Annotated in this window: 43 protein-coding genes and 1 pseudogene (1 of these 44 running past the window's edge); 22 read left to right on the forward strand and 22 right to left on the reverse strand. The window is 55.1% G+C overall.

Translation table 11 applies throughout. The annotated features are described in order from the left end of the window. From E1H13_RS10925 to E1H13_RS10940, 4 genes are all read right to left on the reverse strand, one after another. Nucleotides 1-4,262: tetratricopeptide repeat protein (locus tag E1H13_RS10925; protein ID WP_169613451.1), on the reverse strand; the 4,262-nt coding region annotated here is incomplete at its 3' end. 123 nt (nt 4,263-4,385) lie between these two features. Then, complete coding sequence (locus tag E1H13_RS10930) at nt 4,386-4,964, reverse strand: Uma2 family endonuclease (protein WP_169613452.1); 579 nt, start codon at nt 4,962-4,964, stop codon at nt 4,386-4,388. 109 nt (nt 4,965-5,073) lie between these two features. Then, complete coding sequence (locus E1H13_RS10935; RefSeq protein WP_169613453.1) at nt 5,074-5,706, reverse strand: Uma2 family endonuclease; 633 nt, start codon at nt 5,704-5,706, stop codon at nt 5,074-5,076. A 106-nt stretch (nt 5,707-5,812) separates the two neighbouring features. After that, nucleotides 5,813-7,447, reverse strand: coding sequence for an alpha-D-glucose phosphate-specific phosphoglucomutase (locus tag E1H13_RS10940; RefSeq protein WP_169613454.1), 1,635 nt, complete (start codon nt 7,445-7,447; stop codon nt 5,813-5,815). A gap of 216 nt (nt 7,448-7,663) precedes the next feature. Here E1H13_RS10940 and E1H13_RS10945 point away from each other — a divergent pair, with 216 nt between their 5' ends. Continuing rightward, nucleotides 7,664-8,239 (forward strand): Uma2 family endonuclease, encoded by a 576-nt coding sequence (locus E1H13_RS10945; protein WP_169613455.1) that lies wholly within the window; start codon nt 7,664-7,666, stop codon nt 8,237-8,239. A 12-nt stretch (nt 8,240-8,251) separates the two neighbouring features. Here the strand turns inward: E1H13_RS10945 and mnmH are convergent, their stop codons facing one another. The 3 genes from mnmH to E1H13_RS10960 form a co-directional block, all read right to left on the reverse strand. Further along, nucleotides 8,252-9,277, reverse strand: a complete 1,026-nt coding sequence (gene mnmH, locus E1H13_RS10950; RefSeq protein WP_169613456.1) for a tRNA 2-selenouridine(34) synthase MnmH — start codon at nt 9,275-9,277, stop codon at nt 8,252-8,254. Continuing rightward, complete coding sequence (locus tag E1H13_RS10955) at nt 9,277-10,599, reverse strand: ABC transporter ATP-binding protein (RefSeq protein WP_169613457.1); 1,323 nt, start codon at nt 10,597-10,599, stop codon at nt 9,277-9,279. The genes mnmH and E1H13_RS10955 overlap by 1 nt, the downstream gene beginning before the upstream one ends. 71 nt (nt 10,600-10,670) lie before the next feature. After that, nucleotides 10,671-13,223, reverse strand: coding sequence for a glycogen/starch/alpha-glucan phosphorylase (locus tag E1H13_RS10960; protein WP_169613458.1), 2,553 nt, complete (start codon nt 13,221-13,223; stop codon nt 10,671-10,673). Nucleotides 13,224-13,571: 348 nt separating this feature from the next. On the opposite strand from E1H13_RS10960, the gene infC reads away from it, so the two are divergent. The 4 genes from infC (at nt 13,572) to E1H13_RS10980 (ending at nt 17,160) form a co-directional block, all read left to right on the forward strand. Beyond that, nucleotides 13,572-14,066, forward strand: a complete 495-nt coding sequence (infC, locus tag E1H13_RS10965; RefSeq protein ID WP_169613500.1) for a translation initiation factor IF-3 — start codon at nt 13,572-13,574, stop codon at nt 14,064-14,066. Nucleotides 14,067-14,413: 347 nt separating this feature from the next. Beyond that, a complete protein-coding gene (locus E1H13_RS10970) occupies nt 14,414-14,761 on the forward strand; it encodes a histidine triad nucleotide-binding protein (protein WP_169613459.1) in 348 nt (115 codons plus the stop codon). Nucleotides 14,762-14,908: 147 nt separating this feature from the next. Further along, the gene (psbA, locus tag E1H13_RS10975) at nt 14,909-15,994 is read left to right on the forward strand and encodes a photosystem II q(b) protein (RefSeq protein ID WP_169613460.1); all 1,086 of its coding nucleotides are present in this window, start codon (nt 14,909-14,911) and stop codon (nt 15,992-15,994) included. A 245-nt stretch (nt 15,995-16,239) separates the two neighbouring features. Next, nucleotides 16,240-17,160 (forward strand): sugar ABC transporter permease, encoded by a 921-nt coding sequence (locus tag E1H13_RS10980; protein ID WP_169613461.1) that lies wholly within the window; start codon nt 16,240-16,242, stop codon nt 17,158-17,160. A gap of 119 nt (nt 17,161-17,279) precedes the next feature. Here E1H13_RS10980 and E1H13_RS10985 read toward each other — a convergent pair whose 3' ends face one another. The 3 genes from E1H13_RS10985 to trmD form a co-directional block, all read right to left on the reverse strand. Next, nucleotides 17,280-17,702: a phospholipid-binding protein gene (locus E1H13_RS10985; RefSeq protein WP_169613462.1), complete on the reverse strand. Its 423-nt coding sequence runs from the start codon at nt 17,700-17,702 to the stop codon at nt 17,280-17,282. 338 nt (nt 17,703-18,040) lie between these two features. Continuing rightward, complete coding sequence (ispF, locus tag E1H13_RS10990; RefSeq protein ID WP_169613463.1) at nt 18,041-18,520, reverse strand: 2-C-methyl-D-erythritol 2,4-cyclodiphosphate synthase; 480 nt, start codon at nt 18,518-18,520, stop codon at nt 18,041-18,043. Nucleotides 18,521-18,720: 200 nt separating this feature from the next. Further along, complete coding sequence (gene trmD / locus E1H13_RS10995) at nt 18,721-19,452, reverse strand: tRNA (guanosine(37)-N1)-methyltransferase TrmD (RefSeq protein ID WP_169613464.1); 732 nt, start codon at nt 19,450-19,452, stop codon at nt 18,721-18,723. Between the two features lie 111 nt (nt 19,453-19,563). Here trmD and E1H13_RS11000 point away from each other — a divergent pair, with 111 nt between their 5' ends. Beyond that, nucleotides 19,564-20,379, forward strand: coding sequence for a cyanophycinase (locus tag E1H13_RS11000; protein ID WP_169613465.1), 816 nt, complete (start codon nt 19,564-19,566; stop codon nt 20,377-20,379). A 239-nt stretch (nt 20,380-20,618) separates the two neighbouring features. Here the strand turns inward: E1H13_RS11000 and E1H13_RS11005 are convergent, their stop codons facing one another. Next, entirely contained in the window at nt 20,619-22,721 is a 2,103-nt protein-coding gene (locus E1H13_RS11005) for a serine/threonine-protein kinase (RefSeq protein WP_169613466.1), read from the reverse strand. Between the two features lie 285 nt (nt 22,722-23,006). Further along, nucleotides 23,007-23,600: a leucyl/phenylalanyl-tRNA--protein transferase gene (gene aat / locus E1H13_RS11010; RefSeq protein ID WP_347404146.1), complete on the reverse strand. Its 594-nt coding sequence runs from the start codon at nt 23,598-23,600 to the stop codon at nt 23,007-23,009. A 142-nt stretch (nt 23,601-23,742) separates the two neighbouring features. Between aat and E1H13_RS11015 the strand changes: the two are divergent. Next, nucleotides 23,743-24,069: pseudogene (locus tag E1H13_RS11015) on the forward strand (hypothetical protein); the annotation flags it as partial. A 499-nt stretch (nt 24,070-24,568) separates the two neighbouring features. On the opposite strand, the gene gltB reads toward E1H13_RS11015, so the two are convergent. Then, nucleotides 24,569-29,266 carry a glutamate synthase large subunit gene (gltB, locus tag E1H13_RS11020; protein WP_169613468.1) on the reverse strand — a complete coding sequence of 1,566 codons (4,698 nt, stop codon included), beginning with the start codon at nt 29,264-29,266 and terminating at the stop codon, nt 24,569-24,571. 521 nt (nt 29,267-29,787) lie between these two features. Between gltB and E1H13_RS11025 the strand changes: the two genes are divergently transcribed. The 9 genes from E1H13_RS11025 (at nt 29,788) to E1H13_RS11065 (ending at nt 39,096) form a co-directional block, all read left to right on the forward strand. Beyond that, complete coding sequence (locus tag E1H13_RS11025) at nt 29,788-31,626, forward strand: phosphodiester glycosidase family protein (protein ID WP_169613469.1); 1,839 nt, start codon at nt 29,788-29,790, stop codon at nt 31,624-31,626. A gap of 277 nt (nt 31,627-31,903) precedes the next feature. Continuing rightward, on the forward strand, nt 31,904-32,323 hold the full coding sequence (locus E1H13_RS11030) for a phosphomannose isomerase type II C-terminal cupin domain (protein WP_169613470.1): 420 nt from the start codon (nt 31,904-31,906) through the stop codon (nt 32,321-32,323). A 276-nt stretch (nt 32,324-32,599) separates the two neighbouring features. Continuing rightward, complete coding sequence (locus E1H13_RS11035) at nt 32,600-33,010, forward strand: iron-sulfur cluster assembly accessory protein (RefSeq protein WP_169613471.1); 411 nt, start codon at nt 32,600-32,602, stop codon at nt 33,008-33,010. Between the two features lie 80 nt (nt 33,011-33,090). Continuing rightward, on the forward strand, nt 33,091-33,465 hold the full coding sequence (gene rpsL, locus E1H13_RS11040; protein WP_017300622.1) for a 30S ribosomal protein S12: 375 nt from the start codon (nt 33,091-33,093) through the stop codon (nt 33,463-33,465). Between the two features lie 202 nt (nt 33,466-33,667). Then, on the forward strand, nt 33,668-34,138 hold the full coding sequence (gene rpsG, locus E1H13_RS11045) for a 30S ribosomal protein S7 (protein ID WP_169613472.1): 471 nt from the start codon (nt 33,668-33,670) through the stop codon (nt 34,136-34,138). Nucleotides 34,139-34,433: 295 nt separating this feature from the next. Then, complete coding sequence (gene fusA / locus E1H13_RS11050) at nt 34,434-36,509, forward strand: elongation factor G (RefSeq protein ID WP_169613473.1); 2,076 nt, start codon at nt 34,434-34,436, stop codon at nt 36,507-36,509. Between the two features lie 23 nt (nt 36,510-36,532). Beyond that, complete coding sequence (gene tuf / locus E1H13_RS11055; protein WP_169613474.1) at nt 36,533-37,762, forward strand: elongation factor Tu; 1,230 nt, start codon at nt 36,533-36,535, stop codon at nt 37,760-37,762. A 167-nt stretch (nt 37,763-37,929) separates the two neighbouring features. After that, a complete protein-coding gene (rpsJ, locus tag E1H13_RS11060; RefSeq protein WP_017300626.1) occupies nt 37,930-38,247 on the forward strand; it encodes a 30S ribosomal protein S10 in 318 nt (105 codons plus the stop codon). Between the two features lie 207 nt (nt 38,248-38,454). Next, nucleotides 38,455-39,096 (forward strand): LON peptidase substrate-binding domain-containing protein, encoded by a 642-nt coding sequence (locus tag E1H13_RS11065; protein WP_169613475.1) that lies wholly within the window; start codon nt 38,455-38,457, stop codon nt 39,094-39,096. Here the strand turns inward: E1H13_RS11065 and pheA are convergent. The 6 genes from pheA to E1H13_RS11095 form a co-directional block, all read right to left on the reverse strand. After that, nucleotides 39,077-40,000: a prephenate dehydratase gene (pheA, locus tag E1H13_RS11070; RefSeq protein ID WP_169613476.1), complete on the reverse strand. Its 924-nt coding sequence runs from the start codon at nt 39,998-40,000 to the stop codon at nt 39,077-39,079. The two genes, E1H13_RS11065 and pheA, sit on opposite strands and share 20 nt — an antisense overlap. Nucleotides 40,001-40,058: 58 nt before the next feature. Further along, nucleotides 40,059-40,679, reverse strand: a complete 621-nt coding sequence (locus E1H13_RS11075; protein WP_169613502.1) for a ribonuclease HII — start codon at nt 40,677-40,679, stop codon at nt 40,059-40,061. A gap of 31 nt (nt 40,680-40,710) precedes the next feature. Next, nucleotides 40,711-42,732: an Rne/Rng family ribonuclease gene (locus E1H13_RS11080; protein ID WP_169613477.1), complete on the reverse strand. Its 2,022-nt coding sequence runs from the start codon at nt 42,730-42,732 to the stop codon at nt 40,711-40,713. A 660-nt stretch (nt 42,733-43,392) separates the two neighbouring features. Then, nucleotides 43,393-45,207 (reverse strand): ribonuclease J, encoded by a 1,815-nt coding sequence (locus E1H13_RS11085; RefSeq protein WP_169613478.1) that lies wholly within the window; start codon nt 45,205-45,207, stop codon nt 43,393-43,395. Between the two features lie 433 nt (nt 45,208-45,640). Next, nucleotides 45,641-46,543: a 4-hydroxy-tetrahydrodipicolinate synthase gene (gene dapA / locus E1H13_RS11090; RefSeq protein WP_169613479.1), complete on the reverse strand. Its 903-nt coding sequence runs from the start codon at nt 46,541-46,543 to the stop codon at nt 45,641-45,643. Nucleotides 46,544-46,662: 119 nt separating this feature from the next. Then, the gene (locus E1H13_RS11095; protein WP_169613480.1) at nt 46,663-47,697 is read right to left on the reverse strand and encodes an aspartate-semialdehyde dehydrogenase; all 1,035 of its coding nucleotides are present in this window, start codon (nt 47,695-47,697) and stop codon (nt 46,663-46,665) included. A gap of 218 nt (nt 47,698-47,915) precedes the next feature. On the opposite strand from E1H13_RS11095, the gene tig reads away from it, so the two are divergent. The 4 genes from tig (at nt 47,916) to E1H13_RS11115 (ending at nt 52,436) form a co-directional block, all read left to right on the forward strand. Continuing rightward, entirely contained in the window at nt 47,916-49,346 is a 1,431-nt protein-coding gene (tig, locus tag E1H13_RS11100) for a trigger factor (protein WP_169613481.1), read from the forward strand. Nucleotides 49,347-49,539: 193 nt separating this feature from the next. Then, nucleotides 49,540-50,229, forward strand: coding sequence for an ATP-dependent Clp endopeptidase proteolytic subunit ClpP (gene clpP, locus E1H13_RS11105; RefSeq protein ID WP_169613482.1), 690 nt, complete (start codon nt 49,540-49,542; stop codon nt 50,227-50,229). Between the two features lie 9 nt (nt 50,230-50,238). Next, complete coding sequence (gene clpX / locus E1H13_RS11110; RefSeq protein ID WP_169613483.1) at nt 50,239-51,576, forward strand: ATP-dependent protease ATP-binding subunit ClpX; 1,338 nt, start codon at nt 50,239-50,241, stop codon at nt 51,574-51,576. A gap of 2 nt (nt 51,577-51,578) precedes the next feature. Beyond that, nucleotides 51,579-52,436 carry an alpha/beta hydrolase gene (locus tag E1H13_RS11115; RefSeq protein ID WP_169613484.1) on the forward strand — a complete coding sequence of 286 codons (858 nt, stop codon included), beginning with the start codon at nt 51,579-51,581 and terminating at the stop codon, nt 52,434-52,436. Between the two features lie 101 nt (nt 52,437-52,537). Here the strand turns inward: E1H13_RS11115 and E1H13_RS11120 are convergent, their stop codons facing one another. From E1H13_RS11120 to E1H13_RS11130, 3 genes are read right to left on the reverse strand one after another with little or no spacing between them, the layout of a single operon-like run. Beyond that, the gene (locus tag E1H13_RS11120) at nt 52,538-53,737 is read right to left on the reverse strand and encodes a glutathione S-transferase family protein (RefSeq protein WP_169613485.1); all 1,200 of its coding nucleotides are present in this window, start codon (nt 53,735-53,737) and stop codon (nt 52,538-52,540) included. A gap of 7 nt (nt 53,738-53,744) precedes the next feature. Further along, complete coding sequence (locus E1H13_RS11125) at nt 53,745-54,281, reverse strand: ComEA family DNA-binding protein (protein ID WP_347404147.1); 537 nt, start codon at nt 54,279-54,281, stop codon at nt 53,745-53,747. Nucleotides 54,282-54,312: 31 nt separating this feature from the next. Continuing rightward, complete coding sequence (locus E1H13_RS11130; RefSeq protein WP_169613504.1) at nt 54,313-54,708, reverse strand: NINE protein; 396 nt, start codon at nt 54,706-54,708, stop codon at nt 54,313-54,315. Nucleotides 54,709-54,960: 252 nt separating this feature from the next. Here E1H13_RS11130 and E1H13_RS11135 point away from each other — a divergent pair, with 252 nt between their 5' ends. Both E1H13_RS11135 and acnA read left to right on the forward strand, forming a co-directional pair. Continuing rightward, complete coding sequence (locus E1H13_RS11135) at nt 54,961-55,890, forward strand: DnaJ domain-containing protein (RefSeq protein WP_169613486.1); 930 nt, start codon at nt 54,961-54,963, stop codon at nt 55,888-55,890. A gap of 365 nt (nt 55,891-56,255) precedes the next feature. Then, a protein-coding gene (gene acnA, locus E1H13_RS11140) for an aconitate hydratase AcnA (RefSeq protein ID WP_169613487.1) crosses the window boundary here: on the forward strand, nt 56,256-57,671 show its 5' portion. It continues 1,266 nt past the right edge of the window; 1,416 of the gene's 2,682 nt are visible here — the first part of the coding sequence; it begins with the start codon at nt 56,256-56,258; the stop codon falls past the right edge of the window.

The following is a 57,671-nucleotide window of genomic DNA, read 5'->3' on the forward strand; positions in this document are numbered from 1 at the left end:
GAGTCGGTTACTTCTGGGTTGTTGGTTAGCTCGGCAAACAGCGACTGGACTTCACCGGTCTGCTGCTGAGCCAGCAGACCCAGAACGTGGTCTACCAGCTTGCCGCCGTCACCCTGGGCATAGCCCCCCTGCTGCCGGTAGGCCAGGTAGGCATCGCGAGCCTGCTGCCACGCCTCCCGAGCCGCTGCGGGGTTGCCGGTAGCGGTTTCAATTTGGTGCAGGACGGAGAAGGACTGCCAGATGTCTCCTGCAGCACCGAAGGGTTGCCTACACTCGATCGCCCGTCGGATTTCCCTTCGCGCTTCGTCGTAACGCTGGAGCTTGAGCAAGGTCTTGCCAATATTGTTGCGGGCTACACCTTCCTCTTTTAGATCACCTGACTCAACAGCAATATCCGCTGCCTGCCGATAAAAGATCACCGCCTCTTCCGGTCGGTTCAAACAATCGTCGTAAAGATTCCCCAACTGGGTCAAACTACTCGCCTGCCCGGCCCGAACGCCTTGCTGGGTCCGAATCGCCAGGGACTGGCGGTAGGCGGCTTCTGCGGCGTCGCAGTTGCCTGCCGCTTGATGCACCATGCCGAGCTTGTGCCAGACAATGGCAACGGAGGCGGGTTCGTTTTGCTGTTCAAACAGGGTGCGGGCTGCTTGGTAACCGGCGATCGCCTCCCCATACCGTCCCTGATACATTCGCACCGTGGAAAGTTGGACTTTGATCGCCGCCACATCTCTGGAAGACTCGCGCTTTTCAGCCAAGACAAGCAGTTCCTCATACCTCACCGCTGCCTCATCCAACCGCCCTAGGTCCAGAAGGCAGTTGGCTTGCTCAGCCAGGGTCACAGAGACCATACGTTCTTCCCCTTCCTCTAAGGCCTCAAACTGTTGATGAGCCTCTACAAACTGCTTCAGAGCCGAGGCTGCCTGACCACCATCGCTCAACACTCGGCCCAGCAGGAAATGGGCCTCGGCCAAATCATAATCCGCCCCGTTATAAGCGGTTGGCCCCAACTTTTGAGCCTGGGCTAGCAGCGCCTGAGCCTGGGTATAGGCCGCTTGCAGTTGCCGCTGGTCTAGCAATCGCTCAATCTGCAATCGCTCGTTTTTAAACCGAGCCTCGCCCCACTCGGGCATTGCCACCGCTGCCTGTTCCCGCAGGGCCACCACCCGCGCCAGGGCCTGGGGGCGGTTCAGGGGAGTCAGCAATTGTTCAATCTTCCCAGCCGTAGCGACCACTTGTTCAGCCATGTCGCTATTGGCAGCCAGCCGCTGCCCCAGCCAGTCCAGCAGGGCCATTAGGTTGGGCAGCTCCAGCAGCATCAGTCCACGGGCCAGTCGGTTATCTTGGAACATTTGCCCATAGAGGAAGTCGACCAGTTGCCTCATCGCCTCGGCCCAGGTAGCGATGAATTGGGCCAGGTGCTCAGGAGGCTGCCTCAGTTGCAGGTAGGCAGGCAGCGCCGGATCCAGCCGCAGGTAGGTGTACTCCTGCTCCTCCGCCATCCCAACCCCGATCAGCATGGCACCAACCGCTTGAGCATTTTCTGAATCAAGCCCCAGTACTTCACTCAAAACAAAAAGATTGGCTCCCCCATGCACCACCGCCAGCCGCTTCACCCGTTCCCGCACCTCCTCCGGCAAGCGCCGCAGCGACAGCTCTAAGCTGGCATACAGCGAGTTCTCGCGATCGCCTGGGTTCTCCGCATCCAGCTTCGCCATCAACCCCGCCACATTCTGCGTCGTTGCCCGTACCCCTCGCGCCACTTCCCTGGCCAGCAGCACCAGGGCGCGGGTGTGGCGGTTCACGGTTTCCACCAGCTCAATCACTGCTGGTGGAACATCAGTGGAATTATCTTTTGGAGTCGTACCGTCGTCATCGGCAGGAAGGGTTCCTCCCTGCTCGGTGATTACCTGCTCCACTAATTGAATGGCTTCATCCTTGCTCAGCCGTCCCAGTTCTACGGTGCATTTGGCCTTGGCAAATGGGGTGGGCAGGGGTTCGCGGCTGGTAAACAGCAGGCGGCAGCGGGGGTCGGCGGCAACAAATTTCTGGCAGAGGGCCAGCAGCTCCGTCACATCCGCCACCCCCGCCGGGTTGTTGCCCTCGCTATCGGGCAGCACACTTTCCATATTGTCCAGCACAATTACCGTCGGGCAGTCCCGCAGGGCGCGCTCCACCGGTTGCAGGGCAGCGGCCCAGTCGTCGCCATACTGGGCCACCAGATACCCCGGCACCAACTGCCGACCGATCGCATCCAGCACCCCCCTCACATCCTGCACGTTCTGCGGCTCCACGCTGACGAATGCCGCCCGCTGAAACCGGCCCGACTGCACCAGCCAGCGGGCCAGTTCCACCGTCAGCGCCGTTTTACCCAGGCCGCCGCTGCCGCGCACCACGGCGTAGGGTTCCTGCTGTAGCAGGCGCTCTAGGTGCAGCAGTTGGCGGCTGCGACCGACAAAGTGGTGCTCCGGTTCTGGGGGGAGCTGGCCCAGTTGGGTCTGGCGTCGCTCTCGGGCCAGGCGGGCTGCCGCTTCCCCCACGGTAACGGTAAAGAGCTGGGGGTCAGCTTCATCCTGGTAGAGCACGGGCACAAACCAGTCTTGTAGCTCCAGGATGCCTGCCCCCATAATTTTGAAGCGGTAGGGGTCGCCGTAGAGGGTCGCTTGCCCCGCCATCATGGCATCCCCCACCCGTTTGCCTTCCGCCAGGGTGCGGTAAAAGGGCTCCACAAAGCGGCGGGCCGTTTCCACTAGTACCGAATGGCTCATAGCCACCACAGAACCGACGCCTTCTTCTAGTAGCTTCGCTGCTACGGAAGCCATTGGGTCGTCAGACGTTTGAGCACTCTGGCAGGCTTCCAGAAAAAACAGCGGCACGCCATAGCCTCGCATTTCAGCGGCAAGTTCCTGGGCATTTACCAATTCGAGTAGCCGCTTGCCGAGCTTGTGGCGATCGCGGTGGGCCTCAAAGCAGAGATACCCCAGCCCGACGCGGCGATCGTAGACCCCGTGCCCGTCAAAGTGGACGACATCATAGGGCTCGCCTTTATCCTTAGCCTGTTTCAGGGCTGCTTTCATCGCAGGAAAGGTGGGGGATGGCAGCAGATCCACCTGCACCAGGTCTTCCCCCAATTCCTCCACAGCCTGCACCAGAGCCTTGGCACTGATGCGGTGGTCGATATAACCAACTGGATTTCCCTGATCATCCGCGAATTCGGGACGAGGGCTGATTAGCAGCACTCGAATCGGAAGCTTTGCTTTTGTAACAGGTTGAGGCTCTCGATTCGGCAAACGACGCCGGACTTGCGCTCCGCTTGCCCCTTGAGCCAGATAGCCCTTGCCATCATGCAAAATCTCCCAGGGCAGCGAGAGCAAATCGCTGGCCGCTTCTCGGCACAGAGCGGCTTCTGCTTCGGGAGTGCCTTCCACGGGTTCGCCGTCTACCTGCACAGAAAAGCGGCGATTGCTGTTAGTGCGCCGCCATTCTGCTAACGGTTCGCAGGCGGTTTCGCCGCTGAGGGCAGCATCGTAGAGGGCTTTGCCCCAGAGAGGGAGGTTTTGCTCCGTGCGGGTAGCCCGGTCCTTAAAGACGCCCGTGGGCCACTGGTAGTACTTCTCGATGTACCAGCGGATTTCTTCGAGTTCCACTGGGCCTAGCGGTGCCTCGAAGCGGTAGCGGCGGCTAGTAATGGCGCGGCGGCTATCGGCAGGAATGTAGGTAAGTTCGGCGGTGGCGGTGGCGCGGCGAATGCTGTCGCGTTCGGTAATGTGGGGGTCAGTGAGGGTCAGGAGGAGTTCTTCGACAGGTTCGACCGGGACGGTTGTACCCGGTTTCAGATCATCGGGGAGTTCTTTACCCAGGGCCGCGTAGATGGCCGGAACGGCTTCTCGGAGCCCGTTTGGACCTTCGTTGACAAAAATATGGATGGGGTCATTGGGAAAGAAAGGTTTGAGAATGCCCCTTGGCACTCCCGGCAACACGATGGGGATAACTTTATAGCCATCTGTGCGCTGTTGGGCGACCTCTGACGCCAGCAGGATTTCTTTCTGCACCCAGCCTGAGCTAAGGGCATCCAGGCTGATCACCACCAGAAAGTGGCGGGCGGTGCGAATGGCGGTTTTGATGGTTTCGGTCAGTTCATCGCCGCCGGTCAGCTCTCGGGAATCCACCCAGGGGAGTTGACCGTGAGCTTCAAGAATTTCCCGCAGACGCCTGACGGTATCGTCGTCTTTAGACGAGTGGGAAATAAAAACCGGCTGGCTCATCGCTGGCTTACCCTGGCGAGGTGGTGGTTGAATCCTGGCTGACTCTGGCCTTGGCCCCGAAATATACCCCTAAGATAGCCGACCTTTTTCCGCCACTGCTGCTAAAAGAGATGAGCCGCAACCCTAGGGCAGTAAATCCTCAACGGCCACCCGCCCATTGACAGCGGCTAACGGTGCAACCGCCTGTCCAGGCAGATAGGTTACCACCTCCCCGTAGCGCCAGCCGTAGGTCACTTCATCATCCGCCACGGGCTGGCGATACACCTCCAACTGGCGCTGGACCAGGTTTACAATCCAATAGTCAGCAATCCCTGCCTTGGCGTACAGGCTGCCCTTCACGCTGCGATCGTAGCTGACTGAGGTATCGGCCACCTCCACCAGTAACGCCGCTGTGGTGGGGTGGGCCGTGGCATAGTCGCGAATGGTGCCGGGCACCACGGCCACATCTGGCTCTGGCTCAGAAATGTCGCTGATCACAAAAGGCTTTTGCTGGCGAACATAATAGCCAGCGTCAAACACCGCTTTCAGGGCTGCATCCACCAGGTCAACGGCCGTGGCATGGGGGCTTCTCATGGCGGCCATATCCATCACCTGACCTTCGATTAACTCTACCCGTCGCCCCTCAAAAAAGCCGAGATCGGCCAGGCGTTGATACTCATCGCGAGTCCACACATGCACCTGAGGTTGCGTAACAGATACCATGCCCAGCGGCCTCCTTGGCAGTTTGGCGGTGGAGGGCTAACCAAAAGGCCCTTCCCAAGAAAATCCTGATCAAATTTTACCTTCGGGGCATAACCGTCTATGGGAGAGGCTAAATTTGGGTGCGCACCCATTGGCGAAAGTCCAGTTCTGCGGTGACTTCATCGGCGATCGCGGTCTGCAAAAAACCGTAAAGATCGGCCTTTGCCACCAGAGGAAAGGTGGGTGAGCGCTGCCGCTCCTCATACTGCCCGGCCACCAGCTGTAAGATTGTCCACTCCCGCCCGTTAAACCGCCAAAATTCAGGCACCCCCAGGCTGGCATAGAGGTCATTTTTCTGAATATCCGTATGGGTGATATCCACCTCAACCACCAAATCTGGCGGAGGATCAACGGCTAAATCTACCTCATGATCGGCCACCGAACCATAGTTTTGAATGTAATAGCCGTTATCCGGTTCTGCACTTTTCAGCAGGTCTGCTCTAGCCAGGGTGGTTGACCCCATCGATTTCATTTTCAGGCCCAGTTCCACCACCAAAATGCGGATAAACAGTTCAATTAACCGAGCCAGGCGCTCGTGGCCCTCCAACGGCATGGTAATTTCTAACGTCCCATTGTCATAGGTAAAGCGGGCATGGGTGCGTTCTCCTAGCAGTTGATGAATTTGCTGAAAGGCTGACCAATCCAGGGAACGAAATGCCAGCCGATTTTCCCCCGTTGGGGTGGATGGCGCCTCTAGGTACATGGGTTTTGCCTCCCGCCGGGCTGGCTGATCGGGTAATTCTAATTCTAAGGCTCAAGATAGGATAGACCTCCGAGTTCTTTAGAACTCGGAGGTCTGGACCAGGGTTTTAGGTGATCACGGTGGGTTCGGGGCGGCCAGTCAGCGTCTTAATCTGGGCGATCTCGTCGGCCAGAGCGATCAAGTCCGCCAGGGCGGCCTGGGTTTCCTGGTCATGCTTGGCTGGGTCAGGCTCGTAGCTTTCTACATACAGCCGCAGGGTGGCCCCGGAGGTGCCGGTGCCGGACAGGCGAAAGACGATGCGGGAGCCGTCGGTGAAGCCAATGCGCACCCCCTGGTTTTTAGCGACGCTGCTGTCCACCGGGTCGGTGTAGGCAAAGTCGTCGGCATAGTCGACGGTGTAGGCCCCAAAGGTTTTGCCGGCCATAGAACCGAGGCTCTGGCGCAGGTTGTCGATCAGGGTGTTGGCGCGATCGCTGTCTACCCCTTCATAGTCATGGCGAGAGTAGTAGTTGCGACCATAGGTAGCCCAGTGTTCGCGGACAATGGCTTCCACCGACTGCCCCTTCACCGCCAGGATGTTTAGCCAAAACAACACCGCCCACAGACCATCTTTTTCCCGAATATGGTTAGAGCCAGTGCCAAAGCTTTCTTCGCCGCAGAGGGTGGCTTTACCGGCATCCAGCAGATTACCAAAGAACTTCCAGCCGGTGGGAGTTTCGTAGCAGTCGATGCCCAGCTTTTCGGCAACGCGGTCGGCGGCCTGGCTGGTGGGCATAGAGCGGGCAATCCCGGCCAGGCCATTCCGGTAGCCGGGGACCAGGGTGGCGTTGGCGGCTAAAATAGCCAGGCTGTCGCTGGGGGTAACAAAGAAGTTTTTGCCCAAAACCATATTGCGATCGCCGTCCCCATCGGAGGCGGCCCCAAAGTCAGGGGCATTGTCCCCAAACATCACCTCCACCAGGTCGTGGGCGTAGACCAGGTTGGGGTCGGGGTGGCCGCCGCCAAAGTCTTCCAGGGGTTCACTGTTTACCACCGTACCCGCCGGAGCGTTGAGCCGCCGTTCGAACAGGGCCTTGGCATAGGGGCCGGTCACCGCATGCAGGGAATCCATACAAAAGCGAAACTTGCCCCCCGAGAGCAGTTGCTTGATCTGGCCAAAGTCAAATAGGGTTTCCATTAAGGCCCCGTAGTCAGTGACTGAATCAATCACCTCTACGGTGGTGTGGCCCAGGCTGTGGCTGGCCACCCGGTCCAGGTCAATATCGGAGGCATCGAGGATTTTGTACTGGCTGATGGTCTGGCTATGCTTGAAAATAGCATCGGTGACGGATTCAGGAGCGGGACCGCCGTTGCCGATGTTGTACTTCACCCCAAAGTCTTCATCCGGGCCACCGGGGTTGTGGCTGGCGGACAGAATAATGCCGCCAAGGGCTTTATTTTTGCGGATGATGCAGGAGGCCGCCGGGGTGGAGAGAATGCCCCCCTGGCCCACGAGCACCCGGCCAAACCCATTGGCCGCCGCCATTTTAAGAATAATTTGGATAGCTTCACGGTTGTAGTAGCGTCCGTCCCCGCCAACGACGAGGGTTTGGTTTTGGTAGCCCTCCAGGCTATTGAAAATAGATTGAATAAAATTTTGTAGATAGTGGGGTTGCTGAAAGGTAGGTACCTTTTTCCGCAGCCCAGAAGTCCCAGGCTTTTGGTCGCTATAGGGCTGAGTGGATACCGTTTGAATACTCATAGGCTAAAACATACTCCTAGGTAAGCCGGACGCAACCTTAGGATAAATCCCCCATGGCTAAATCCCCTACTAACTTAGGGGATGTTTTTAAAGGGAAGGTTAACGGGAAGAGGTAGGGTTAGCGCTCAGGGGCAGGGACTGACTGATCTTCTATGCTGGTCCACAGGCTAATCCATAAATAGAGCAAAATAGAAAGGACGTTGCTATCCCGGCGCCATGACCTCCCTAACCCTGACCCTCGACCCGGTGATGCGGCTCAGCCGTGAACAGTTTTATGAGCTTTGCAAGGTTAATCAGGATCTGCGCCTAGAGCGCAGCAGCACAGGAGACTTAATTCTTATGCCCCCCACCGGATGGGAATCTGGTCGTCAAAATTCTCAGCTCAATCTACAGGTAGGCCTATGGGCAAGGCAGGATGGTACAGGCATCGTCTTTGATTCCTCTACGGGCTTTTCCCTACCCAACGGGGCCGATCGCTCGCCAGATGTGGCCTGGGTAGCAACCGCTCGCATTCAGGCCATTGCCCCAGACCCCGGCCAGTTTTTACCCCTGGCTCCTGATTTTCTGATCGAACTGCGTTCTGCCACCGATAAGCTCACAACCCTAGAGCGCAAGATGGCGGAGTATCGGGATTGTGGGGTGCGGCTGGGCTGGCTGATTGACCCCCAGGAAAAGCGGGTGGAAATTTACCGGCTGGGTCGCCCCACGGAGTACCTAGCTCAGCCGGAACAGCTATCTGGGGAAGACGTCCTACCTGGGTTTATCCTTACTCTGGCGGAGATCTGGGGGTAAGGGCGATCGCAACTATCGCTGAATCACACTGGGCCAGTGGTTTTGCAGGTAGCGGGCGATCGCGGCGGGGCTTTTTCCCTGCCCATCCACCTGGGGGATCACGGTACCTCGCCGTTCCAGGTCGTAGCGATAGGTGCGATCGTAGTAGTCCAAAATGATCGCACAGGCCGATCGCAGGTCCCCGGCCTGGATGTGGGCCACCGCCGCCTGGGTGCGCTGCCCCCCCAGGCGTTTACGGATGCGTTCTGTGGCGATGATTAAATCCTGGGGATCGGCCTGGCCATAGATATCCACCAGCAGGTCTAGCCGCTCCTCCAGGGAGCGAATAATTTCCAGGGTGGGGGCGGTATCCATTTGCCGAAACAGTTCGTCAGGGATCCGGCAGGTGCCCACCCGGCGGCTTTCGGCTTCCACCCAAATCGGCCGATCGCCTGTAAAGACCCCCCAGCGATCGGCCAGCAGGTTCTCGAACTGCTCCGTCGAGGGCTGGGGCGGTAGCAACAAGGCCCCAAAGCTGCTGCCCCGATTGTTAGCTAAGGCTTCCAAATCCAGCACTGGCTCCCCCAGGGCGGCCAGCTCCTGCAGAATCAGGGTCTTGGCGGTGCCGGTCATGCCCCCTAGCACCAGTAGCGGTTTGGGGGTGGCCAGGCTCTGACGCACCCAGCGGCGATAGGCCTTGTACCCCCCCTCCAGGGTCACTACCCGGAAGCCAGCGGTGGCTAAAATCCAGCCCAGGCCACCACTGCGCATGCCCCCCCGCCAGCAGTGCAGCCGCAGGGTGCGATCGGGGGCCAGGGCCTTGGCCTGGCGAATGAAGTCGCCACATTTGGGGCCAGCCAGGTCGAACCCCAGCTCCACGGCCTGATCGCGACCCACCTGTTTGTAGCAGGTGCCCACCTGGGCTCGTTCGTCGTCGCTAAACAGAGGAAAGCTAATCGCCCCTGGGATATGACCCTGGGCGTACTCGCTGGGGCTGCGCACATCTAAGATCGGCCCAGGGGACTGCCAGAATTGATCCAGGGGAATGGCAGGCGGCATCAGGGCTCCATCAGCGATCGCTCGCTCACCGGGTCAAACAGATGGACTTGCTCAGAAGCGATCGCCAGCCACACCTGATCGCCAATCCGCACCGCTGGATCTGGGGGAATTTTGGCCTGCAGGCAGAGACTCTCGCTGGTCACCGTCAGATAGGTTTCGCTGCCCAGGGCTTCTAAATGGGTGACGCGGCCACAAATATTTTTAGGGGCGGGCAGGGCCAGACTTAAATGTTCAGGCCGAATGCCTAACAGCACCGTCTGGCCATCGTAGGGCTGCAACCGGTCGGCCCAGTCGCTGAGCAGGGCCAGCCGAAATTCGGCATGGGTTACCAGGTAGGGGGCCTGCACCTGCACCGAAATAAAGTTCATGGCGGGGGAGCCAATGAATTCCGCCACAAACAAGTTGGCCGGGCGATGGTACAGCTCCAGCGGGGGGGCCACCTGCTGAATTTGGCCCTGGTGCATCACCGCGATCCGGTGGCCCATGGTCATGGCTTCCACCTGGTCGTGGGTGACATAGATGGTAGTAATGCCTAGTTGTCGCTGGAGGTTGACAATCTGGGCTCGGGTTTCCAGCCGTAGCTTGGCATCCAGGTTAGAGAGGGGTTCATCCATCAAAAACACCTGGGGGTTGCGGGCCATGGCTCGCCCCAGGGCCACCCGCTGCTTTTGCCCCCCCGACAACTGACGCGGGTAGCGGTTCAGCAATGGATCGATTTGCAGCATTTTGGCCACCGCCCTGACGCGCTCGTCGATCAAGCGCTCGGCTTCAGACATGTAGCGCAGGCCCGGGGGCAATCGCCGGGTGATCGACACCAGGGGTTTTTCCCACCAGTGGCTTTGGGCCAGCAGTCGTTCCAGTTCCTGGTTGGCGGCAGAGTCACTGATGGGCAACGGCTTTTCCCCAGACTGAAGCTGGGGCATCGTTTGGCCCAGGTCGGCCCCCATGCGGCGCAGGCCAAAGGCCAGGTTGTCGTACACCGTCAGGTGCGGGTATAGGGCGTAGCTCTGGAACACCATGGCCGTGTCCCGTTGCTTCGGGGGCAGATGATTGACTTTGCGATCGCCCACCCAGATACTGCCGCCAGTAATGCTTTCTAGCCCAGAAATTAATCGCAACAACGTACTCTTACCACACCCCGACGGCCCCACCAGCACCATAAACTCGCCGTCATTGACCGTCAGGTTAATCCGCTTCAGCACCGCCGTCCCGTCGTGGTCCCCTGGGGAAGCTGGGGTTTCCGTCAACAGCTGATCAGCCTCACGGGATGCGTGAGACCTCGGGAAGGTTTTGTAGACATTTTCAATCGCAACGTGGGCCACGGCAACCTGGCAAAGGAGTAGTAACGATCTTAGAGCCTACAGCAGATTCAGCAGGCTTGCCGCTAGACGACTTAGCTCAGCTTACAGGTGAGTTGGTTTTCTGGGCTGTCCTCACCGCCGTCGTAGCCCTGCAGGTTGACCTCAAAGGGGGTGACTTTCCAGATCTGATCGCAGTATTCACGGATCGATCGATCCGACGAGAATTGGCCCATCCGCACCGAGTTGAGAATAGCCATGTGGGTCCAGTGGTCTGGATCGCTGTAGGCCTGGCCCACCTGCCTTTGGCAGTCGATGTAAGCCTGGTAGTCGGCCAGCAGCATGAATGGATCGTGGTACAGCAGCTTATCCAGCAGGGGCTTAAACAATGCCCCATCCCCCTGGGAAAAATGGCCCGAGGCAATCAAATCAATGGCGTCCTTGAGCAGGGGGTTGGTGCAGTAGTAGTGGTAGGGGTCGTAGCCTTTGGCCTTCAGGTCCACCACCTGGTCAGCCGTCAGGCCAAACAGAAAGAAGTTGTCGGCCCCGACAGCATCTCGGATTTCAATGTTGGCCCCATCCAGGGTGCCAATGGTCAGGGCGCCGTTCATGGCAAACTTCATGTTGCCAGTGCCCGAGGCTTCGAACCCGGCGGTGGAAATTTGCTCTGACAGGTCAGAGGCAGGGTAGATACGCTGGCTGTTGGTGACGTTGTAATTGGGCAGAAAGATCACCTTCAGGCGGTTGCGCAGGTCAGGGTCTTTGTTGACCATGTCCCCCACGGCGGTGATCAGCTTGATCATCAGCTTGGCCATGGCGTAACCAGGGGCTGCCTTGCCGCCAAAGATAAAGGTGCGGGGGGTCACGTCCAAGTTGGGATTTTGCTTCAACTGGCTGTACAGGGTGACGATGTGCAACACGTTCAGGTGCTGGCGCTTGTACTCGTGGATGCGTTTTATCTGCACGTCAAAGATCGAGGCAGGGTCCACCAGCAGGCCAAATTGCTGATGAATGCGACTGGCCATATCGCGTTTAATCGCCTGCTTAATGCCCCGCCACTCCTCTCGAAAGCCGCTGTCGTTGGCCAGGGGTTCCAGCTGCTGCAGTTCGTCCAGGTGCTTGATCCAGCGATCGCCAATGCGGCTACTGACCATGGTGCTGAGGCGAGGATTACTCAGCACCATCCAGCGGCGGGGGGTGACACCGTTGGTCTTGTTACAGAACTTTTCGGGGAAGAGCTCGTAAAAATCGCGCAACACCGTTTGCTTCAACAGGTCAGTGTGGAGAGCCGCCACCCCGTTAATCGTGTGGCTGCTGACACAGGCCAAGTTGGCCATGCGCACATAGCGCTCCCCGCTTTCGTCAATCAGCGACATCCGGGCCAGTCGATCGGCATCCTTAGGAAACTTCATCCGCACCAGGTCCAGGAAGCGGCTGTTGATTTCAAAAATGATCTCCAGGTGGCGGGGCAGCAGCTTACCAAACAGGCTGATGGGCCACTTTTCCAGGGCTTCTGGCAGCAGGGTATGGTTGGTATAGGCCAGGGTTTTTTGGGTAATTTCCCAGGCGATCGCCCAGTCCAGGCCATACTCATCCAGCAAGAGGCGCATCAGCTCTGCCGCCGCGATCGCCGGGTGGGTATCATTCAGCTGAATGGCAAACTTTTCATGGAATCGCTCCACGGCCAGGCCCTGGCCATGCAGAATGCGAAACATATCTTGCAAAGAGCAAGACACAAAGAAAAATTGTTGCTCCAGGCGCAGTTGCTTGCCCTCGATTTTTTCGTCGTTGGGGTAAAGCACCTTGGAGATGTTTTCCGAGGCCACCTTTTGTTCCACTGCCCCGTAGTAGTTGCCCTGGTTAAACACCTCAAAGTCAAAGGATTCGATCGCCTCCGCCTTCCACAGGCGCAGGGTGTTAGCGGTATTCACCCGGTAACCCAGGATCGGCGTGTCGTAGGGAACCCCCAAGACTTCGCGATCGGGCACCCAGCGCACCCGGTAGCGATCGCTAGCGTCCGTGTAGGTTTCGGTATAGCCGCCGAACTTCACCTCCACAGACCATTCCGGGCGAGAAATTTCCCAGGGATTGCCATGGCGTAGCCACTTATCGGTGCGCTCCACCTGCCAGCCATCCCGCAACCCCTGTTCAAAAATGCCGAACTCATAGCGAATGCCGTAGCCCACCGATGGCACTTCCAGAGAAGCCAGAGAATCCAGGTAGCAGGCGGCCAGTCGCCCCAGGCCCCCATTGCCCAGGCCCGGCTCTTCCTCCTGGGCCAACAGTTCGTCAAAGTCGAGCCCCAGTTCTGCCATCGCCTGCTTCACCTGCTCCAAAATACCCATGTTGATCAAGTTGTTGCCCAGGTGTGGGCCCATCAAAAACTCGGCAGACAGATAGCAGACGGTACGGGCCTTGTGCTGAGTATAGGCTTCGGCGGTGCCATTCCAGCGGTGCAACATGCGATCGCGCACCAGATAGGCCAGGGCCATGTAATAGTCGTGTTGGGTGGCCAGGGAAACGGGCTTGCCCTGTACATAGAATAGATTGTTCAAAAACGCTCGCTTGATGCTGTCAACATCAGTGGCGGTACGGGCCTTGGCCAGAGCGGTGGCCACAGCAACATCGGTGGGCGAAGCACTATCCATAAGCCAGAAAACCTTGCATGCAACTGGAGGTGGTCTTTTGATTGATCAAGTCAATTTAATCAGATTAATCAGATCAAAAGGAGGGAGCGTAGTTTGTGACTTAGGATACGGTTTAATCTAAGTTAAAGATTCAGGGCTCAATCCCGATTTGATCGGTTATTTTTCCGGAACCCTATCCAAAGGGGGGTGTGCTGAGGGGAGTATCGACATATACTAGAGGAACATGTTACAGGGCTCTGGTCATGTCTTTGAGGCCTCCTACGCCATTCTTCTGGTGAAAGCGTGGTTGATAGGTAGTCAACCAGAGATTGAACCGTAGCATGATTGTAGAATTGAGAGTTTTGTCCTATCGCTAAGAAACAGAAGCCTTTAGTTAACCGCCATATCGCTGATCCTGAAGTGGTATTAATCGACCAGACTGGCGAAAACTGTGGTCTGATCGATACTCAAGAGGCGCTGAAAAGAGCCAAGGCCCAAAAGTTAGACCTTGTGGTGGTCTCCCAGCGTGAAGGGGAGGCATCCATTGCCAAAATCATGGATTATGGCAAGCTGCAATATCAGCAGAGTAAGCGGCAAAAGCAGGCTGCTCGTCCTTCGGTCAAGGAAGTTAAGTTTCGCCCCAACATTGGCGAGTCAGACTACGAGCGACGTATTAAGCGGGCGATGGGGTGGTTAAGCAAGGGTGACTCTGTGAAGTTCTTAGTGCGGCTACGGGGCCGGGAACACCAGCACCGCGATCGCGCTACGGAATTACTGAAGCGCGTTGTTGATGATCTAGACAGTGCGGGGAAGGTTCAGTCTTTTGACCGCCGAGGCTTAACCGTGTTTTTAACCCCGTCTTAGTCCAGCCTTGATTCGTAAGTTCCTATAGCTAGGGGACTTACCTTCGATATCTTGTTTATCCCCCCGGCGACGCTCATTCGCGACACCGGGGGGATGCCTTTCAGCGTAGGCACTAATGTTCAGTCACAAAACAATGACGGGAGATGTGACCTAGGGCTTACGGTCTGCGGTCTGCGGCTCGCCCTAAACCGTGAACCCTAGACCTTGCGCCGCAGCCCCTGTTGACCCAGCACTTCTGGCTTGACAGACCATTAGGTTAGGAGAGCCACTCTCAGCACTCCTGCGCTAACCCATGGCACAATAGCGGCGTTTCTTAGTCCAATCCAACCTATAGTCCAATCCAACCTATGAGTGGCGACACTATCTTTGGCAAAATCATTCGGAAAGAAATTCCAGCCAATATCCTTTACGAAGATGACCTTTGCTTGGCCTTCTCCGACATCGATCCCAAGGCACCGACCCACATTCTGGTGATTCCCAAAAAACCGATACCCAAGCTGTCCGATGTAACCACTGACGACAAAGACCTTTTAGGGCATTTGTTGCTAACGGTTAAGTCTGTTGCGGATCAGTTAGGGTTGACCGAGTCGGGCTATCGAGTGGTAATCAACACAGGGAACGATGGTGGGCAAACGGTTTTCCACTTGCATCTGCACCTGCTCGGGGGGCGTGCTCTAGGGTGGCCCCCAGGCTAACTGTTTTATTTACTTTCGTACAACGAAATAAAGATTGTTATAGAGCGATTGGCCAGTGGCTTCGAAAACTTTACGCTAACAGGATGAATGGGACTTATACGTAATACCTTCCCATTCGGTTGGTTGTTATTTATTGGCCTTTTATTTATGACTACTTCTCTACGTACACGCGACAGCGTGGGAGCGTGGGAGCAGTTTTGCCAGTGGATTACCAGCACCGAGAACCGCCTATATGTGGGCTGGTTCGGTGTGCTGATGATTCCCACCCTGCTAACTGCCACCACTTGTTTCGTGATTGCCTTTATCGCCGCCCCTGCGGTTGATATCGACGGTATCCGTGAGCCCGTTGCTGGTTCTCTGATGTACGGCAACAACATCATCTCCGGTGCGGTTGTGCCGTCGTCCAATGCCATCGGCCTGCACTTCTACCCCATCTGGGATGCCGCTTCCTTGGATGAGTGGCTATACAACGGTGGTCCTTACCAGTTGATCGTTTTCCACTTCCTGATCGGTGTTTTTGCCTACATGGGTCGGCAGTGGGAACTGAGCTACCGCCTGGGCATGCGCCCTTGGATCTGCGTGGCTTACAGCGCTCCTCTAGCCTCAGCTACCGCTGTGTTCTTGATCTATCCGTTGGGTCAAGGCTCCTTCTCGGACGGTATGCCCCTGGGGATCTCCGGTACCTTCAACTTCATGATTGTGTTCCAGGCTGAGCACAACATTCTGATGCACCCCTTCCACATGTTGGGTGTGGCTGGTGTGTTCGGTGGTTCTCTGTTCTCCGCCATGCACGGTTCTCTGGTGACGTCTTCTCTGGTGCGTGAAACCACCGAGACCGAGTCTCAGAACTACGGCTACAAGTTCGGCCAAGAGGAAGAGACCTACAACATCGTGGCGGCCCACGGTTACTTCGGTCGCTTGATCTTCCAATATGCCAGCTTCAACAACAGCCGCAGCCTGCACTTCTTCTTGGGTGCCTGGCCTGTAATCGGCATCTGGTTCACCGCCCTGGGCATCAGCACCATGGCGTTCAACCTGAACGGGTTCAACTTCAACCAGTCCGTCCTGGATTCCCAGGGTCGGGTGATTGGCACCTGGGCTGACGTGATCAACCGCGCCAACCTGGGGATGGAAGTGATGCACGAGCGCAACGCTCACAACTTCCCGCTGGACTTGGCTTCTGCTGGTGAAGCCACCCCGGTTGCCCTGCAAGCTCCGGTAATCAACGGTTAATCCTTGCCCGGGCAGGCCATGACCTGGTTATGGCCTGCCTCACAGGGGGCAACTCGGGCCAGAGATGATTCAATCACCTCTGGCCTGAATCGCTCTGACGCAAGGATTAATCTAAGGGTTGATCTAACCCCAAAGCGCTCCAGACCCTGGGGCGCTTTTGTCATGGGTGCCGTTAGTCAGGGTTGAAGCGATATGATGGGGCGGTGCCCCCTCTGAAAAGAACTGAAAAGAAAGTCTGGCGTTTTATGGCTGTCTCTCAACGCCCTACCCCTGGTCTGGCTGGGTTAACCATTCCCCCAGCGGCGATCCCCTACTTATTTTTGTTGCCAGCCCTGGTGGCCCTAGGAATTTCTGTATTTTGGCCCGCTTTGCAGGCGTTTTACCTTAGCTTTACCACCTTTGGGGTAGACCTGACTGCCGCCCCTACCTGGGTGGGGTGGGCTAATGTTCAGCGGCTGATGGGGGATGCGGTGTTTTGGCAAACCGTGGGAAATACCCTGCTGTATTTGGTCGGGGTGGTGCCGGTGCTAACCATGGCGCCGCTGTTGCTGGCGATTTTAGTCAACCGTTCCCTGCCGGGGATGCATTGGCTGCGGGTGGCTTACTATTCGCCCGTAGTGGTGTCGATGGTGGTGGCTGGATTAGCTTGGCGGTGGCTTTATGCTGAAAATGGTCTATTTAATCAAATTTTGCAAGATTTAGGGTTGATTCAGCAGGGTGTTCCCTGGTTAACCAGTCCTCAGTTGGCCTTGGCTAGCGTTATGATCGTGACCATTTGGAAGGGCCTGGGCTACTACATGGTGATTTATTTGGCTGGGCTACAGGGGATCCCCCAGGATTTGTATGAGGCGGCAGCTCTAGATGGCTCCGATGGTTGGCGACGCCATTGGGATATCACGATTCCCTTGATGCGCCCCTACCTGTTGTTGGTGAGTGTTATTTCGGCGATCGCGGCGACTAAGGTATTTGAGGAGGTTTTTATCATGACCCAAGGGGGACCTCGCAATAGCTCGAAAACCGTGGTCTATTACATTTATGAACAAGCGTTTGAAAAGCTGGAAATCAGCTATGCCTGTACGATTGGGCTGGCGCTGTTCTTGGTGATTTTGCTGTTGTCAGTCGTGCGCCTGGCCGCTGGGGGCCGAGGCACCTCACCCCTGGCGTAGCCCTGTCTGAGTAGACTGGCTCCAATGTCCTGCGGCATAAGTCGGCCAAACATGCCTGGTACCTGATACCCAGAACCTGACACCCTCAGCAACAGTAGACATCTTTCTGCCAGATAGTATTAGGCCACCCGCACAGCAGCTGCCTCGGGATTGATAGCGGGCCCAACGCCAGTGTCCCCCGCCTGGCTGTCATTAACCAGAAGATTACGCACCTCCACATGGGTGGCCCCGTCGATGGACACCGCCAGCTCCACCATCGGTTCCACCAGGGCCTGGCTGTCAACCTGACCACTGAGGATGATCGTCGATCCCCGTTGTTTCAGGACTAATCGAGCCATGTTGGGACGCCCAAATCGGCTGTAGAAAGCGGCCTGGACCCGCTTAGTTAATCCATAGTAGTCATATTCCCCAGTCAATCCCACCCGTTCCGGGGGAATCGCACCCAACCCGGCTATAGGGGTTGGGTAGCGCTCGGCGGTAGCGTAGTAAGCTCCATTCACGACTTGCCCTGCTCTGGTCAACACGTTCACACCTTGAGCCATTTGTGGCCTACCTTCGATACATGTAACATCCGACACCATTGGCCCGACCCCTGATATACCTTGTCAGCCTATTCTCTCGGTATATCTACTTACATGTCGGGTCAGGTGTCCCTCATCTATATAAAGGGACTGTAAAGCTCTCCGAAAGTTCCCTCGATTGGCTCAGGTTCAGGTGATTTTTTTGACGCCATCTTACCTGGTGCTCAGTCAATCTAATTCTGACGGAATCTGTGACCTGGGGTTCACAACCTATGACCTGCGGTCAAGGCCAGCCGTAGACCGTGAACCCTGTGAGCCCATCATCTTTAACGGGATAGCCAGGCAAGCACTGCTGACGCTTAAGCCTGGGTCAGTAAGGCGATCGCATACACGGCAATTCCCTCCTGGCGGCCCGTGGGGCCTAAGGTTTCATTGGTGGTCGCTTTTACCCCCACCTGATCGGGCTCCACAGCCAGAACTTCGGCTAAGCGCGATCGCATCGCTTGAATATGGGGCTTCATTTTCGGCTGTTCCGCCACAATCACCGAGTCAATGTTGCTCACCTGCCAGCCCCGCTGTTGAATCAATTCATTCACCTGAGCTAGTAGCTTCAGACTGTCAGCCCCCGCCCACTGCGGATCCCCAGGGGGAAAATATAAGCCAATGTCTCCCAAGCTCAAGGCCCCCAACAGGGCATCCATAATCGCGTGGGTAAGCACGTCAGCATCGCTGTGGCCATCCAGGCCCAGGTGGTGAGGAATCGTCACACCACCGAGAATCAGGGGGCGATCGGGGACAAGGCGGTGAATGTCGTAGCCGTTACCAATGCGAAGGGTCATAGGGAGAAAAAACGAAGAACGAAGAACGAAGAACGAAGAACGAAGAACGAAGAACGAAGAACGAAGAACGAAGAGGGAAGAACGAAGAGGGAAGAGGGAAAATCCAAAATCTAAAATCTAAAATCTAAAATCCATCACCCCCACCTTCCCCATCCCCCCATCCCCCCATCCCCCCATCCCCCCATCCCCCCATCACCCCATCACCCCATCACCCCATCCCCACCATCCTGCTTCTGCCATTGCTCATACAAATCCGGCCGCCGGGTTTTGGTACGCTCAATTTGTTGCTGCCGTCGCCATTGGGCAATAGCCTGATGATTGCCTGACAGTAACACCTCAGGCACTGCCCAGCCCCGAAACATGGCCGGGCGGGTGTACTGGGGGTAGTCGAGTAGGGGGGTTTCAAAGCTTTCGTATTTGAGTGAGTCAGGTTTACCGACCGTGCCGGGGCGCAGGCGAACCACGCCATTCATCAGCGCTAAAGCAGGGATCTCACCACAGGTGAGCACAAAGTCGCCCAGGGAAACTTCTCGGGTGAGCAAATGGCTAACGCGGTCGTCTACGCCTTCATAGTGGCCACAAATCAGCACTAGCTGGTCATAGGTGGCTAACTGACGAAACAGGGCCTGGGTCATGGGTTCCCCCTGGGGGGTCAGCAAAATGACGTCCCGCCGGGGCAATATGGGTAATGATTCTACGGCCGCAAAAATTGGGTCAGGTTTCATCAGCATGCCGACCCCACCGCCATAGGGTTCATCATCAACCCGGTGGTGTTTATCCGTTGTAAAGTCCCGAGGGTTGGTAAGATGAACTTCTGCAATGCGGCGCGTGACAGCTTTACCCATCAGCCCTGACTGTAGGGGTGATGCGAAAAAGTCTGGAAATAGGCTGACCACATCAAATCTGATTGGATCGGTCTCGTCAGTGCACATTGTTATCCCCTAGACTGTCATGGCCCCAGGCCTGACCTTAAACCAACAGCGCTCTCTATCATGCAGGATTAGAGCCTAGGTAGCAATTCAAGTCCCTTGGTTGAGCGACCCATGTCTCTTGTAACGCAACACGCCATTATGGCTATCGGTGGCGCCGAAGATAAAATCCACGGCAAAGAAATTCTACAGACCTTTTTTCACCGATGTGGTGGGCCAGATGCCTGCATTGGGGTGATTCCCTGCGCTTCTCGGGATCCGGTCGCCATTGCTGGGCGCTACCAACAGATTTTTGGCGACATGGGTGCCAGAGCTATTAAGGTGATGGATATTCGCGATCGCAGCCAGGGGGAAGATCCCAGCTGGAAGACCGTGTTGGAGCAATGCTCCGGAGTATTTATTACCGGCGGTGACCAGGTGCGTCTGTGTGGCCTATTGGCTGACACCCCCCTGATCGACATGATTCGCCAGCGGGCCCAGTTGGGAGAAATCGCCCTGGCGGGCACCAGTGCTGGGGCGGCGGTCATGGGTCATCACATGATTGCTGGTGGTGGCAGTGGTGAGTCTCCCAATCGCTCCCTGGTAGATATGGCAATTGGCCTGGGGTTTGTGCCCGAGGTGATTGTCGATCAGCACTTCCATAACCGCAATCGCATGGCTCGGCTGATCAGCGCCATTGCCATGCAGCCTGACCGCTTGGGGTTGGGCATTGACGAAGACACCTGTGCCCTGTTCGAGCGGGATGGCAGCTTTCGGGTGATCGGTAAGGGGGTGATTACTGTGGTGGATCCTAGCGCTGTTACCCATACCAATGAGCCAGATGTGGCGGCCTCCGATCCCCTCAGCATCCATGGGCTACAGGTTCATCTGCTGGCCCATGGCGATCGCTTTGACTGGCGCCATGGCAAGGTGGTTACCGTCGCTCGATAGGCTCAAGGGAGGGGGCTACCTGGGGCCTCTAGTGCTCTGTCAATCTGATAAGTAAGTGGACAAAAATAAAAGGCTCAACGTTGCTGGTTTCGACTCCGCTCAACCAGCGACGAGGCCTGAGCGGAGTCGAAGGCCGGATCACGGATCAGGCAGTAATTGTGTCCATGTACTTAATGACGGGTGCTGCGAACCATAAACCCTCTTGTCAGCCCGTCATCTTTAATTTGATAGACCACTCGTTAAGGAACTGCAGATTGGGCCGCGTCAGTGGACCAAATTTTGATCAAATGCTCAGTACCGCCAATGGTCACAATGTCACCATTAGGCCGTACCGCAAATCGCCAAATATCGGTGTCAAATCCCTGGAGTTGTTCAACCGGGGTGGCTCGATTCAGATCCCACACGAAGACAGTTTTGTTTTCATCAGCGCTCCACAGCTTAGGCCCATCCACCCTGACATCGTTAACGTAGCTTTCGTGGCCGGTCAACATTCCCTTCAGGCGGTGGTCGGCCAAATGCCAAATACCAACGGTTTTATCACTGGACGCACTGATCAACAGCTGATTGTCAGCACTGACTTCTAAGCGGTTAATGAAGGTCAGAGGGGCATGGCCTTCTAGGGTAGTGGGTTGATCGGGGTCCGCCATCTCCCACACATGTAGATCTTGACCGCCACTAATGAGCAACTGGTTGTCACGGCTAAAGCGGAGGTCATTAATGGACCCGTCAGCCTGGAGGGTGTGGACAGGCTGCGGCACCTGGTCTACTAAAGCCGAGATATTGATGTAGCCCGCTGCATCCATCAAGTCCCAGATTTTAATTATGCCGAGACCATCAGCGGTGGCCAGAAAGCGACTATTGTGGCTGACCGTGATGGCATTAATGGGTACCCCATGGGCCGCTTGGATTTCCCCTTGAAACTCGCCGCTGGGTAAGGCCCAAAAGCGGATTGAGCGATCATCTCCAGCGCTGATCAAGATGTCTTGATCAGGGGTGGTGGCCAAGGTTTTTACCACGTTGGTATGGCCGCTAAGGGTTCCCAAAGAGGATTTTGTCTGCAAGTCCCATAGGCGGATGGTGGCATCGGCACTGGCGGTGATTAGCGTGTGACCGTCTTTGAGCAAAATGGCATCGTAAATATCGCCGGTGTGCCCGGACAGGGCAGTGTCGAAGGTGACGGTTTCTGTGGCCAGGTCAGCGGTCTGCTCCAGCCCAGTCGGCGGGGGGCTAGCCCGACGACTGATGCCATACCAGGCCAGGGGAATGGCCAAAGCAAGGCCAGTCAACCCAGCGAGTACCCAGGGGCGTTGATCCAGCCAGGGGGGTAAAAATCGGCGGGATGGCTCAGCTAGGGTCTTGGCTTTATGGGGGTCGACGCTGGTTTCTGCCCACGGTTGAGGTGCTTTAGCCGGAGGTAGGGTGACGTTTTGACCTGAGCGAATGTGGGCCAGCCGGGCCAAGATTTCCCCCGTCGATTGGGGCCGCTGGGCGGCGGCTGGGGCAATTAGGTCGTCGATCAGGTCAGCTAGGGGTGGGGATATTTGCGGGGCCAGGGGCCGCCAGCGAAAGCCGTTAGTGCGGGGATCATAGATGGTTGGGTCGCTCGGTAACTTAGCGGTAATCAGGTAAATCAGCGATCGCCCCATGGCATAGAAGTCAGACTGGGGCACCGCTTGCCCCTGCTCTTGCTCCGGGGGCGTGTAGCCCGCCGAGCTGACAGCGGTAATATCACTATCCCCGAGTTGAGCCATATAGGTCTGGGTCATCTCACGGGCCGCGCCAAAGTCCACCAGTACCAGCTGCCCTGATGACCGCAGCATAATATTATCGGGTTTGATATCCCGGTGAAAATAGTTGTGCTGGTGGATCAAGTGCAGCACATCCGTCAGTTGGGTCATCCACAGCAGAGCCTGTTTTTCGCTGATAGGGTGATTGCCCTGCTGAATCATCCACTGCTTTAGGTTAGGGCCGTCAATTTTTTCCATCACCAAGCAGTGGCAAGGTTCGGCGCTATCTTGGGGCCAATAGCGAAAGTAGCCTTCGGCCTCCACTTTAGGTACACCGGGATGGTTGAGTTGGCTCAGCACTTGGGCTTCCCGGCGAAACAGCTCCAGTACTTTGGGATCACTGTTGTAGCTTTGCTTGAGCACCTTCAAAATTTTGGGCTGGTTGCGCTCATAGGCTTCATAAATCCAGCCGAAACCGCTTTGGCTGCTGATCAGCCGCATCACCCGATATCGTCCCTGCAACAAGAGTTCGGAACCACAGGCGCAGCAGGTGGCGCTGACACCATTGTCAGGATGGTTGGGTTGGCTGCAGAGCGGATTAATACAAAGACTCATACCTGACCGTAGAATGCAATCCCCTGGGGTTAGACCCGCTGTATAGCCATAGCCAGCATCAGCCTGGAGGGCCGTTTGGGGTCTACTTAGTAGTGTTCCACGGAATCCGGTGGATTTATCTGACGCGGGTGGCTTTCTTTAGAAGATCTTGGCTACCGCTCACTGCCTGCCATCCGCATAGATCTAGAACGTCGACACAGAAACCCGGTTTCTGCGACAGGTGACCAATCATGCCGCTAGTGCAGCAACTCAGAAACCGGGTTTTAGCCATACTGTACCAATGCTCTAGAGAAAGTGGCAGTTTTGCTTCAGAGCGACCTTAAGCTGTCCCTTGTAGTCGCGCTCTGAAATTACATAGGCGCCAAAGCGCTCGAGGTGGGGGTTCATCATTTGGGCGTCAAATAGACTAAATTGGCGCGATCGCAGGTGTTCAACCAACCGCACCATGGCCACCTTCGATCCCTCTGATATCCGAAAAAACATCGACTCGCCAATAAAGGCTCCGCCAATCACCAAGCCCAGAATGCCGCCAGCTAGTTCGTCCCCCTGCCAGGTCTCAAAGCTGTAGGCCCACCCGGCCCGGTATAGCTCCCAGTACATTTGTTTAAGTTCACCAGAGATCCAAGTGGTGTCGCGATCGGCACAACCGTCGACCACCTGCTTAAAGGCTTGGTTAATGGCGACCCGAAATCGATTTTGGTTGAGCACCCGCCGCAGGGACTTGGGATAGCGAAAGCGATCGTCTAAGGGAATTAACGTGCGCTGACGGCTAGAGTACCAACCCAAATCACTGCCATCGCCATCGGCCATGAGGAAATAACCCTGGGAATACCCACGAATAATGGCGTCAAGGTCGTAATTGTATTTATAGATGGTCACGGCGGTATATGTTCACCCATCAACAGGAATGCAACCCTCAAGCCTTGGTAATGTTGTGATACATTCTGTTTGCCATGGCTGCTAGGATGTCCCTAACATTGTGTCAAACTTTTGAATATCTCTATCTTTTGCAAAGTGGCCTATGCATGATCCCCTGAGCCCAGTGACATTGCCTGCCCCCGAAAATGCTCAGCAAGAGGGGCAGTGGTTAGAAGCCGCTCTGCTCAGGTGGCTGAACGCCGAATATTTACCAGAACCAGCCAACCACGACATCGCCCAGCGGGCTTCCCAGGTATATGTGCGCCACCGCATGGAAGGCGAGAATGATGTGGGCTCTTTAGTAATGGCAATTTTGACCGAACTCCAAGCCTTTGATTTTTCAGATAGTTTTTATGGGGAGTTTACGGTGGCTAACGCTGTGGGCGATCTCTTGTTCGACAGCCTCGGGATTGATCGCTGCTGTGGGCGATCCACCACATTAGACGCGGCTGACACCCTAGATTCTGCCCCTGAGCACTTCGACCCAAAAGATTGAAGCGATAGCCACGACGGCTCCCACCATGACTACTGTTGAGATTACACCTTGTTACCAGGCATCCGATGCGTTGTGGAAGCGTGCGGGCTCCAGTCTGAGTCTGCGATCGCGGATCCCCTCGACGTTCATAAATATGACTGGAACCATACCTACCCTGGTGCGGCAAGTAGTGGACCAGCAGCTCCCCTTGGTCCGGCCCTAATAATGGTGAGAGGGGTAGTTTCCATAGGGCTCTCCCGATACCCGTCACCAGTCCGGTGAAGACACCAGTAACCTCAGGCTTAGAACCCGAGAAGCCTTCCAATCCGGCCTACGCCATAGCCTGTATGGTGCTACGGACTACCAGCTTTTGAGAGAGCATCTGCCAGTGCTCGCCGGTGTTATCAACATCCTGCCATTGGCCAGCCGGTTCGATAACACCGGTAATGACACCCTAGGACTGGGCCGAGCTCAGCACCTTTTCGGTAGCGGTGGCATCGGGGTTCGCCTGGGGGGCTTCCGCCTCAGAGGGGGGCACCACCTGCCAGAACCTAGGTAAGTACTCCTGCCAGTGGGCCAAAATCCGCTGGGCTTTGGCGCTGCCAGTGTGGGCGGCGTGGGCTTCGATCAGTCCTTTCAACTGAGCTTCCCCAGCGGGGGTAATCACCCGCTGCACCTTAACGATTTCGGGATTGACCCGCACCGGGAAGTCGCCAGCTTCGTCTAGAACGTAGGCCAAACCACCGGTCATGCCAGCGCCCACATTGCGGCCCACATGGCCCAGCACCACCACCACCCCACCAGTCATGTACTCGCAGCAGTGATCCCCAGCCCCTTCAATTACCGCCTGGCCTTTGGAGTTGCGGACAGCAAACCGCTCTCCGGCGGTGCCCAGAGCATAGAGGGTGCCGCCAGTGGCCCCATACAGACAGGTGTTGCCGATAATCACATTGGTGGAGGGGTCATAGGCGATGCCCAGTGGGGGCTTGACCACGATTTCGCCGCCATGCATGCCTTTGCCCACATAGTCGTTGGCTTCTCCCACCAGCGTCAGGGTCATGCCTGGCAGGTTAAAGGCGCCAAAGCTTTGGCCAGCACTGCCGGTAAAGGTAAGGTTGAGCTGCCCCTCAAAGCCAGCATTACCATACTTTTCAGCAATTACCCCGGCGATTCGAGCGCCAACGGTGCGATCGGTATTGATCACCTGCACGGACTGGGTGACACTGCCTTGGGTTTGGATTGCCTGCTGAATCACGGCATCCGCCAGGAGCTGGTCATCTAGCACCGGACCGTTGCTGTGGACCGCTTCGTGGTTTAGCCAAGTGCGATTTTCCTTGACATCGGGTAAGTCAATCAGGGTGGTCAAATCTAGGGCCTTGGTTTTGGCCAGGGTAACCTCGGTTCGAGGAGCGAGCAGATCAGTCCGGCCGACGATCTCGGTCAGCGAGCGATAGCCCAGGCGAGCCAGCAGCGATCGCACCTCTTGGGCCACAAAGTAAAAGAAGTTGACCACATGTTCCGGAATGCCGGTAAACCGCTGACGCAGTTCCTCTTTCTGGGTGGCCACACCGACAGGGCAGTTGTTGGTATGGCAGACCCGGGCCATGATACAACCTTCGGCGATCATAGCAATGGAGCCAAAGCCGAATTCTTCGGCCCCCATCAGCGCTCCCATCACCACATCCCAGCCGGTTTTGAGGCCGCCATCGACTCGCAGGGTAACGCGATCGCGCAGCTCGTTATCCATTAGCACCTTGTGCACTTCGGTCAGGCCCAATTCCCAAGACACCCCGGCATGCTTAATCGAGCTCAGGGGCGACGCGCCAGTCCCCCCATCGTGCCCCGATACTTGAATCACATCGGCGTTGGCTTTGGCCACCCCGGCGGCAATGGTACCAATGCCCACCTCAGACACCAGTTTCACCGATACGCCCGCCTTGGGGTTGATCTGGTGCAGGTCGAAGATCAACTGGGCCAGATCTTCAATGGAGTAGATGTCGTGGTGGGGCGGTGGTGAAATCAGCGGCACCCCAGGCTTAGAGCGGCGTAACATGGCAATGTAAGGGCTCACCTTCTTGCCCGGCAGCTGGCCCCCCTCCCCAGGCTTAGCCCCCTGGGCTAGCTTAATTTCGATTTGCTTGGCATGCATCAGGTATTCCGGGGTCACCCCAAATCGACCCGAGGCCACCTGCTTAATCGCCGAGCTAGCGGTATCGCCATTCTTTAGCCCCTGCAAGTGAGGGAAGGTGGGCGACTGGCCGTCCCCATCCACATCCGAGAGCACCTTAAACCGAACCGGGTCTTCCCCCCCTTCCCCAGAGTTGGACTTACCGCCAATGCGGTTCATGGCAATGGCCAACACCTCATGGGCCTCCCGAGACAGTGCCCCCAAGGACATGCCGCCGGTACAGAATCGCTCCATAATTGCTTGTACCGATTCCACTTGGTCCAGGGAAATCGGTTGGCGATCGCTGTTGAAGTCCAGCAGATCCCGCAGGGCGGTCACCGGGCGATTTTCCAGCTGGTCCTTGTACACCTGGTAATGGTCATACTCACCCTCCTTCAGGGCCTTATGCAGCAGCTTGGTCATGGCTGGGTTGTTCATGTGGTACTCGCCGCTGGGTCGAGACTGCACAAAGCCCATATTTTGTAGCCGCTTCGAGGTCAGTTCTGGGAAGGCTCGCTGGTGGAAGCTGACGGTTTCTTGGGCCAGGTCCGCCAGGGACAGTCCCCCCAAGCGGGAGGTGGTGCCCCGGAAGGCCAGCTCCAGCAGGTCAGGGCCAATGCCAATCGCCTCAAAAATCTGCGCCCCTTGGTAGCTGGTAATCAAGGAGATGCCCATCTTGGAGAGAATCTTCAGCAGCCCCGCTTCCACCGCTTTGCGGAAATTGTCCTGGGCTCCATTTAGGGTGGTTACGGGCAGTTTGCCGGTCTCCATTAATTTTTGGGTACGGCTGTCAGCCCACCAATGGCGCACCGATTCTAGGGCCAGGTAGGGACAAATGGCGCTGACCCCATAGCCAATCAGGCAGGCAAAGTGGTGGGTACTCCAGCACTGGGCTGTGTCCACCACCAGGGAGGTGTGCAGGCGTAGACCATTGCGAATCAAGTGGTGGTGCACCGCGCCGACGGCCAGCAGGGGTGGAATGTAGCTGGTCTCAGCGGATAGGACAGTAGCCTGACCCTGACGATCCACGCGATCGCTCAGCACCAGAATCGTCTTACCGGCCTTCACCGCCGCATCGGCTTGCTCACACAAGCGGTCCACCGCTTGCTCTAGACCAGCGGGGCCAGCGGCAATGGAGTAAAGGGTCGAGAGGGTGGCCGTGGCAAAGCCCGACTGGTGAATCTGCTCTAGCTCGACCTCGTTAATCACTGGGCTTTCCAGGCGCAGCAGCCGGGCATACTTCGGCTTCTCGTCCAGTAGGTTACCTCGGGCCCCCAATTGGGTGGTCAAGGACATCACCAGCCGCTCCCGCAGGGGGTCAATGGCCGGATTGGTTACCTGGGCAAACCGTTGCTTAAAGTAGTCGTACAGCAGGTGGGGCTTCTCGGATAGAACCGCCAGAGGGATGTCATCACCCATGCAGTAGGTGGGCTCTTTGCCCTGGGCCGCCATATCCTGAATAATCATGTCCACGTCTTCGGCGGTGTAGCCAAAGGCGCTTTGCTGCTGGAGTAACTCATGGCCGCTGTAGGCCGTTTTCTCAGTGAATAGCTGGGGTTGAATGCTGACCCGATTATCCTGTAGCCACTGGCCATAGGGGTGCCGGGTGGCCACCCGTTGCTTGATGGCCCAATTTTTCAGAATTTCATGGGAGTGGAGGTTCACTGCGATCATCTGCCCTGGCCCTAGGCGACCCTTCTCCACAATCCGCTCTGGAGCCACATCCAGCACTCCCGCTTCCGATGACACCATCAACAGGCCATCGTCAGTGATCACATAGCGGGCCGGGCGCAGGCCGTTGCGGTCTAGGGTGGCTCCCACCTGGGTGCCATCGCTGAACACAATCAGGGCGGGGCCATCCCAGGGCTCTTGCAGGCCGCTGTAGTATTCGTAAAAATCGGTGATTTCTGGGTACGGATCTAGATCGGGCTGGTTGTTGTAGGCCTCGGGCACCATCATCATCAGGGCCTCTTGGGGCGATCGCCCCGATCGCACCAGCAGTTCCATCACGTTGTCGAGGTTGGCCGAATCGCTATTTTCAGCATTGACAATCGGTTTTAGGACCTCAAAGCGATCGCCCCACACCCCATGAGACAAATCTTCCTGACGGGCCATCATCCAGTTGATATTGCCCACCAGGGTATTGATTTCACCGTTGTGGCCCAGCAGCCGCATCGGGTGGGCCAGGGGCCACTTGGGCATGGTATTGGTGCTGAAACGGCGGTGGTACACCGCAAAAGAACTAACGTAGTCTGGATCCCGCAGATCAGCATAGAATGCCGCCAGCACCGCCGACCGCACCATACCTTTATAGACAATGGTGCGGCAGGAACAGGAGCACACGTAAAACTCCTGCAGGCCAGCCACCACCGCTGGATCGAGGCTGTCCGGCTGCTGAACCGCCTCAGCCACCAGGTGCAAGACCTGTCGCCGTACCAAGTATAGACGCCGCTCCAGCTCTTCCCCGGTGGCCGTAGCCGAGGCCATAATCAGCTGCTCAATCTGAGGCTGATACTGCTTGGCTAAGCTGCCCAGCACCTCGGGGTGGACTGGCACCTGCCGCCAGCCCACCACCGTCAGCCCTTCAGCCTGCACCACCTGGTTAAAGGTGTCGCGAATAAACGCGGCTGCTCCATCCTGGTTGGGCAGAAAGATCATCGCCACCCCGGTTTGCTCGGTAGCCAGCGGTGCCTGGCCCTGATCGGCTGCCCAGCGGTTGAGCACGGCCCAGGGAATCGCGGTCATCACCCCAGCCCCGTCCCCAGAATCCTGGTCTGCACAGCACCCGCCTCGATGTTCCATACAATCGAGGGCCACCAGAGCCTGGGCTACCAAGTCGTGGCTGGCACGATTCTGCTGGTCGGCCAGAAACCCAACCCCGCAGGCGTCCCGCTCTTCAACCAGCCACTTAGGTCCCCAGTTTGGCCAGGTAGAACGCTCTTGGTGTAAGGGTTGGTGACGGTGATTCACTGGTGTATTTCCCATGGGATAGCAGCGACTTACTTAAACGTGGATGGACAGAACGCACCGGTAGAAGCAACCGTGCGTGGAGACAAAATTAGCGCCTCTGAGACCAGGCTCAAGGCCAGACATGAACCGATACGAATCATCCCCGCCGGGCACAACGGACACAATCGGCAACTTCCCGCAATATTTGATCGTCGATGGAGAGATACCGCGTAGGCCAATCTATTGGCCTGCCTAAGTCCATCACCATATTGCGTCTGATGTAGACCGGGCATCTGTGTTACGAGATACTCGATCTGTTATCAATCCTTATTAATTAGTGTACAAACCTTATCACTAATTTACCGGTTCCCCAGCCCATAGCGGTCATTCTCGCCGTGAAAAAGTGCTGTTGTTCAACATTTCTTGAGCAAATCGATCACGGCGACCATAAGATTGTGGGTTATGTTCCAGGCCCCGTTAGGTCCAATTTAGGATCTGGTGCTGGCTCGTCAGCAAGATGCTGGTACTGAGATTATATGAAGGTTATAGCTACTGTGATGATCATGCCTCTTGCTGCCCCTCTGACTCGTGTTGTCCTGCCGTTCAGTCTTGCTTTAGTTGCTGTTGGGGGCGTTGGATCTGGGGGGAGCCGATCGGCCCTGGCCCAGGAGGCTAGCTCAACCCAGACGTTAACGACGCCCCCGGCCACTGAAATTCGGGATGCTCCCACAGCTATGTTGGCAGCGGCCCAAGTGGGTACGACGGTGGCCATTAATGGATCTACCTTTTCAATGCCCTGGATGCAGGTAAATGGCCAAGTGGGGCTGGTCGACTACGGGGTGACCGATCGCCTAGGGGCCACACTGCTTAGCACCAGTAACCCTCAGGTGCAGCCAGTGCAGTGGTTTGCCGTCCCAGGGGCGAGCCCGATCATGCTCTCTGCTTGGCATCACAATGGCTATCGATTCTTGGATATTAGTCCCCTAGCCCAGGGGGCTGGCTGGACGGTGACCCCCCAGGGGTCTACCCTGGCCATCACCACTACTCCAGCCCAAGTGCAATCAATTCGGCGAGATCTCCAGCCAGGCCGCGATCGCATCATTTTGGACGTTACCGGTCGCCCTGCCGTACAGCTGAATGAGGGCGTAGAAGAACTCACCCTCACCCTGAGCGCTACCTCGGCCTCATCCCTGACTGCCCAGGCCAACACCCTTACCCAAAACCGGTCAGGAGGAATTGTCACCCAGGTGCAGGCCAACCCCGCCTCCCAGCGGACCGAACTGGCTGTGCGATTTACGGGTAACACCCTCCGCCCTCGGGTCCAGACGTTGCCCAACCAAGTGATTCTGGAGTTTCGGCCCGACCACTTGCAGCCCCACACTATTGCCTGGGCTCCGGGGCTGCGGTGGCGACAGCAATATATTTCGGTGGGTGGCACGGCTTTCCCGGTGTACTGGCTAGAAATTGCCGCCAACCAAGACCAACTCTCCCTTCGCCCCATCTGGGCCGATCCCAGCACCATGGTAGGTATTGCCCCCCTACAAACCATGGGGCAGCGCTGGCAAGCGATCGCCGCCATTAACGCCGGGTTTTTCAACCGCAACAACCAGTACCCCCTTGGGGCCATTCGCCACAATACCAATTGGCTCTCCAGCCCGATTCTCAGCCGTGGCGTTATCGGCTGGAATGACAGCCGTTCGGTGGCCCTGGAGCGCTTGCACTTGAGGCAGACCCTAACCACTGCCAACGGCCGTTCTTTTCCCATCCAAGGGACCAACAGCGGGTATGTGGAAGCCGGTATCGGTCTGTACACCCCGGCTTGGGGAACCACCTATCGCCCCATTACCGGCAATGAAATCGTGGTTACCGTGGTCAACGACCAGGTGGTTAACCAACAAACCGTGACTGATCGCGACGCGGTGTCGATTCCCAGCAATGGTTACATCCTGGCCCACCGCTCCTACGCAACGGCAGCGGTGGCCCTAACCCCTGGCACCGACCTGGCTATCCAGTCCGAGACCCTACCCGCTAGCCTAGAACCCTTCCGCCATATTGTCGGCGGTGGCCCGCTGCTGATCCGTAACCAGACGATGGTGCTCAATGCCGAGGCCGAGCAATTTAGCCGCGCCTTTGCCACCCAGGCGGCCCCGCGTAGCGCGATCGCCACCAATGCCGCTGGCGATATCCTCCTGGTCGCCGTCCACCACAGCCCTGCGGGGCCTGGCCCCACCCTCAACCAACTGGCTCAGATCATGGCCCAGTTAGGCAGCACCAACGCCCTCAACCTGGATGGCGGCGGTTCCGCTAGCCTCTACTTGGGAGGTCGCTTAATCAACCGTAACTCCCGCACCGCTGGTCGAGTTCACAACGGCATTGGCCTGTTTACAGCCGAGTAACTCCCAACTTTATCAGGACAACTTAAAGCCACCCTGCCCCAGGTAAAGACTCCATGTGGTTCTGCCCCTCAGCCCGTAGTTTTGCTGAAGTTCGCAGAATTCCCTTGCTAGACTTATGTCTGTCTAGAATTGACCTCTTGGGTGTCTATCCTGCCACGTCAGCAACCAACGACGACAATTCGTCGTCGTTCCAGTCTAGGCCCCTCGTTTGACCTTCAACTCAACCTAACGAACCAACCTAGCGACAGCGTTTATCGGCTTTAGGAGAATCACGACCATGCCCAAATTAAATGAAACTATTACACCGACAGCCTTAGCCTTAGCCGCTAACAACGGCCAAGACATTACTGAATCTGGTCTACGTCCTTGGGGTTGCTATACCGTCCTTGAGGAAGGGCGAGGTTATAAAATTAAGCGAATTGAGGTCAAGCCAGGGCATCGCCTTAGCCTCCAGATGCACCACCACCGTAGCGAACACTGGATTGTAGTCTCCGGTACGGCCAAGGTCATCTGTGGGGATAACGAAATTCTGCTCTCCACCAACCAATCCACCTATGTCCCCCCCTGCACCCAGCATAGACTGGAAAATGTCGGGGTGATTCCCTTAGTCCTGATTGAGGTTCAAAACGGTGAGTATCTGGGGGAAGATGACATTGTCCGCTTCCAAGATGATTATTCCCGGGTAGAAACACCATAGACTCACCGCTTACCAGTTGTTTACCCTAGAACGCCGGTACAGAAACCCGGTTTCTGGGGCAGAAGGCCAGTCATGTTGTTAGAGCAGCGACGAAGAAACCGAGTTTTTAGCCATACTGTACCGATGCTCTAGCGCTCTCCCTAGGCCCAGGCCGTTGTTAGTCTTTATAAAAGACTAACAACGGCCTATTGGTGTTGGTGATGATACACTCAAGGCAGCCTGATAACCTGATAAAACGACCCAAGGGACGACAGTCCCGCCGCTGACCTGAAAACCATGATTCATCTTAGCCCCAGTGCTATCCAGGAGCTCAATCGCCTGCGGCAGCGCCAGTCCAACTTAACCCAGCCGATCTATCTCACCCTTGATCCAGGTGGTTGTGCCCAATGGGCCTATCGCATTAATGCCGAACCCCTATCAGATGGGGCCACCACCACCTTTGATTGTGGCAGTGGTCTGACCCTAGTCGTTGACGACACAGCCCTTGATCTGGTTAGAGGGCTCACCATCGACTACTCAGAAGACTTAATGGGAGGAGGGTTTCGCTTCACCAACCCCCAAGCCCATCACACCTGCGGTTGCGGCCACTCCTTCTCTACCACCCCTGAGCCTACCACTTCAGATTGCACGGCAACGCCCCCCCCAGCAACGTTCGAGTCCCATGACTCTATGGCTCAACCAATTTGACTAAAGAACTTTTTTGATGTTAGTATCAGAGCTTGTGAAAACTTAAATTTTGTCATCAGCCGTAGTGTTTAGAGCGTACTATGCCCACGATTCAGCAACTCATCCGGAGTGAGCGTCAGAAAGCCGAGAAGAAAACTAAGTCCCCCGCCCTTAAGAGCTGTCCTCAGCGGCGTGGAGTCTGTACTCGTGTATATACCACGACTCCCAAGAAGCCTAACTCAGCTCTACGCAAGGTGGCGCGAGTTCGCTTGACCTCTGGGTTTGAGGTGACAGCCTATATTCCAGGCATCGGCCATAACCTACAGGAGCACTCCGTCGTCATGATTCGGGGCGGTCGAGTCAAGGACTTGCCTGGGGTTCGCTATCACATTATTCGTGGCACGCTAGATACGGCTGGGGTTAAGGATCGTCGCCAAGGTCGTTCTAAATATGGGGCGAAACGTCCTAAGGGTTAAATGTCTTGAGAGTTAACACCCTGTAGCATGGGCTGATTAGCTCCCTCTGTTGCCTTGCCCTGGTTGCGGGCTGAGGTAGGCTAAATCGGCCAGCCTAGGCTACGTCAGTTTCTAGTTTTATTGCTTTCCAAGCCAGTTGTCCCTGAGCGAATGGTCTCCTGTGACACGGCTACCCAAGTCTACATCGATTGGAACTTAAACCATGTCCCGCCGTACTACTGCTCAAAAACGCCCGATTCCACCAGATTCTGTCTACAACAGTCGCTTGATCACGATGATGAGTCGACGGTTAATGACTAGTGGCAAGAAGTCCTTGGCTGACAGAATTGTCTATGACTCTTTTGCCATCATTAAAGAGCGTACTGGTGGCGATCCCCTAGAGGTGTTTGAAACAGCTGTACGTAATGCCACCCCCTTGGTCGAGGTCAAAGCTCGCCGGGTAGGGGGGGCCACGTACCAGGTGCCGATGGAAGTGCGGTCTGAACGGGGGGTTGCTTTGGCTCTCCGCTGGTTGACGCAGTTTGCCCGGCAACGTGCTGGTAAGTCTATGGCCATCAAACTGGCTAACGAACTGATGGATGCTGCTAACGAAACTGGTGGGGCAGTACGCAAACGTGAGGAAACTCACCGTATGGCCGAAGCTAACAAAGCATTCGCCCATTATCGCTATTAATTGTCAGGGGGTCTGCCTGCGGCATTGGTTTACTTTAGGTTAGACTATCGCAGGTTAACCTCAAACTGGTTCCCCCGAAAAAACTTGTTCTTGTTGAAAGGCGGATGTGGCCTTTGGGCCAGTTGCATCAAGACTCTGAATAAGTTTCGGTTGGAGCCCTCTGAGAGTATCTCAGCTAAAGCATCTATTTCCAGGACGATAACTGGGTCCGTTGGACTGTCGCAGTGAGACTTTGGATAAAGATTTAGTTGGAACCCTCTAAGCCGGTTGGCAATGTGACGCTGAGGAGGTCGCTATGGCACGGACAACCCCCCTACAGAAGGTTAGGAATATTGGCATTGCCGCCCACATTGACGCGGGTAAAACCACGACAACTGAGCGAATTTTGTTTTACTCGGGTATTGTGCACAAAATTGGCGAGGTGCACGATGGCACCGCTGTTACCGACTGGATGGCCCAGGAACGGGAGCGAGGGATTACGATTACAGCGGCTGCTATTAGTACTAACTGGCGCGAGCATCAGATCAATATTATTGATACCCCAGGGCACGTTGACTTCACCATTGAAGTTGAGCGGTCTATGCGGGTGCTAGATGGTGTGATTGCCGTATTTTGTTCCGTCGGTGGGGTTCAGCCTCAATCTGAGACAGTTTGGCGGCAAGCTAATCGATATTCTGTGCCGCGAATTGCGTTTGTCAACAAGATGGATCGCACTGGGGCTAACTTTTTTAAAGTGTATGACCAGTTGCGCGATCGCCTAGGGGCGAATGCGGTTGCTGTGCAAATTCCCATTGGGGCTGAGGCTGATTTTCAAGGGGTGGTTGATCTGGTCTCAATGCGAGCCCGTATTTACCATGATGACCTCGGTCAGAACATGGAGGATACTGATATCCCAGCCGACGTTCTAGAGATGGCTCAGGAATATCGCACCAAGCTGGTGGAGGCTGTGGCCGAGACTAGTGATGCCTTGATGGAGAAATACCTGGAAGGCGAGGACTTTCTGCCTGAAGAGATTGTGGCTGCCCTACGCCAGGGAACCATTAAAGGCAAGATAGTTCCGATGCTGTGTGGTTCTGCCTTTAAGAATCGAGGGGTGCAGTTACTGCTCGATGCAGTGGTTGACTATTTGCCCTCTCCGATAGAAGTGCCCCCCATCCAAGGATTGCTGCCCGATGGTGAAACGGCGGCACGGGCGGCCGATGATGATGTTCCTCTGGCAGCCTTAGCTTTTAAGATTATGGCTGATCCCTATGGTCGCTTGACATTTCTGCGGGTCTACTCCGGGGTGCTAAAAAAAGGCAGCTATATCTATAACGCCACTAAGGATAAAAAGGAGCGCATTTCCCGCCTGATTGTGCTCAAAGCAGATGACCGCATTGAGGTAGACGAGCTGCGGGCCGGCGATTTAGGGGCCGCCATTGGGCTGAAGGATACCTTCACTGGGGACACCATTTGCGATCCCGATGAGCCGATTATTCTGGAGTCCTTGTACATTCCAGAACCGGTGATCTCGGTGGCGGTTGAGCCCAAGACCAAGCAAGATATGGATAAGCTTTCTAAAGCTCTCCAGTCACTGTCGGAAGAAGATCCTACCTTTCGAGTTAGTACTGATCCTGAAACCAATCAGACGGTAATTGCTGGTATGGGTGAGCTCCATCTGGACATTCTGGTAGACAGAATGTTGCGGGAATTTAAGGTGGAAGCCAACATTGGTGCGCCCCAGGTGGCCTACCGGGAAACGGTTCGTAAAGCTATCTCCGCTGAAGGAAAATTTGTCCGTCAAAGTGGCGGTAAAGGCCAGTACGGCCATGTGGTTGTAGAGGTTGAGCCCACGGAAGAAGGCAGCGGATTTGAGTTTGTGTCTAAAATTGTAGGGGGCACAATTCCGAAGGAGTATATTCCTTCTGCCGAACAAGGCATGAAAGAAGCCTGCGAATCTGGTATCCTAGCTGGGTACCCTGTAATCGATCTAAAGGTTACTCTCATAGATGGGTCCTACCATGATGTAGATTCCTCAGAGATGGCTTTTAAGATTGCTGGGTCAATGGCTATGAAAGAGGCCGTCATGAAGGCGTCTCCCGTCCTTCTAGAGCCCATTATGAAGGTCGAGGTTGAAGTTCCAGAAGACTTTCTGGGTGACGTCATGGGAGATTTAAACTCCCGCCGTGGCCAGATCGAAGGTATGGGGACAGAGGCTGATATTGCTAAGGTCACAGCCCATGTTCCTTTAGCTGAGATGTTTGGTTATGCTACCGACATCCGCTCAAAAACGCAGGGTCGGGGCATTTTTTCGATGGAATTTAGCCACTATGGTGAGGTTCCTCGAAATGTGGCTGAAGCCATTATCTCTAAAAACAGTGGGAACGCTTAGAAAGGAAAGGACACGTAACGTAAATGGCACGCGAAAAGTTTGAACGGAAAAAACCACACGTCAACATCGGCACCATCGGTCACGTTGACCATGGCAAAACCACTCTGACGGCTGCTATCACCATGGCGTTGGCTGCTGCAGGTGGTGCTAAGGCTCGTAAGTATGACGAGATTGACGCTGCCCCCGAGGAAAAAGCTCGTGGGATTACCATCAACACAGCCCACGTGGAGTATGAGACGGATACCCGTCACTATGCCCACGTAGACTGCCCTGGCCATGCTGACTATGTGAAGAACATGATCACCGGTGCAGCCCAGATGGATGGTGCCATTCTGGTTTGCTCTGCGGCTGACGGCCCCATGCCCCAGACTCGGGAACACATTCTGCTAGCTAAGCAGGTTGGCGTACCCAGCATCGTGGTCTTCTTAAATAAGCAAGACCAGGTTGACGACGAAGAGTTGTTAGAGTTGGTGGAGCTAGAAGTACGTGAGCTACTGAGCTCCTACGACTTCCCTGGTGATGATATTCCCATCACCTCGGGGTCTGCTCTGCTAGCTGTGGAGGCTCTGACCTCCAACACCACCATCAAGCGTGGCGATGACCAGTGGGTTGATAAAGTGCTTGACCTAATGGATAGTGTTGACGCATATATCCCCACCCCTGAACGGGATGTGGACAAGCCCTTCCTGATGGCTGTGGAAGACGTCTTCTCCATCACAGGCCGTGGTACCGTGGCTACTGGCCGGATTGAGCGCGGCAAAGTGAAGGTGGGTGAAACCGTTGAATTGGTGGGTATCCGTGATACTCGTAATACCACCGTAACCGGTGTGGAAATGTTCCAGAAGACTCTGGATGAAGGTATGGCCGGAGACAACGTCGGTCTACTCCTCCGGGGTGTGCAGAAGGAAGACATCGAGCGCGGTATGGTGCTGGCCAAGCCAGGCAGCATCACTCCCCACACTCAGTTTGAGTCTGAGGTTTACATTCTGAAAAAGGAAGAGGGGGGACGTCATACGCCTTTCTTCCCTGGTTATAAGCCTCAGTTCTATGTGCGCACCACTGACGTAACCGGCACTATTAAAGCGTTCACCGCTGACGATGGCAGTGATGCTGAAATGGTAATGCCTGGCGATCGCATCAAAATGACCGTAGAGCTGATTAACCCTATTGCGATTGAGCAGGGCATGCGCTTTGCCATTCGTGAAGGCGGCCGTACGGTTGGTGCTGGCGTTGTATCTAAGATCCTATCTTAGTCTTGTTAGACTCCTAGACATCAGGGTATTCCAACTAAAAAGCTATCCAGAAAGGATAAACTTAGGTGGAGTGCTTTCAGGGGCAGGATCAGTTAATGGCCTGCTCCTGAGCTTGTCTAATGTCTTTGCTTGTATTGAACCTTGACAATTTATCCGAGCGAGAGCCCATGGCCACTATTCAGCAGCAAAAAATCCGTATTCGTTTGAAAGCATTTGACCGCAGGTTACTGGATACCTCCTGTGAAAAGATTGTAGATACTGCCAATCGCACTAACGCTACAGCAATTGGCCCTATTCCTTTACCCACTAAGCGTCGGATCTATTGTGTTTTGCGATCGCCCCACGTGGATAAAGATTCTCGAGAACACTTCGAAAGTCGGACCCATCGCCGCATCATCGACATCTACCAGCCGTCGTCTAAGACGATTGATGCCCTAATGAAGTTAGATTTACCCGCTGGGGTTGACATTGAAGTGAAACTCTAGCCGTGGTTTAAATTAAAGCGATGGCTAACTTAAGCCCGTTGGTCTGGTAAAAAGATCAGCGGGTTTGGTGATGGTGATTGAATTCATTTACTGATTACCAATGCTACATTTCAAGCATCCGCCCCGGTGTTGGGTTAGAATATTAACAAGTGTTACGGTTCGCCTTGATCGCGCAAAACGAGGCTGGCAACACTTCAGGCAAGTACAATGGCATTCTCCGAGTCTATATCTGTGCGAGAACTACCGCTTTTCCCATTACCCGAACTCGTTTTATTTCCTGGTCGGCACTTACCGCTCAATATCTTTGAATTTCGCTACCGGATGATGATGAACACCATCCTGCAGAGCGATCGCCGTTTCGGAGTGCTGATGCTTGATCCCACCACTGGGGAACCGGCTCAAGTGGGCTGTTGTGCTGAAATTTTGCACTACCAACGGTTACCTGATGATCGAATGAAGATTCTAACCCTCGGCCAACAGCGCTTTCGGGTATTGAGTTACGTGCGTCAAAAGCCCTACCGTGTTGGCATGGTGGAGTGGATAGAAGACAAAGCCCCTAACGCTGACCTGCGTCCCTTAGCGGCCAATGTTGATCGTCTATTGCGAGATGTGGTGCATTTGTCGGCTAAACTGACTAGTCAATCCCTGGAAGTGCCTGACAATATCCCAGATATTCCGATCGAGTTATCTTATTGGGTGGCCAGTAACCTACATGGGGTCACCATGGAACAGCAGTTATTGCTGGAAATGGAAGATACGAGTGATCGCCTGGAGCGAGAAGCTGAAATTCTGACGTCGACTCGTAACCATTTGGCAGCTCGCGCCGCCCTTAAAGAAGTTTTGGAGTGATGTCGTGGCTCTGGAGATCCATATATTTCTGCTTAGCGGTCTCCAGCGTATGGTTAACAGCCATCAGGTCATAGCTGCCAAAATTAATCAAGGTTTCCGTACAAGGTAACAGTTCAGCTAGGGCTTGTTGACCGCGATCGCTGACGGCATCTATCTCTAGGTCCACAAAAAATAGGTAGTCCCCTAAGGATCGTTTGCTAGGGCGCGACTCAATCCGGCTCAGGTTGATGCCGTAGTGGGCAAAGATCTGGAGAGGTTTCAGCAAGCACCCCGGGGCATTCACTGGTAGGCTAAAGGCTAACGATGTATAGTGCCCCTGGTCAGCCAGTTGAGCGGTATCTTCCCGTCGCAGTACCCAAAATTTGGTGCAGTTATCTTGGTGGTCGTTGATGTCATGGGCCAAAACGGGCAGATTGTAGAGCTGACCAGCCCATTCGGAAGCGATGGCTGCGATCGTAGTGCTGTCTGACAAGTGGCTCAACGCCTCTGTGGTGGAATTGGTCGCGGCTAACTTTGCTTGGGGGAGGTGATGGGCTAACCAGTGCTGACACTGGGAAAGGGCCTGAGGATGTGAGTAGATGGCTTGTACATCGCTTAAGGATTGTGCCTGTGATAAACAAGCATGACGAATGGGCATCACTAGCGCATGATGTATTCTTAGGGTGCCCAAGGCCCAAAGGGTATCGAGGGTAGTCCTCACACTACCCTCCGTCGAGTTTTCTACGGGTACTAAAGTCAGTGTGGTAATACCGTCGGTGGTAGCCTCTAATGCTTGGGGAATGCTGGGAAAATCTTGCAACACCACCGATTGACTGGTGCGTCGCTCCAGTTCCAGGCTATAGGCCAAGGCGGCCAATTGTGAGTAAGTACCTTCAGGCCCCAAATAGGCAATGGTAACGGTCATAGGCGAGGGATAGATGGTTGCCAGATTGTTCCATAGTACGTCTAATCTGTTATGCTCCTTACCCTGAACCATCCAGTTGGCTCGAGCCCTCTCCCTGGCAGCCTTTAAAGGAACGGCGATGTTGGGACGTCGGCCCTAGGGCCTGAATGGCGTGGCGATGCATGGCGCTGCCATAGCCTTTGTGCTGGGCCAATCCGTAGCCAGGATAGCGGCTATCGAGACGGGTGATCAGGGTATCTCGCCAAACTTTAGCCAGAATGCTGGCGGCCGCGATTTCGATGTGGGTCTGATCGCCTCTAGTTACCGCTTGCTGAGGGATAGTCAGATTGGGAATGGGGCGATTGCCATCCACCAAGCATAGGCTCGGAGTTGGGCTTAGTTGGGTAATGGCTCGAGTCATGGCCAGCCAGGTGGCCCCTAAAATATTCAGCCGCTCAATGTCGTGCACCGACCCTAACCCAATGGCATAGTTTGCAGCTAGGGTCTTAATCGGCGTTACCAGTTGACGACGACGACGATCGCTCAGACGCTTGCTATCTGTTACCCCTAAGGCCGCCAAAGCTGCCCTAGCCGTGGGAGGCAAGATCACGGCTGCTGCAACCACAGGCCCAAACAAAGCCCCACGCCCCACTTCATCGACCCCTGCGATCGCTATGGGCAAGGCAGCGGCAGCCTCCATCTTTAGATTGTCTGGCAAGACACTCACCCCATCACTCGTCAGATCCATCCCCATTGGCAGAGGAGCGGCGACGGCGACGGCGACGAACCGTGCCTGCATTTTCAGGAGCCCTGTCATCATCAGAGCCGTTGTCTCCAGAATCGCCACCCACAGTCGCCACAGCTACAGCCTCAGGGGCAGCCTGCTGGGAGGGCTGCTCAGCTGCTGCCACCGAATCAGATATGGATGATGGTGGAGCCTCCGAATGGCTTAGGGCTGGACTGGAAGCCTGGGTGTCATCGCCACCCTCTGCCGCCATGGACTGCTGCCCTGGTAACACCACTGAGACGGTTACATCTCTGGTTGCTTTGATCTCTTCGGTAGCGAGCACCGTTGGTGAGATTCCCATCATGGCATAAATCCGCTGCTCATCAGGGGTCATTTCTACCGTCACCACCTGAGTGGGGGTAGCCGATTTCTTCTCAGACCTGCCGCCAGAACGACTCCGCCCAGAGCGAGAAGGGGCCTTTTCATCTGCTGTTGTCGGAGTCGTCCCATCCTTGGCCAAGATAGGCGCTTCAGGGGGGCCATCCTTGGGGGCAGGTGCTTCTTTACCATTGCTCCGTCCTGGCAATGGATCACGGCGCCGCCGCCGCCGGTTACCACGACCTGATTTGTCTTGATAACTGGGATGGTTAACCAGATCTAGCTCTTGCAGGTCAGCATGGGTGTCTATGCCATCCAGTTGCGTCTCCCGTAGTGCGGGAGACAGTTGGGGCTCTGCTGATCCGGATACAACGGCAACCTTAGCCGATACGTCACTGCTATCTCCAGGGGTATCCCCCGGCAGATGCACCAGATGACCTAACCCGCCACAGGTGGGGCAGCTGCGGCCAAATAATTCGTAAAGATTCTGGCCTTGTCGTTTACGGGTGAGTTCAACCAGTCCTAACTCCGACAACTGAGAAATTTGCGGTCTGGCTTTATCTGCTCGCAGCGCTTTGCTAAAGTGCTCCAGGACTTGCAACTTGTCGCGCCGTGAGTCCATGTCGATAAAGTCGACGATGATCACCCCAGCGATATTGCGCAGTCGCAACTGGCGAGCAATTTCGGTGGCCGCTTCACAGTTGGTCCAAAGCACCGTCTCACGGGCTGTAGCCGACCGAGTAAACGAACCAGAGTTGACATCAATCACCGTCAGCGCTTCGGTTGGTTCAATGATGATGTACCCCCCGGAAGGTAGATCAACCCGAGGTTTAAGGGCCTCACGAATAGCCGCATTGACCCGGAAATATTCCAGAATTGGAGTACGTTCTCGATGCTGATCGATCAATACACCGGCTGGCACCTGACCGTCACTCCAACTGGCAAGATGCTGCTTGACCCGTTTCAGCCCAGTGCTCGAATCAGTTACAATCCGGTTGACATCACCGGTGTAGGCATCTCGCAGCACCCGTTGCACAAAGTCATCATCCCGGTTTAACAAGGCCGGTGGGCGGGTAGACAGAGCCTGTTGTTGAATACTTTCCCACTGCTTTTGCAGGGATTCTAGATCTTCAATAATGGCGTTTTCGCTAATTCCTTCGGCTTCAGTACGGACTAACAAGCCCATGCCTGCAGGCTTAATTAGAATAGCTAGGGCGCGCAACCGGTTGCGTTCATTTTCATTACGAATTCGCCTTGAGAGGTTGACCCCCCGCCCGGAGGGCATCAACACTAGATAGCGCCCTGGTAAAGAAATGTTCCCCGTTAACCGGGGGCCTTTATTCCCGGTTGGTTCTTTCATAATTTGAACCAACACTTTTTGCTGGGGAGCCACCAGTTCAGTGATCGACCCAGCCATGCGCTTGAGACGTAGGGGACCTAAGTCGGTCACATGCATAAAGCCGTTGCGCTCACTGTCACCAATGTTGACGAAGGCGGCGTCAATACCAGGGAGCACATTTTCTACGGTACCCAAATAAATGTCACTAACTTGATGGCTACCGGTGGCGACAATCAGTTCTTGAATCTGATCTTCTGAAAAAACCGCAGCAATCCGATTCTGCTCAGCAATAATAATCTGCTTCGGCATTCAAATTCCTCATACAACGCTCACTAGGGCGGATAAAATCTGGAGATTCCCGGCCCGACGTGAAGAACTTGGTCACATCATTGACCCATTCAACGACCCCACCAGGCACCGGGGAAACTAATTTTGCAAAGGCTGGACGACCAAATGTTTGAGGGCAGCGCCTAAGAGTCTTCCACCTAAAGACATATCCCTTTCAGGAACGCGAACTCGGCCCCTCGGGCCGGTCTCGGCAAAACCTTGGATAGATATTTAGCTGGAACCCTCTAACCTGATGATCCATGCAGACGGGCATGAACCCCTTATCGCTGGTTACCTGTGAATGTTTGTTCGTGCCAAAGCTAGCGTTAGTCAACCGACAAAATCGAACAAAATTCTATATGAAGGCATTCAGCGCTAAGATCTTGTAGCTGCTTCAAACACGCACCATGTGTCATGCGTAATGCACATTTACGCCTGCCTGATTGCATTATAGCCTCAAGCAGAAGCTATAGCATATAGTTGCGTATCTTTGTAGCATACAGCTCAAGAAAATGCACCTTCTTCCAGGGGGAAACCTCAGGAGAGACAGGGTACTGATCAAGGCTCATACCCAATGGCCACCTCCAGGCTTAACCCCGGAGATGGCCATGATGTCAGATCGGTAACGTTAAGGGAACGTGGTTAAGAGGCTGAAACCGCTGTAGCTCGAGGGCGGGTACGCCGCTGTACTTTTACTTCCGGTTCAGGGGCTTCTTCGGTCTTCGTCGGTTTAGCCTTAGAGCTAGCCTTGGGGGTAATGGCTTCCCCTTGCAGCAGCAAAATTAAGAGAGGATCGCGCTTATTGAGCTCCCGTCGTAGCAGCCGACGCAAATCTTGCTCTAACGCCCCTTTCAAGTCCTGCCAATCCAGGGCTTTACTCCCATTGGCCTGTAGCTCGGCGCCCCGGGCATCTAGGGTTTGGGTCATCACTTGCTTAACCGACTTTTGCAGGCGATCGGGGTCGATGGAATGGGCTACTCCCCGTAGTTGTACCACTGGGTCGGCTAGCAGTTTGCCTTTGTCGTTCAGGGTGGCGGCAATGGTGACGACACCGTCTTCGGCCAGTTGTTGACGGTCTTTGAGAATATCACGACCGACCAGGCCAACTCGGGAAGAATCCACTAACTCAATGCCGGAGGGGACTTGGCCCGCAATGCGAATGCCAGATGGATCGACTTCAACCATGTCACCGTTTTGGATAATCACCATGTGGTCAGCGGGGACCCCCATACTTTGGGCTGTTTGGGCATGTTTGACCAACATCCGGTGCTCGCCGTGGACGGGTAGAAAATATTTGGGCCGGGTTAACGCCAGCATCAGCTTTTGATCTTCTTGGGCGCCGTGACCGGAAACATGGATACCCTTATTTTTACCGTAAACGACGTTGGCCCCACGCATCATCAGCTTGTCGATGGTGTTGACCACGGCGATCGTGTTGCCGGGAATCGGGTTGGCCGAAAATACCACAGTATCCCCTTTTTTGACCCGAATTTGTCGATGGGAATCATTGGCGATCCGGGTGAGGGCAGCCAGGGGTTCCCCTTGGGAGCCTGTGGTTAGAATTAAGGCGTTCTCGTCGGCCGTTTGCGAAAGCGATCGCAGCGGTAAGAAAAGACTATCTGGACACTTGATGTAGCCCAAATCGCGAGCATGGGCGATCACATTCAGCATCGATCGGCCGACCACAAATACCTTGCGGTTATGCTTTTGGGCCAGTTCCAAAATCATATTGACCCGATGCACCGAGGACGAGAACGTGGTCACAATCAAGCGCCCATCTGCCTGGGAAAACTCACGATCGAGATTAGGGAACACCGATCGCTCCGAGGGAGTATGACCAGGAACCTCAGCATTAGTGGAATCACTGACCAAACAAAGCACTCCCCGTTCACCGGCTTCTGCCAGCTTTTGGATATCAAAGAATTCACCATCCACCGGAGTGTGGTCAAACTTAAAGTCGCCAGTATGCACGACGATCCCAACCGGGGTATGAATAATCACCGAACAACTGTCGGCAATGGAGTGGGTATTGCGAATATACTCTACTAAAAACGAATTACCGACTCGCACCGTCTCACGGGGACGTACCCGACGCAGTTCTGTGCGATCTACTACCCCGGCTTCCTCTAACTTACCCTCTAACAGGGCCATGGCTAACCGAGGGCCATAGATCACGGGGATATCAAACTGCTTCAAGTGAAAGGCAATGCCGCCAATATGATCTTCATGACCGTGGGTGACAATCATGCCCTTAATTTTGTGGCGATTTTCTCGCAAGTAGGTGACGTCGGGCAGCACAATGTTGACGCCGTGCATACCGTCAGTAGGGAAAGCAAGCCCTGCATCTAGCAGCATGATTTCATCGTTGATCTCAAACACACAGGTGTTCTTACCAATTTCATGCAATCCCCCCAGGGGAACAATTTTCAGAGCATTATTCGGATTTTTGGAAGTCATAAACGATCTCTTTAAAGAAAGGATAAGGAAAGAATTTGAAATACTAGAGCTACACAGCAGCCTGCTAGGGATAGTTGGCCAACACAATCAAGATGAGGCGAGAGGTCAGCCTATCGCGGTCAAAACAGCCAGATGTCCAACGAGGACAGCATAGCTTTAGCCTTAGCTGCCAGGACCCTAAAAAGGGATCTAGGTCAGAGACTGGAGCGTCAGAGATTGGAGCAAGTCCCCTTTAGCGTTGATCAGCTCCTTTAGGAACCAAGATCCGTTGGCGGATGCCCAGGGGGACAGGTTGTGGTCAAAACAGGTCATATAGTGATTATTACTAGGTAAAAGAACAAAATCGAAAATTGAACCGGTTAATGCAGATATTCAGTTGTCAAAAACACTGATAACGCAAGCAGGGTAGCCTCTCGACTCTGGCCTCCTGTCGCTAGGTGGTGGGCTGGGTCACCTCGTTGAAGAGCTGTTCTAAAACGCCCTTAAGCAAAATATGCACAGAATCATCAGCAGGGGAAAGGGGCGATCGCACAGAGCCCACTTGCCAGCCCTGCATGGCCAAGGCCGCTTTCACTGGAATTGGGTTAGCGGTAACAAATAGCGCTTTAAACAAAGGTAACAACTTCAGGTGCAAGTTGGTAGCTAGCTTAGGCTGCCCAGACTCGTAAGCTTGTATCATCTGTTGCAGCAAATCACCCACTAGATGACTGGCCACACTTACAACCCCAGAGCCTCCAACCGACATTAGGGGAAGAGTCAAGGAATCATCCCCTGAATAGATGCTAAAGCCAGTGGGAGTACTATGCCGGATTTGGCTTGCTTGGTCTAGGTTACCGCTAGCCTCTTTGATAGCCACAACGTTATCAATCTGAGCTAAACGGGCTACCGTCTCCACCGCCATCGCACAGCCCGTCCGTCCAGGAATATTGTAGAGCATGATGGGCAGATCCGGCACCGCTTGGGCGATCTGACTAAAGTGTTGATAGATTCCCTCCTGGGGCGGCTTATTGTAATAGGGCACAACCTGTAACGACCCATCTAAGCCCAACTGGCTGGCTTTACGAGTCGCCTGAATGGCCTCTCGGGTACAGTTAGACCCTGTGCCAGCAACCACCTTGGCACGCCCCCCTACCGCCTGCTTAACAGACTTAAACAGTTGATACTCTTCATCCCAGGTCAATGTGGGCGACTCGCCTGTGGTGCCACACACCACTAAACCATCGCTACCATGGGCCACCAAATGATCCGCCAAACGTTCTGCCACAGCATAATCCACAGAGCCATCTTCAGAAAATGGCGTCACCATGGCCGTCAGCACTCTGCCGAAATATATCACCCGACTTTGCTATCCTCTACGTGAGTTCAACCCCCAGGGCAGGGACACAAATTAACTTAGCGCTTTTGGATTATACCAACTTCGCCTAGAAAGCTAGACTTGAAGTCTTGCCTGACGTCCTAAACGGTCAGGGACGGCGCTACCCCAGGCGACGTCATCACCAACTCGGCGATCTGTACCGCATTCAAGGCCGCTCCTTTCCGAATCTGATCACCACTGAGCCACAGTTCTAAGCCATTCAGATTAGAGATATCCTGGCGAATGCGGCCCACCAGTACATTATCTTGGCCACTGGCCTCAATGGGCATCGGGAAGTAGTTGCGCCCCCAATCTTCGACCACCTTCACCCCAGGTGCCTGAGACAAAACAACTTTAGCCTGCGCCACGGAAAAAGGCTGGTTGAATTCTAAGTTAATCGCCTCAGAATGCGCCCGCAATACGGGAACCCGCACACAGGTTGGGGAAATGCGAATATTGGGATCCCCAAAAATTTTGCGGGTTTCATTCACCATTTTCATCTCCTCTTGGCAGTAGCCCAGATCATTGAGATCGGAGTTGTGGGGAAATAAATTAAAGGCCAGGGGATAGGGAAAGGCCTCGGTCACAGGGGGATGGCCGTTCAGCATCGCTTGGGCCTGCTGTTTAACTTCCTCCATAGCTCGGGCTCCAGCCCCGCTAGCAGACTGATAAGTGGCCACCACAATCCGCTGCACCGGTTGTACCTGATGCAGCGGCCAGACGGCCAAGGCCATTAAGATGGTGGTGCAGTTAGGGTTGGCAATGATGCCTTGATGGGCTTTAGTGGCCTCTGGGTTCACTTCAGGTACAATCAGAGGCACGGCAGGATCCATACGGAAGGCGCTAGAGTTATCCACCGCCAGCGCCCCAGCGGCGACTGCTTTAGGTAACCATTGCTTAGAGACTGATCCACCCGCCGACGCCAGCACTAGGTCAATGCCCTTAAAGCAGTTGTCATCTAAGACCTGCACGTCAACCGTCTCCCCCTGAAAGGTGAGTTTGGTCCCAGCAGAACGGGGGGAAGCGAGGAGGGTCAGCGTTTTAACGGGAAACTGCCGCTGCTCTAGCAGCGTTAAAATTTCGGCCCCTACCGCTCCAGTGGCTCCCAACACCGCAATCCGCAACCCGTTCGACACAGCTTTACCTCACAGAAACAATGGCAACAAAATCTATCTGCCGATACTAACATTTGTGCTTCTGGGAAATAGCCAGTTATTGACCGACCTCAACAAGTTTTATTGAGGCAACGCCTTACAAGACTGGAGAGATTGGAGTATGCTTATTAATTGCGCCAAAAGTTGCTTAGCCCGGTTTGGGGCTGGCGCAGTAGCCGTCTAGATAGCCAACACACCCCATGAAAGTTACCCAGGAAGCACTGCCCGACAGCCAATTGGGCCTAGAAATTGAAATTCCGGCAGAGCTGTCTCAAAAAACCTACGACAAAGTGCTCAACAAGTTGATGAAAACCGTCAACGTTCCGGGCTTTCGCAAGGGCAAGGTACCTCGAAAAGTATTCTTGCAGCGGGTTGGGGTGGCTCAGTTTAAGGCTGCGGTGCTAGAAGAATTGGTGCAAACAGCGGTCGACCAAGCCATTAAACAAGAGTCGATTGAGGCGATTGGCAATTACCAGCTCAAGTCGTCCTTTGATGATTTGCTCAGCCAATACGAGCCTGGTGCAGCTGTGACGATTACGGCGGCGGTGGATGTGCCCCCACGGGTCACCCTGAAGCAATATAAACAGCTCTCGGTGCAGGCGGAAGAAATTCTGCCCGATCCAGACAAGGTTGATACCACCCTCAAGCAATATCAAAACAATCTAGCCACCCTAGTACCGATTGAAGACCGGCCCGCCCAGATGGGGGATGTCGCTGTCATTGATTTTGTCGGTACAGCCGAAGGGGATGATGGCGAGTACGAAGAATTTGCGGGTGGTTCTGGTACCGACTTTCAGGTAGAGCTGGAGGAAGGACGATTTATCCCAGGCTTTGTGGAAGGGATTGTCGGCATGGCCCTAGAGGAGTCCAAGGATGTGGAGGTGACCTTCCCCGAGGATTATCCCCAGGCGGAGTTGGCCGGGAAGCCTGCCCGGTTTGCGATCACGCTGAAGGAAATTAAAGAGAAAGAATTGCCGGATCTCGACGATGATTTTGCCCAAGAAATTAGCGAATTCGAGACCATCGAAGAGCTGCGCGCCTCCCTAGAGGAGCGCTATCAACAGGAGGCGGAGCAGAGCACCAAGGCCAATAAGGAAGCGGCTCTGATTGAAGCGTTGGTTGAACAACTAGATGCAGAAATTCCAGACACCCTGGTGCAGCAGGAAGTCAATTTTCTGCTGAGCCAAACCATCATGCAGCTGAGCCGTCAAGGCCTTGACGTCAACAAAATGCTGACTCGAGATCTGGTGGAAAATATGCGGCAGCGGACCAAGCCCGACGCCATAGAGCGGTTACGGCGAACCCTGGCCCTAGGGGAAGTGGCGAAGCAAGAAGGTATCACCATCGAAGCTGAAACCCTGCAAGCCAAGATCGATGAGACGATGACAGAGATTGAAGATCCGAGTCAAATCGATCCCGATCGCCTAAAGCAGGTTCTCCATGAAGAACTGTTGCAGGAAAAAATTCTGGCCTGGTTGGAAGAGACTAATCCAGTGGAGTTAGTGCCGGAGGGGACCCTGACCCCCATCGAAGAGGATGCTGTCGAAGATGTGGAAGCCGCTAGTGAAGCTACGGTGGATGTCAAGAGTCAGCCAGTGGCTGATGCCAGGGACGACGGTGAGGAAGAGTAGGCCAACTATATCGAGCCGATCTCGGGATCTGGAGTTTTTCCACAGGCAGAACTCCAGGTCTGGGCTTAGATTTGGTTTATACTCCAACTGGTGCTGGGTTATCCCCCAGGAAGCCTAAGTTTTTTGGGGCATAATGTCGGATAGGTGGTGATATATATTTCTCCACGCCCTTGAAATCTTGCGCAAAGTGATTATGATTGCATCGAATACACCCATTAACCCCATCCTAAGTTTGAATCCTTCTGCTGTTAGTGTGAACTCGTTGCGCAACGTACTGCCTGTGGTTGTTGAGCAGTCAGGCCGTGGAGAGCGGGCGTTCGACATTTACTCGCGGCTGCTGCGGGAGCGAATTGTGTTTTTAGGCACCCCGGTCGATGGCCAGGTGGCTGACTCGATCGTGGCTCAACTGCTTTACCTGGATGCCGAAGAACCGGAGAAAGATGTGCAGTTATACATCAATTCTCCTGGGGGATCGGTGACAGCCGGCATGGCCATTTACGATACCATGCAGCAAATTCGCCCTGATGTGGTCACCATCTGCTTTGGTTTGGCTGCTAGTATGGGAGCGTTTCTGCTTTGTGCTGGGGCTAAGGGCAAGCGGTTATCTCTACCCAGTTCTCGAATTATGGTTCACCAACCCCTGGGTGGTGCTCAGGGTCAGGCGGTGGACATTGAAATTCAGGCGAAGGAGATTCTCTATCATAAGAGCCGCTTGAATGAGTTGATTGCCCATCATACCGGCCAACCCATTGAGCGGATTGAAGTTGATACTGAGCGTGACTTTTATATGTCGGCGGTAGAGGCTAAAGAATACGGGCTAATCGATGACGTTATCGAGCAGCAAGCGCTTTCAGTTCACCCTACTGCGACTGAACTCAACTAGGGGCATTTTATGTCTAAGTATGACTCCCATCTTAAGTGCTCATTTTGTGGAAAGTCCCAGGAGCAAGTCCGTAAACTAATTGCGGGGCCGGGGGTTTATATTTGTGACGAATGTGTCGACCTCTGCAACGAAATTCTTGACGAAGAGTTGTTCGACTCGGGTACCGCTGTAGCCCAGCCTGTGCCTCGACGAGAGGCGACTCCAGAGCGGACCCGAACGGCTCCAGCGCTCTCCCTGAGTCAAATTCCTAAGCCGAGGGAAATTAAGAATTATTTAGATGACCATGTGATTGGCCAGAACGAAGCCAAAAAAGTGTTGTCGGTGGCGGTGTACAACCACTACAAGCGCCTGAGCTATCTGCAGGAGCTAGAGGGAGAGGCCCCTGACGACATTATTGAGCTACAAAAGTCGAATATTTTGCTGATTGGCCCTACGGGCTGTGGCAAGACCCTACTGGCTCAAACCTTGGCTCGTATTCTGGAGGTTCCCTTTGCGGTCGCAGATGCTACCACCCTGACCGAAGCGGGTTACGTGGGCGAGGATGTGGAAAACATTCTGCTACGGCTGCTGCAGGTGGCTGATCTGGATGTAGAAGAGGCCCAGCGAGGCATTATCTACATTGACGAAATTGATAAGATCGCCCGTAAGAGCGAGAACCCATCCATTACCCGTGATGTCTCTGGCGAAGGGGTGCAGCAGGCTCTCCTGAAGATGCTAGAGGGTACTGTGGCCAATGTGCCGCCCCAGGGGGGACGTAAGCACCCCTATCAAGACTGCATTCAGATTGACACCAGCAATATTCTATTTATTTGCGGTGGGGCTTTTGTCGGCTTAGAGAAAATTGTGGAGCAGCGAATTGGCAAGAAGTCGATTGGCTTTGTCCAGCCTGGAGAAGGGCAGCTTTCTCGGGAAAAACGGACAGCGGACGTGCTGCGCCATTTAGAGCCAGATGATCTGGTGAAGTTTGGCCTAATCCCTGAATTTATTGGCCGGATTCCGGCTACTTCGGTGGTGGATCCTCTGGATGAAGAGTCGCTGATGGCGATTTTGACTGAGCCTAAGAATGCGCTGGTGAAGCAGTTCCAAAAGCTGATGCGGATGGACAATGTGCAGCTGGAGTTTAAGTCGGATGCCCTCAGGGCGATCGCCCGGGAGGCTTACCGTCGCAAGACTGGGGCCCGAGCGCTGCGGGGCATTATTGAAGAATTGATGCTCGACATCATGTACGAAGTGCCTTCCCGTAAAGATATGAAGCGCTGCACGATTACCTGCGAGATGGTCGAGCAGCGGTCTACGGCTGATTTGCTACTACACCCTTCGTCTATGCCTAAGCCTGAGTCGGCCTAATCATGGCTTACCTGAATGTCAATGGCATTGACCACTACTATGAGTGGGTTGGTACTGAGACTCCCCGTAATCCGGCTTCCACCAGGCCGGTGATGGTATTCGTCCACGGTTGGGCTGGGTCGGCCCGCTACTGGCGCAGTACGGCGGTCGCCCTGGCTGATCAGTATGATTGTTTGCTGTATGACATGCGTGGGTTTGGGCGATCGCAGATTCCCCCCAACCAGCAGGCGGCGATGGAGCAACGGGGCTATGAGCTCGATACCTATGCCCATGACCTAGCTGAGCTGCTGTCTGCTCTGGGGCTAGGGTCGGTGTCGGTCAATGCTCACTCTATGGGAGCCTCAGTGGCCGTGTACTTTGTGAACCAATTCCCTCATCTGGTGGAGCGGGTGATTCTCACCTGTAATGGAGTGTTTGAGTATGACAAGGTCGCCTTTGAAGCCTTCTATAAATTTGGGGGTTACGTGGTCGCCTTTCGGCCCAAATGGCTGGGCCGAATCCCCCTAGCACCACGCTTCTTTATGGCCCGCTTTCTTAGCCGCCCGATCCCTGCGGCCGAGAAGGTGGCGTTTTTAGAGGACTTTCTCGCCGCCGATTACGCTACAGCCCTGGGCACGATTTTCACGTCGGTCAGTAAACGGGCAACGGAGGTGATGCCGGTGGAGTTTGCCAAAATCAGCGTACCCACCCTACTGGTATCGGGGGAGTTGGACAAAATTACCCCCGCAGAGTTGGGGCGCAAGGCAGCAGCGCTGAACCCTCAGATTGAGTATGCCCTGGTGAAAAACACAGGGCATTTCCCGATGCTGGAGGATCCTGAAACGTATTTGGGCTATGTCAAAACCTTCCTGCAAGCATGAGCGGAGGATTTCTGGTTACGGGGTGGATACGCTTGGTGGTTGGCGATGACCACCTATGATCTATCAGCTCACTAGCGCTTTGCTCAGTCTATGCTGTCGGGCTATTTGAAATTGGCCGGATCTTGATCGCGGCGGTGACTGAGAGGAATGGGTGGTGGCTGTCCATCTCCAGCTAGGGCGGCGGCCGCTTCCAGGCTCTGGCGTAAGTGTTTGGCGGCATAGATCGACATGTCCCGGGGTACATTGATCCGATCGCGCAAGTACCGTAGCCCTACCTCTGTCCCCGGGGGCGGGGGACAATCCTCCCCTGTAATCATCTCAGTCAATGCACAGCGCAGGGCTTGGTCAAATAAAGCATCGTCAATGGGGTTAACCCGGATGATATTCTGCCGGTGCTTAATGACCCGGTATAGGGCTTCTTCCTTAGCGGTGTCTGGCTCTGGGTAGGTGACATCCGGCAGGCCAAACCAGGGGCCCTGGTCTACCCGCGCCTTATTCTCCAACATCTGGGGAGTGCCATTTTCATAGCATCCCCCCATTTGCGGCGGCAAATCGTGGGCATGGGTATGAAAATCGCTCTGGGTGCCGCGATAGGTAGGGCGGCTTTCCATGGCGTCAAACCAGGCGCTCAGACGAGGATTGTCCTGCCGTAGGGAATAGCCTTTGTAGTAGTACAAACTAGCATTCATCCGCTCCACATAGGGGGTGAACACCACATCGGCAGTGCCAAAGGAGGCTAAGAAATAAGGCCCAGGGGTATGGGCCAGGGCCTGCTCTACTTTGGCTACCACCCCGACAAATTGCTCTTGGGCCCGGCGATCGGCACGACTAGAACGGCTGGGGTAGCACAGCCATAGGCACCAGGCCCGAAACAGCGATCGCTCTAATTGGCGCAGGGGCAGCACGGCTGGGTCGGTCATGCCCTGGCCTAAAGGGCCAAAAGCTTGCTCTAGGGCCAGCAAAATATCATCGCTTTCAGTGATCGTCATTCCGTCTAGCTCCAGAGCTGGTAGCATGCCCGAGGGCACCCGTTGCTTGTACCAGGCCTCTTTTTGGCCGTAGCAAAACATGGTCACCTTCTTGACCTGGTAAGGAATCTGTTTCTCCTCTAACCACAGCCATACCTTTTGGCAGTAAGGGCACCAGGCGTGATTATCCCGGTAGAGGGTAACTCGCAGATCAGCTTCGGGCTGGCCAAACAGGCGCAGGGTGGCCTGGGCATTGGTGGGGCCGTTAACAGTGTCGATACTGAAATCTGTGCGGGTGTCTAGGTCAGACCAGGTCAGGGGAGCAACGGGCATGGGAGGGTTAAGTCTGTAGGTAATACATCAATCGCTGAATTGTGTCTGGGGACAACTGCAGCCGGGTTTGTAGGTCAGCTAAATCTTGGTAGTTTCCCCGTCGTAGGCGTTCCCACACAATGGTTTGGGCCAGATCTGGGGGCATGCCTGGAATCGTACAGAGTTGCTGAGAGGTGGCCTGGTTCAGACTAAGGGGCTGGGGTGTAATCGGACTATCCCGGTCGTAGTGGCAAAAGGCTAGCACCGGTGCCAGAGGCCGCAGCTGAGCCGATGCCACCCCTAAAGCGGCTGCCAAATCTGCCAAACAATAAAACTGGACGCCACTCTGACGCAATCGTTCTAGCCGCTGGGCCTGACGAATGGAAATGCCGGGCAGCCGTAGCCAGTCGTCTACGGTGGCCTGGTTCACGTCAATGATGAATCCCATCTGGGCAGCCAGGGTCACGTCTGCCAAAGACTGGAGCCGACAGTAGGGATCCTCAGCCAACCGACTGGCCAAGGGATGGAGCTGAGCCTTGAAAGTTTGCCAACGCTTAAGCAGCACGGTACCGTTTGCCTGATGGTTTACCCCAACATTATCCAATCTGTTCCAACAGTTGACGACGCTTTTGCTCAAACTCAAACTCAGAAATTAAGCCGTCCTGCCGTAGGGTATCTAGCTCACGCAGGGCCACGCCCAGGGCGTTGACCCGGGTGGGGTCAATGGTGGGGCTAGCGTCAGCCTGAGAGCCCACCTGCTGTCCCCAGTGGTTGGTAAATGCCTCCTGGGGTTGGGTTAACATCCAGACCCCCTCGATGGCACAAGCAATGCGGGGAATCTGGGTCCAGCTGAGCAGGAGGTACAGGATCCCCCATCCGGGCTGCCCCAGATAAAATTTATGTAGTCCTGATAGGGGAATAGGACTCGGGGCTAGGGCCCCAGCCCAAGCTAAAGCAACAGCAATTCGACGGCTACGCAGTTCTATGGACATCGCAAGCCGGGACATCGCAACCCGGAGTTTAAAATTACTAACAAACCTATGAGCCTAGTATAGGCCGACCGTAAAGATATCGACAGGGTATCGAGGCGATCGCCCTAGCTGACCGAGAATCCGCAACAATAAAAATACGGATGAGTGCCGTTACTATAGCGTCATCAACCCTTGAATTGGGTTAGCAAAGGATAAAGGCTTTGCTAGAGTCGATAAGATTACTTTAGTTCTTGCTGTTGTCGCTACCGCTGGATGTCCCAACCTGCTTTTTCCCCCGCCTGGCTAAATCGATATACAGACCCCTATGCCATTTTGGGGGTCTCAGTGGCTGCGGACGAGCGTCGCATCCTGAAGCGCTATCGGGTTGTGGCTAAGCGCCTGCATCCTGATGCTCATATTGACACTCCGGCGGAGCAGCAGGCGTTTGTCAGTCAGGTATTTTCAAAGTTAGTCAACCCGGCCTATCAGCGGTTGAAGCTAGAAAAGGGACGCAGCGAAGTGTTGGCCACCCTGCGGTTTAAGGTAAGGCGGTTGACGCGGGATGGGCAGCTGCAGCCGTCAGATCACCTCAGTCGTCAGTTACTCGATATCCCTGAGGCTGAGGTTGAGTTGTTTTATGAACACGCCTTAGAGCAATTAATCGGCGACCAATATGCCTCCCTAAGCGCGTTTGAAGCCAACACCCCCCCCATTGCCGAGCTCAACTTGGTTTACTTGCGCCGCAAAATGGGCGATCCGGTCATCCGAGAAAAGCGCACTGGTTTGATCACCGCCCCTGTTCCTAAGACATCAGTGGCTAACCCAGAGCTCCCGAAAGATAATGGCATATCTGGGGTAGCCTATGCCGATCGCCATTTCCAGCGAGCCCAAGAGTATCTCAAAGCTAAAGCGATTCCCGCCGCCATCCAAGAGCTAAAGGATGCCCTGAGGATTGATCCTAAAAATCACAAATATCATTGCCTAATGGGGCAAGCCTATCTGCTCAGTAACCTACCCGGTATGGCTAAAGTTCACTTTAAGCAAGCCTTGCGGCTCAACCCTAAAAATGCCGTGGCGTTGAAGTATGCCCAGCAACTTAAGCTAGATATCGCCAGCATTATCCAGCCCCAACCGGGGGCCGAGGCTAAATCCAGTCCATCCTCAGCTAAGCGCCCATTGTTTGGCCGGATGTTTTCTAAGTAGCTAAATCGGGTATCAACGCTACAGCGTGGTCTAGCAAACAAGGTAAAATCTCATCGACATAGCGATCGCCTTCCCAGATTAGGATAAGAGTGTTCCAGTTAATACGTTATCCAAAACATGGATGTAGGCCTGCCCATTGCCTGCCCACTGAGTTGAGGTTGATGTCCATGCTGCGGATATTTTTTTAGATGGAATACGCTAAGACGACGCTACTCTGTGCTGTTGGTTGCGACTTAGACAGCCAACGATCGTTACTTCAGATGCTCATGACGTTTACCCATGACGCGTGAGGCGGTCGGGTTTGCTTCATCTGGTTTGCCCCAGCCCCAGCCTTAGGATCCTGTAGACACCGGAGAGTCTTCCCTGTGAATAGCTTTAACGCCAAAACCACCCTGACTGTAGCCAATACCCCATATACGGTCTACAGCCTGCCAGAGGCGGCTAAATCGTTGGGTGATATTAGTCGTTTGCCCTTTAGCCTGAAAGTGCTGTTGGAAAATCTGCTGCGCCACGAGGATGGTCGTTCGGTGAAAGCGGTGGATGTGCAAGCGGTGGCTGACTGGCTACAAACCCAGACCTCCGATCGCGAGATTGCCTATCGTCCAGCCCGGGTGCTAATGCAGGATTTCACTGGCGTCCCTGCTGTGGTTGATTTGGCCGCCATGCGGGATGCCATGGCTAAGCTGGGGGGCGACCCCGACAAAATCAACCCCCTGTCTCCGGTCGACCTGGTGATCGATCACTCGGTGATGGTGGATGCCTTTGGCAGTGCGGCCGCCTTTAGTGAAAACGTCGAAAAGGAGTTTCAGCGCAACTTTGAGCGCTACGCCTTTCTCCGCTGGGGCCAAAATGCCTTTGATAACTTTCGGGTGGTGCCCCCCGGTACCGGTATTTGTCACCAGGTAAACCTCGAATATTTGGCCCAAGTGGTGTGGACCAAAACTGACGCTGGTGAAACGATGGCCTACCCCGATACCCTGGTCGGGACTGATAGCCACACCACCATGATCAACGGTCTGTCGGTGCTGGGCTGGGGCGTAGGCGGCATTGAAGCGGAAGCGGCCATGCTGGGGCAACCGATTTCAATGCTGATTCCTGAGGTGGTGGGCTTTAAGCTGACTGGGCAGTTGCCGGACGGGGCCACTGCCACAGACCTGGTGTTGACAGTGGTGCAGATGCTGCGCCAAAAGGGCGTGGTGAATAAGTTTGTGGAATTTTATGGTGACGGGCTGTCCCACCTGACCCTGGCTGACCGGGCCACCATCGCCAATATGGCCCCTGAGTACGGGGCCACCTGCGGCTTCTTTCCCATCGACGCCGAAACCATCCATTATCTAGAGTTTTCCGGTCGTGACCCCGAACGGGTGGCCCTAGTGGAGGCCTATGCCAAGGCCCAGGGGCTGTGGCGCTCTACCGATACCCCCGATCCGATCTTTACCGATACCCTTTCCCTGGAGCTGGACACGGTTGAGCCTTCCCTGGCGGGGCCAAAGCGGCCCCAGGATCGCGTGCTGCTGTCTGACCTGGCCCACCAGTTCAAAACTGCGGACTTCCCCAGTTTTAGCGGTAAAGACTACAGCCAAAAACAGTCGGTGCCCGTGACCGGTGCCGACTATGCCCTCACCGATGGCGACGTGGTCATTGCCGCCATCACTAGCTGCACCAACACCTCTAACCCCTCGGTGATGATTGGCGCTGGCCTGGTGGCCCGCAAAGCTCGGGAAAAAGGGTTGACGGTCAAATCCTGGGTGAAAACCTCCCTGGCCCCCGGCAGCCAGGTG

This window comes from Nodosilinea sp. P-1105 (assembly GCF_012911975.1).
Taxonomy (GTDB): Bacteria; Cyanobacteriota; Cyanobacteriia; order Phormidesmidales; family Phormidesmidaceae; genus Nodosilinea.

What these genes read in the sequence shown, in the direction of transcription:
- E1H13_RS10930 (WP_169613452.1), bottom strand. Translation starts at nt 4,964, where the DNA reads ATGGTATCTGTTACGCAACCTCAGGTGCATGTGTGGACTCGCGATGAG.
- E1H13_RS10935 (WP_169613453.1), bottom strand. Translation starts at nt 5,706, where the DNA reads ATGTACCTAGAGGCGCCATCCACCCCAACGGGGGAAAATCGGCTGGCA.
- E1H13_RS10940 (WP_169613454.1), bottom strand. Translation starts at nt 7,447, where the DNA reads ATGAGTATTCAAACGGTATCCACTCAGCCCTATAGCGACCAAAAGCCT.
- E1H13_RS10945 (WP_169613455.1), top strand. Translation starts at nt 7,664, where the DNA reads ATGACCTCCCTAACCCTGACCCTCGACCCGGTGATGCGGCTCAGCCGT.
- mnmH (WP_169613456.1), bottom strand. Translation starts at nt 9,277, where the DNA reads ATGCCGCCTGCCATTCCCCTGGATCAATTCTGGCAGTCCCCTGGGCCG.
- E1H13_RS10960 (WP_169613458.1), bottom strand. Translation starts at nt 13,223, where the DNA reads ATGGATAGTGCTTCGCCCACCGATGTTGCTGTGGCCACCGCTCTGGCC.
- E1H13_RS10970 (WP_169613459.1), top strand. Translation starts at nt 14,414, where the DNA reads ATGAGTGGCGACACTATCTTTGGCAAAATCATTCGGAAAGAAATTCCA.
- psbA (WP_169613460.1), top strand. Translation starts at nt 14,909, where the DNA reads ATGACTACTTCTCTACGTACACGCGACAGCGTGGGAGCGTGGGAGCAG.
- E1H13_RS10980 (WP_169613461.1), top strand. Translation starts at nt 16,240, where the DNA reads ATGGCTGTCTCTCAACGCCCTACCCCTGGTCTGGCTGGGTTAACCATT.
- E1H13_RS10985 (WP_169613462.1), bottom strand. Translation starts at nt 17,702, where the DNA reads ATGGCTCAAGGTGTGAACGTGTTGACCAGAGCAGGGCAAGTCGTGAAT.
- ispF (WP_169613463.1), bottom strand. Translation starts at nt 18,520, where the DNA reads ATGACCCTTCGCATTGGTAACGGCTACGACATTCACCGCCTTGTCCCC.
- trmD (WP_169613464.1), bottom strand. Translation starts at nt 19,452, where the DNA reads ATGTGCACTGACGAGACCGATCCAATCAGATTTGATGTGGTCAGCCTA.
- E1H13_RS11000 (WP_169613465.1), top strand. Translation starts at nt 19,564, where the DNA reads ATGTCTCTTGTAACGCAACACGCCATTATGGCTATCGGTGGCGCCGAA.
- E1H13_RS11005 (WP_169613466.1), bottom strand. Translation starts at nt 22,721, where the DNA reads ATGAGTCTTTGTATTAATCCGCTCTGCAGCCAACCCAACCATCCTGAC.
- gltB (WP_169613468.1), bottom strand. Translation starts at nt 29,266, where the DNA reads ATGGGAAATACACCAGTGAATCACCGTCACCAACCCTTACACCAAGAG.
- E1H13_RS11025 (WP_169613469.1), top strand. Translation starts at nt 29,788, where the DNA reads ATGATCATGCCTCTTGCTGCCCCTCTGACTCGTGTTGTCCTGCCGTTC.
- E1H13_RS11030 (WP_169613470.1), top strand. Translation starts at nt 31,904, where the DNA reads ATGCCCAAATTAAATGAAACTATTACACCGACAGCCTTAGCCTTAGCC.
- E1H13_RS11035 (WP_169613471.1), top strand. Translation starts at nt 32,600, where the DNA reads ATGATTCATCTTAGCCCCAGTGCTATCCAGGAGCTCAATCGCCTGCGG.
- rpsL (WP_017300622.1), top strand. Translation starts at nt 33,091, where the DNA reads ATGCCCACGATTCAGCAACTCATCCGGAGTGAGCGTCAGAAAGCCGAG.
- rpsG (WP_169613472.1), top strand. Translation starts at nt 33,668, where the DNA reads ATGTCCCGCCGTACTACTGCTCAAAAACGCCCGATTCCACCAGATTCT.
- fusA (WP_169613473.1), top strand. Translation starts at nt 34,434, where the DNA reads ATGGCACGGACAACCCCCCTACAGAAGGTTAGGAATATTGGCATTGCC.
- tuf (WP_169613474.1), top strand. Translation starts at nt 36,533, where the DNA reads ATGGCACGCGAAAAGTTTGAACGGAAAAAACCACACGTCAACATCGGC.
- rpsJ (WP_017300626.1), top strand. Translation starts at nt 37,930, where the DNA reads ATGGCCACTATTCAGCAGCAAAAAATCCGTATTCGTTTGAAAGCATTT.
- E1H13_RS11065 (WP_169613475.1), top strand. Translation starts at nt 38,455, where the DNA reads ATGGCATTCTCCGAGTCTATATCTGTGCGAGAACTACCGCTTTTCCCA.
- pheA (WP_169613476.1), bottom strand. Translation starts at nt 40,000, where the DNA reads ATGACCGTTACCATTGCCTATTTGGGGCCTGAAGGTACTTACTCACAA.
- E1H13_RS11075 (WP_169613502.1), bottom strand. Translation starts at nt 40,679, where the DNA reads ATGGAGGCTGCCGCTGCCTTGCCCATAGCGATCGCAGGGGTCGATGAA.
- E1H13_RS11080 (WP_169613477.1), bottom strand. Translation starts at nt 42,732, where the DNA reads ATGCCGAAGCAGATTATTATTGCTGAGCAGAATCGGATTGCTGCGGTT.
- E1H13_RS11085 (WP_169613478.1), bottom strand. Translation starts at nt 45,207, where the DNA reads ATGACTTCCAAAAATCCGAATAATGCTCTGAAAATTGTTCCCCTGGGG.
- tig (WP_169613481.1), top strand. Translation starts at nt 47,916, where the DNA reads ATGAAAGTTACCCAGGAAGCACTGCCCGACAGCCAATTGGGCCTAGAA.
- clpP (WP_169613482.1), top strand. Translation starts at nt 49,540, where the DNA reads ATGATTGCATCGAATACACCCATTAACCCCATCCTAAGTTTGAATCCT.
- clpX (WP_169613483.1), top strand. Translation starts at nt 50,239, where the DNA reads ATGTCTAAGTATGACTCCCATCTTAAGTGCTCATTTTGTGGAAAGTCC.
- E1H13_RS11115 (WP_169613484.1), top strand. Translation starts at nt 51,579, where the DNA reads ATGGCTTACCTGAATGTCAATGGCATTGACCACTACTATGAGTGGGTT.
- E1H13_RS11120 (WP_169613485.1), bottom strand. Translation starts at nt 53,737, where the DNA reads ATGCCCGTTGCTCCCCTGACCTGGTCTGACCTAGACACCCGCACAGAT.
- E1H13_RS11130 (WP_169613504.1), bottom strand. Translation starts at nt 54,708, where the DNA reads ATGTCCATAGAACTGCGTAGCCGTCGAATTGCTGTTGCTTTAGCTTGG.
- E1H13_RS11135 (WP_169613486.1), top strand. Translation starts at nt 54,961, where the DNA reads ATGTCCCAACCTGCTTTTTCCCCCGCCTGGCTAAATCGATATACAGAC.